This window comes from Nonomuraea sp. NPDC050404, from assembly GCF_040655495.1.
Lineage (GTDB): Bacteria > Actinomycetota > Actinomycetes > Streptosporangiales > Streptosporangiaceae > Nonomuraea.
Map to the genome: position 1 here is coordinate 176,156 of NZ_JBFAKB010000022.1, position 54,329 is coordinate 230,484.

The 54,329-nt window shown below is 70.6% G+C and carries 56 protein-coding genes (1 of these 56 cut by a window edge); 25 read left to right on the forward strand and 31 right to left on the reverse strand.

Annotation, left to right across the window (positions count from 1 at the left end):
- Window positions 1-299, reverse strand: the 5' end (the start) of a protein-coding gene (locus AB0I81_RS45125; RefSeq protein WP_360671330.1) for an acyltransferase. 1,012 nt of this gene lie to the left of the window's left edge; the window shows 299 of its 1,311 coding nt (coding positions 1-299); the start codon lies at window positions 297-299; its stop codon lies beyond the left edge, outside the window.
- A 182-nt stretch (window positions 300-481) separates the two neighbouring features.
- On the opposite strand from AB0I81_RS45125, the gene AB0I81_RS45130 reads away from it, so the two are divergent.
- Together AB0I81_RS45130 and AB0I81_RS45135 are read left to right on the forward strand one after the other, a co-directional pair.
- A complete protein-coding gene (locus AB0I81_RS45130) occupies window positions 482-739 on the forward strand; it encodes a hypothetical protein (protein ID WP_360671333.1) in 258 nt (85 codons plus the stop codon).
- Window positions 740-897: 158 nt separating this feature from the next.
- A complete protein-coding gene (locus tag AB0I81_RS45135; protein WP_360671336.1) occupies window positions 898-2,118 on the forward strand; it encodes an erythromycin esterase family protein in 1,221 nt (406 codons plus the stop codon).
- Here AB0I81_RS45135 and AB0I81_RS45140 read toward each other — a convergent pair.
- The gene (locus AB0I81_RS45140; protein WP_360671339.1) at window positions 2,096-3,469 is read right to left on the reverse strand and encodes an FAD-binding oxidoreductase; all 1,374 of its coding nucleotides are present in this window, start codon (window positions 3,467-3,469) and stop codon (window positions 2,096-2,098) included. The two genes, AB0I81_RS45135 and AB0I81_RS45140, sit on opposite strands and share 23 nt — an antisense overlap.
- Window positions 3,470-3,530: 61 nt before the next feature.
- On the opposite strand from AB0I81_RS45140, the gene AB0I81_RS45145 reads away from it, so the two are divergent.
- The 4 genes from AB0I81_RS45145 (at window position 3,531) to AB0I81_RS45160 (ending at window position 6,789) form a co-directional block, all read left to right on the forward strand.
- Window positions 3,531-4,514 (forward strand): YafY family protein, encoded by a 984-nt coding sequence (locus AB0I81_RS45145; RefSeq protein WP_360671342.1) that lies wholly within the window; start codon window positions 3,531-3,533, stop codon window positions 4,512-4,514.
- Between the two features lie 135 nt (window positions 4,515-4,649).
- Window positions 4,650-4,973, forward strand: a complete 324-nt coding sequence (locus AB0I81_RS45150) for a hypothetical protein (RefSeq protein ID WP_360671345.1) — start codon at window positions 4,650-4,652, stop codon at window positions 4,971-4,973.
- The gene (locus tag AB0I81_RS45155) at window positions 4,970-6,130 is read left to right on the forward strand and encodes a histidine kinase (protein WP_360671348.1); all 1,161 of its coding nucleotides are present in this window, start codon (window positions 4,970-4,972) and stop codon (window positions 6,128-6,130) included. Before AB0I81_RS45150 ends, AB0I81_RS45155 begins: the two co-directional genes overlap by 4 nt.
- Entirely contained in the window at window positions 6,127-6,789 is a 663-nt protein-coding gene (locus AB0I81_RS45160; protein ID WP_360671351.1) for a response regulator transcription factor, read from the forward strand. The genes AB0I81_RS45155 and AB0I81_RS45160 overlap by 4 nt, the downstream gene beginning before the upstream one ends.
- Here the strand turns inward: AB0I81_RS45160 and AB0I81_RS45165 are convergent.
- The 3 genes from AB0I81_RS45165 to AB0I81_RS45175 all read right to left on the reverse strand — a co-directional run bounded on the left by AB0I81_RS45165 (window position 6,765) and on the right by AB0I81_RS45175 (window position 9,276).
- Window positions 6,765-7,220, reverse strand: a complete 456-nt coding sequence (locus AB0I81_RS45165) for a nuclear transport factor 2 family protein (protein WP_360671354.1) — start codon at window positions 7,218-7,220, stop codon at window positions 6,765-6,767. The genes AB0I81_RS45160 and AB0I81_RS45165 overlap by 25 nt on opposite strands.
- 174 nt (window positions 7,221-7,394) lie before the next feature.
- On the reverse strand, window positions 7,395-8,276 hold the full coding sequence (locus tag AB0I81_RS45170; RefSeq protein WP_360671357.1) for a sulfotransferase: 882 nt from the start codon (window positions 8,274-8,276) through the stop codon (window positions 7,395-7,397).
- Between the two features lie 280 nt (window positions 8,277-8,556).
- Entirely contained in the window at window positions 8,557-9,276 is a 720-nt protein-coding gene (locus AB0I81_RS45175; protein ID WP_360671360.1) for an SDR family oxidoreductase, read from the reverse strand.
- A 91-nt stretch (window positions 9,277-9,367) separates the two neighbouring features.
- Between AB0I81_RS45175 and AB0I81_RS45180 the strand changes: the two genes are divergently transcribed.
- A complete protein-coding gene (locus tag AB0I81_RS45180) occupies window positions 9,368-10,333 on the forward strand; it encodes a YafY family protein (RefSeq protein WP_360671363.1) in 966 nt (321 codons plus the stop codon).
- Window positions 10,334-10,336: 3 nt separating this feature from the next.
- Here the strand turns inward: AB0I81_RS45180 and AB0I81_RS45185 are convergent, their stop codons facing one another.
- Window positions 10,337-10,579 (reverse strand): hypothetical protein, encoded by a 243-nt coding sequence (locus AB0I81_RS45185; RefSeq protein ID WP_360671365.1) that lies wholly within the window; start codon window positions 10,577-10,579, stop codon window positions 10,337-10,339.
- A 14-nt stretch (window positions 10,580-10,593) separates the two neighbouring features.
- Here AB0I81_RS45185 and AB0I81_RS45190 point away from each other — a divergent pair, with 14 nt between their 5' ends.
- Window positions 10,594-10,839, forward strand: coding sequence for a hypothetical protein (locus AB0I81_RS45190; RefSeq protein ID WP_360671368.1), 246 nt, complete (start codon window positions 10,594-10,596; stop codon window positions 10,837-10,839).
- On the opposite strand, the gene AB0I81_RS45195 is transcribed toward AB0I81_RS45190, so the two are convergent.
- Genes AB0I81_RS45195 through AB0I81_RS45205 form a run of 3 tightly spaced genes read right to left on the reverse strand, consistent with a single transcriptional unit; the run spans window position 10,804 to window position 13,540 of the window.
- Window positions 10,804-11,784 (reverse strand): hypothetical protein, encoded by a 981-nt coding sequence (locus tag AB0I81_RS45195; protein WP_360671371.1) that lies wholly within the window; start codon window positions 11,782-11,784, stop codon window positions 10,804-10,806. The two genes, AB0I81_RS45190 and AB0I81_RS45195, sit on opposite strands and share 36 nt — an antisense overlap.
- A 45-nt stretch (window positions 11,785-11,829) precedes the next feature.
- Window positions 11,830-12,423: a response regulator transcription factor gene (locus AB0I81_RS45200; protein WP_360671374.1), complete on the reverse strand. Its 594-nt coding sequence runs from the start codon at window positions 12,421-12,423 to the stop codon at window positions 11,830-11,832.
- Window positions 12,424-12,454: 31 nt separating this feature from the next.
- Complete coding sequence (locus AB0I81_RS45205; protein ID WP_360671377.1) at window positions 12,455-13,540, reverse strand: sensor histidine kinase; 1,086 nt, start codon at window positions 13,538-13,540, stop codon at window positions 12,455-12,457.
- A gap of 161 nt (window positions 13,541-13,701) precedes the next feature.
- Here AB0I81_RS45205 and AB0I81_RS45210 point away from each other — a divergent pair, with 161 nt between their 5' ends.
- Window positions 13,702-14,469, forward strand: a complete 768-nt coding sequence (locus AB0I81_RS45210) for a MerR family transcriptional regulator (protein WP_360671379.1) — start codon at window positions 13,702-13,704, stop codon at window positions 14,467-14,469.
- A gap of 81 nt (window positions 14,470-14,550) precedes the next feature.
- Here the strand turns inward: AB0I81_RS45210 and AB0I81_RS45215 are convergent, their stop codons facing one another.
- On the reverse strand, window positions 14,551-15,855 hold the full coding sequence (locus AB0I81_RS45215) for a family 43 glycosylhydrolase (RefSeq protein ID WP_360671381.1): 1,305 nt from the start codon (window positions 15,853-15,855) through the stop codon (window positions 14,551-14,553).
- A gap of 326 nt (window positions 15,856-16,181) precedes the next feature.
- Entirely contained in the window at window positions 16,182-16,673 is a 492-nt protein-coding gene (locus AB0I81_RS45220) for a hypothetical protein (RefSeq protein WP_360671384.1), read from the reverse strand.
- 116 nt (window positions 16,674-16,789) lie between these two features.
- Here AB0I81_RS45220 and AB0I81_RS45225 point away from each other — a divergent pair, with 116 nt between their 5' ends.
- On the forward strand, window positions 16,790-17,530 hold the full coding sequence (locus AB0I81_RS45225; protein ID WP_360671387.1) for a class I SAM-dependent methyltransferase: 741 nt from the start codon (window positions 16,790-16,792) through the stop codon (window positions 17,528-17,530).
- Window positions 17,531-17,577: 47 nt separating this feature from the next.
- Here AB0I81_RS45225 and AB0I81_RS45230 read toward each other — a convergent pair whose 3' ends face one another.
- The 5 genes from AB0I81_RS45230 to AB0I81_RS45250 all read right to left on the reverse strand — a co-directional run bounded on the left by AB0I81_RS45230 (window position 17,578) and on the right by AB0I81_RS45250 (window position 24,379).
- A complete protein-coding gene (locus AB0I81_RS45230) occupies window positions 17,578-18,900 on the reverse strand; it encodes an MFS transporter (protein ID WP_360671390.1) in 1,323 nt (440 codons plus the stop codon).
- 423 nt (window positions 18,901-19,323) lie between these two features.
- Entirely contained in the window at window positions 19,324-19,464 is a 141-nt protein-coding gene (locus AB0I81_RS45235; RefSeq protein WP_360671392.1) for a hypothetical protein, read from the reverse strand.
- 32 nt (window positions 19,465-19,496) lie between these two features.
- Window positions 19,497-23,732 carry a trypsin-like peptidase domain-containing protein gene (locus AB0I81_RS45240; protein WP_360671395.1) on the reverse strand — a complete coding sequence of 1,412 codons (4,236 nt, stop codon included), beginning with the start codon at window positions 23,730-23,732 and terminating at the stop codon, window positions 19,497-19,499.
- Complete coding sequence (locus tag AB0I81_RS45245; protein ID WP_360671398.1) at window positions 23,695-24,057, reverse strand: CU044_2847 family protein; 363 nt, start codon at window positions 24,055-24,057, stop codon at window positions 23,695-23,697. Before AB0I81_RS45245 ends, AB0I81_RS45240 begins: the two co-directional genes overlap by 38 nt.
- A 46-nt stretch (window positions 24,058-24,103) precedes the next feature.
- Window positions 24,104-24,379, reverse strand: coding sequence for a hypothetical protein (locus AB0I81_RS45250; RefSeq protein WP_360671401.1), 276 nt, complete (start codon window positions 24,377-24,379; stop codon window positions 24,104-24,106).
- Here AB0I81_RS45250 and AB0I81_RS45255 point away from each other — a divergent pair.
- A complete protein-coding gene (locus AB0I81_RS45255) occupies window positions 24,369-25,541 on the forward strand; it encodes a phospholipase D-like domain-containing protein (protein ID WP_360671403.1) in 1,173 nt (390 codons plus the stop codon). The genes AB0I81_RS45250 and AB0I81_RS45255 overlap by 11 nt on opposite strands.
- Before the next feature lie 108 nt (window positions 25,542-25,649).
- A complete protein-coding gene (locus tag AB0I81_RS45260) occupies window positions 25,650-28,049 on the forward strand; it encodes a GDSL-type esterase/lipase family protein (protein WP_360671406.1) in 2,400 nt (799 codons plus the stop codon).
- Window positions 28,050-28,061: 12 nt separating this feature from the next.
- On the opposite strand, the gene AB0I81_RS45265 is transcribed toward AB0I81_RS45260, so the two are convergent.
- On the reverse strand, window positions 28,062-28,952 hold the full coding sequence (locus tag AB0I81_RS45265; RefSeq protein ID WP_360671409.1) for a LysR family transcriptional regulator: 891 nt from the start codon (window positions 28,950-28,952) through the stop codon (window positions 28,062-28,064).
- Window positions 28,953-29,061: 109 nt separating this feature from the next.
- On the opposite strand from AB0I81_RS45265, the gene AB0I81_RS45270 reads away from it, so the two are divergent.
- The 3 genes from AB0I81_RS45270 to AB0I81_RS45280 are packed head-to-tail and all read left to right on the forward strand — an operon-like array spanning window position 29,062 to window position 31,257.
- A complete protein-coding gene (locus tag AB0I81_RS45270; RefSeq protein WP_360671411.1) occupies window positions 29,062-29,514 on the forward strand; it encodes a nuclear transport factor 2 family protein in 453 nt (150 codons plus the stop codon).
- Window positions 29,511-30,341, forward strand: a complete 831-nt coding sequence (locus tag AB0I81_RS45275; RefSeq protein WP_360671414.1) for an NAD(P)H-binding protein — start codon at window positions 29,511-29,513, stop codon at window positions 30,339-30,341. Before AB0I81_RS45270 ends, AB0I81_RS45275 begins: the two co-directional genes overlap by 4 nt.
- Window positions 30,342-30,369: 28 nt before the next feature.
- On the forward strand, window positions 30,370-31,257 hold the full coding sequence (locus tag AB0I81_RS45280; RefSeq protein ID WP_360671416.1) for an alpha/beta fold hydrolase: 888 nt from the start codon (window positions 30,370-30,372) through the stop codon (window positions 31,255-31,257).
- A gap of 7 nt (window positions 31,258-31,264) precedes the next feature.
- On the opposite strand, the gene AB0I81_RS45285 is transcribed toward AB0I81_RS45280, so the two are convergent.
- From AB0I81_RS45285 to AB0I81_RS45310, 6 genes are all read right to left on the reverse strand, one after another.
- Window positions 31,265-32,446: a molybdopterin molybdotransferase MoeA gene (locus AB0I81_RS45285; protein ID WP_360671419.1), complete on the reverse strand. Its 1,182-nt coding sequence runs from the start codon at window positions 32,444-32,446 to the stop codon at window positions 31,265-31,267.
- Window positions 32,447-32,519: 73 nt separating this feature from the next.
- A complete protein-coding gene (locus AB0I81_RS45290) occupies window positions 32,520-33,551 on the reverse strand; it encodes an ABC transporter ATP-binding protein (RefSeq protein WP_360671422.1) in 1,032 nt (343 codons plus the stop codon).
- 40 nt (window positions 33,552-33,591) lie between these two features.
- A complete protein-coding gene (locus tag AB0I81_RS45295) occupies window positions 33,592-34,413 on the reverse strand; it encodes an ABC transporter permease (RefSeq protein ID WP_360671425.1) in 822 nt (273 codons plus the stop codon).
- A gap of 4 nt (window positions 34,414-34,417) precedes the next feature.
- A complete protein-coding gene (gene modA, locus AB0I81_RS45300) occupies window positions 34,418-35,212 on the reverse strand; it encodes a molybdate ABC transporter substrate-binding protein (RefSeq protein WP_360671428.1) in 795 nt (264 codons plus the stop codon).
- A gap of 13 nt (window positions 35,213-35,225) precedes the next feature.
- Window positions 35,226-35,639 carry a helix-turn-helix transcriptional regulator gene (locus AB0I81_RS45305; RefSeq protein ID WP_360671430.1) on the reverse strand — a complete coding sequence of 138 codons (414 nt, stop codon included), beginning with the start codon at window positions 35,637-35,639 and terminating at the stop codon, window positions 35,226-35,228.
- A 96-nt stretch (window positions 35,640-35,735) separates the two neighbouring features.
- Window positions 35,736-36,371, reverse strand: a complete 636-nt coding sequence (locus AB0I81_RS45310; RefSeq protein WP_360671432.1) for a TetR/AcrR family transcriptional regulator — start codon at window positions 36,369-36,371, stop codon at window positions 35,736-35,738.
- Window positions 36,372-36,484: 113 nt separating this feature from the next.
- Here AB0I81_RS45310 and AB0I81_RS45315 point away from each other — a divergent pair, with 113 nt between their 5' ends.
- From AB0I81_RS45315 to AB0I81_RS45340, 6 genes are read left to right on the forward strand one after another with little or no spacing between them, the layout of a single operon-like run.
- A complete protein-coding gene (locus AB0I81_RS45315) occupies window positions 36,485-37,516 on the forward strand; it encodes a medium chain dehydrogenase/reductase family protein (protein WP_360671435.1) in 1,032 nt (343 codons plus the stop codon).
- Window positions 37,517-38,125 (forward strand): TetR/AcrR family transcriptional regulator, encoded by a 609-nt coding sequence (locus AB0I81_RS45320; RefSeq protein ID WP_360671438.1) that lies wholly within the window; start codon window positions 37,517-37,519, stop codon window positions 38,123-38,125.
- A complete protein-coding gene (locus AB0I81_RS45325; RefSeq protein WP_360671441.1) occupies window positions 38,079-38,660 on the forward strand; it encodes an ABC transporter permease in 582 nt (193 codons plus the stop codon). The genes AB0I81_RS45320 and AB0I81_RS45325 overlap by 47 nt, the downstream gene beginning before the upstream one ends.
- 10 nt (window positions 38,661-38,670) lie before the next feature.
- Window positions 38,671-41,361, forward strand: a complete 2,691-nt coding sequence (locus tag AB0I81_RS45330) for a LuxR family transcriptional regulator (RefSeq protein WP_360671442.1) — start codon at window positions 38,671-38,673, stop codon at window positions 41,359-41,361.
- Between the two features lie 45 nt (window positions 41,362-41,406).
- Window positions 41,407-42,900 carry a multicopper oxidase domain-containing protein gene (locus AB0I81_RS45335; protein WP_360671445.1) on the forward strand — a complete coding sequence of 498 codons (1,494 nt, stop codon included), beginning with the start codon at window positions 41,407-41,409 and terminating at the stop codon, window positions 42,898-42,900.
- A gap of 56 nt (window positions 42,901-42,956) precedes the next feature.
- Window positions 42,957-43,685 (forward strand): SRPBCC family protein, encoded by a 729-nt coding sequence (locus AB0I81_RS45340; protein WP_360671447.1) that lies wholly within the window; start codon window positions 42,957-42,959, stop codon window positions 43,683-43,685.
- 153 nt (window positions 43,686-43,838) lie between these two features.
- Here the strand turns inward: AB0I81_RS45340 and AB0I81_RS45345 are convergent, their stop codons facing one another.
- Together AB0I81_RS45345 and AB0I81_RS45350 are read right to left on the reverse strand one after the other, a co-directional pair.
- Window positions 43,839-44,435 carry a TIGR03086 family metal-binding protein gene (locus AB0I81_RS45345; RefSeq protein ID WP_360671450.1) on the reverse strand — a complete coding sequence of 199 codons (597 nt, stop codon included), beginning with the start codon at window positions 44,433-44,435 and terminating at the stop codon, window positions 43,839-43,841.
- A 12-nt stretch (window positions 44,436-44,447) separates the two neighbouring features.
- Complete coding sequence (locus AB0I81_RS45350) at window positions 44,448-44,858, reverse strand: SgcJ/EcaC family oxidoreductase (RefSeq protein WP_360671453.1); 411 nt, start codon at window positions 44,856-44,858, stop codon at window positions 44,448-44,450.
- Between the two features lie 228 nt (window positions 44,859-45,086).
- Here AB0I81_RS45350 and AB0I81_RS45355 point away from each other — a divergent pair, with 228 nt between their 5' ends.
- Window positions 45,087-45,254 carry a hypothetical protein gene (locus AB0I81_RS45355; protein WP_360671455.1) on the forward strand — a complete coding sequence of 56 codons (168 nt, stop codon included), beginning with the start codon at window positions 45,087-45,089 and terminating at the stop codon, window positions 45,252-45,254.
- Here AB0I81_RS45355 and AB0I81_RS45360 read toward each other — a convergent pair.
- From AB0I81_RS45360 to AB0I81_RS45370, 3 genes are all read right to left on the reverse strand, one after another.
- Window positions 45,232-46,377: a DUF6596 domain-containing protein gene (locus AB0I81_RS45360; RefSeq protein WP_360671457.1), complete on the reverse strand. Its 1,146-nt coding sequence runs from the start codon at window positions 46,375-46,377 to the stop codon at window positions 45,232-45,234. The two genes, AB0I81_RS45355 and AB0I81_RS45360, sit on opposite strands and share 23 nt — an antisense overlap.
- A complete protein-coding gene (locus tag AB0I81_RS45365) occupies window positions 46,374-46,781 on the reverse strand; it encodes a YciI family protein (RefSeq protein WP_360671488.1) in 408 nt (135 codons plus the stop codon). The genes AB0I81_RS45360 and AB0I81_RS45365 overlap by 4 nt, the downstream gene beginning before the upstream one ends.
- 180 nt (window positions 46,782-46,961) lie before the next feature.
- The gene (locus AB0I81_RS45370; RefSeq protein WP_360671460.1) at window positions 46,962-47,543 is read right to left on the reverse strand and encodes a GNAT family N-acetyltransferase; all 582 of its coding nucleotides are present in this window, start codon (window positions 47,541-47,543) and stop codon (window positions 46,962-46,964) included.
- Between the two features lie 196 nt (window positions 47,544-47,739).
- Here AB0I81_RS45370 and AB0I81_RS45375 point away from each other — a divergent pair, with 196 nt between their 5' ends.
- Window positions 47,740-48,153, forward strand: coding sequence for an STAS domain-containing protein (locus tag AB0I81_RS45375; protein ID WP_360671463.1), 414 nt, complete (start codon window positions 47,740-47,742; stop codon window positions 48,151-48,153).
- Window positions 48,154-48,189: 36 nt separating this feature from the next.
- Here AB0I81_RS45375 and AB0I81_RS45380 read toward each other — a convergent pair whose 3' ends face one another.
- Complete coding sequence (locus tag AB0I81_RS45380; protein WP_360671466.1) at window positions 48,190-48,573, reverse strand: VOC family protein; 384 nt, start codon at window positions 48,571-48,573, stop codon at window positions 48,190-48,192.
- A gap of 286 nt (window positions 48,574-48,859) precedes the next feature.
- Here AB0I81_RS45380 and AB0I81_RS45385 point away from each other — a divergent pair, with 286 nt between their 5' ends.
- A complete protein-coding gene (locus AB0I81_RS45385) occupies window positions 48,860-49,753 on the forward strand; it encodes a methyltransferase domain-containing protein (RefSeq protein ID WP_360671469.1) in 894 nt (297 codons plus the stop codon).
- A gap of 38 nt (window positions 49,754-49,791) precedes the next feature.
- Here the strand turns inward: AB0I81_RS45385 and AB0I81_RS45390 are convergent, their stop codons facing one another.
- Complete coding sequence (locus tag AB0I81_RS45390) at window positions 49,792-49,965, reverse strand: hypothetical protein (RefSeq protein ID WP_360671472.1); 174 nt, start codon at window positions 49,963-49,965, stop codon at window positions 49,792-49,794.
- 15 nt (window positions 49,966-49,980) lie between these two features.
- Window positions 49,981-50,631 (reverse strand): ricin-type beta-trefoil lectin domain protein, encoded by a 651-nt coding sequence (locus AB0I81_RS45395; RefSeq protein ID WP_360671474.1) that lies wholly within the window; start codon window positions 50,629-50,631, stop codon window positions 49,981-49,983.
- A gap of 890 nt (window positions 50,632-51,521) precedes the next feature.
- Here AB0I81_RS45395 and AB0I81_RS45400 point away from each other — a divergent pair.
- Window positions 51,522-54,329: SpvB/TcaC N-terminal domain-containing protein (locus AB0I81_RS45400; RefSeq protein ID WP_360671477.1), on the forward strand; the 2,808-nt coding region annotated here is incomplete at its 3' end.

The following is a 54,329-nucleotide window of genomic DNA, read 5'->3' on the forward strand; positions in this document are numbered from 1 at the left end:
AACAGGCGGCCGATCCAGAAGGCCGCGACGCTGCCCCGCCGTTCCAGCGAGGCCGGCACCACGTAGCCGCTGACCAGGAAGAACACCATGACGCCGTACTGGCCGAAGTCGAACCAGGGGCTGATGGCCTCGCGGACCTCGTGAAAGAGGGCGTCCAGCGTGTGCTCGAAGAGCACGAAGAGCACGGCCACGCCGCGAAGGGCGTCCAGCCAGATCTGCCGACGGGCCGGCGGGGGCGCATCCGTCCCCGCCGTGACCTGCGGCCCGCCACTCTCCCGACCGGCCGTGTTTATCGACATTAGGTCACATTATGGCATCAACCTGGACAAAAGCTGAAAGCGGCCCCAATGGTGACTTATGAGCATCGCGCTCGGCGGGGATCCGGCCTATATATTGCCTTAGAGCGGATGGGACTGAGGGAGAGGGTCGGGCTCGCCGAGGCATCGCCCAGCGGTCCCGCCGTCCCGAGACGGAGGTGACCATGCACGAGGCACGGCCGACCTGGTCTTCCGACACTTCCGACGCCGAGGCAGGGACGGCACCACACCATCTCATCGAGAACGAACGGGTCCGCCGCCGCGTGCGCGACCAGATCGAGGAATCAGAACGGCGGATGGCGTCCGCGGCCAAGCGGGTGGCCGCCACCCGGGTCCGCATAGAGTCCGCGCTGCGTACGGCCGCCGAGGCGGAGGAGCGGATGGTGCGGAGCGGGGAACTGGAGCATCCGCCCCTGGTCTGATGCTCCCTCCTCCGTCGGTCACATGTCCACGTCCTGATGTAGTGGGCGCCCCCGGAATACCCCGGGCGGCGTAGGCGGAGACGGTCGCCACGGCGGACGTGGGCCGGGCCTCCTCCCCTGGACACTGAACCAGCAAGTGTCCCGGAAGGAGAACGCTCATGTTCCGTCTGCTCATGGTGGGAGCCCTGACCGCCGTGGCGCCCCAGGCGCCGGTGGTCGACTGGATCGATCGCAACGCCACCGCGCGGGTCACCGAGGCGATGATCGGCAAGGCCACGATCGTCGGCCTCGGCGAGTCCACGCACGGCACGCACGAGGAGTCGGTGCTCAAGTTCCGCACCCTGCGCCGGCTGGTGACGGAGATGGGCTTCCGCTCGATCGCCTGGGAGGAGGACTGGACGACGGGGGTCCGGATCAACGAGTACCTGCTGACGGGCAAGGGCGACCTGGACGCCCTGATGCGGGAGATGACCCGCACCTGGCACATGCGCGAGGTGCGGGACGTCCTGGCCTGGTTACGCGCCTACAACGCGGACCACGAGGACAAGGTCCAGTTCGTGGGCGTGGAGTACTACGCCACCCGGTCCCTGGCGTACGACGCCGTCGCCTCCTACGTGACCAAGGCCGCCCCGCACCGGCTCGCCGCACTCCAGCGGCACCTGCGGCCCATCCGCCCCCGCCACGAGAACGCCGGCGAGAACCTGCGGTGGTACCTGGGCGTGGCCGACAAGAAGCCCTACATCGAGCACGCGAAGCAGGTGTACCGCCTGGTCGAGCGGCTGCCACGCAACCGTGAGCAGGAACTGGCGCTGCAGCACGCCCGCCAGATCCTGTCCTGGTACGAGGCGTTCGACCTGGAGGACAACTACGCCTACCGGGACCGGCGCGCGGCGGAGAACCTGCGCTGGTGGCAGCGCCGCACCGGCGACAAGGTCGCCTACTGGGCCGCGAGCGCGCACACGGCCAACGCCCCCGACCTGCGCGTCTTCCTCAGCGGCCGGCCGCTGAGGTTCGACAGCGCGGGCTCACACCTGCGCCGCTGGTACGGCGCGGCGTACCGGTCCATCGGCTTCACCTTCGACCACGGCACGCTGCACACCGGCGAAGGCTGCGGCACGGCGCCGGCCCCGGTGCCGCGGCCCACCGCCGACTTCGTCAACCGCGCGCTGGGCGACGCCGGGCGCGACACCTACGCCCTTGACCTGCGCACTCCCGCGCCGGAACCCGTCCGCGCCTGGATGCGTGCGGCGAAGTTGCGCGGCTACTCGGCCTTCGACCCGGCTCAGCCGCAGGGGTCGTACATGACCGGGGGCTCGTTGTCGCAGTGGTTCGACGTGCTGGTGCACACCAAGAAGATCAGCTCGTGCGCGCCGCTGTAGGCGGGATCGGGTGGTTGGCGTGCAGCAGGCCGTCGGGGTCGTGCCGGCGCTTGATCTCGCGCAGCCGGTCGTAGTCGGCGGGGGCGAACGCGGAGCGGATCTCGTCCTCGCCGAGCGGGCCGAAGGCGAAGTTGAGTGAGCAGCCGAGCGCGGCGCCGGCGAACGGCGCCAGAGCGTCGCGGTGCGTCTCGGCGACGAGTTCCCGTTCGCCCTCCTGCACCGGCGACAGGACCGACACCGCGTAGGCGGCGTCCCGGTGGCCGACGGCGTTGGCGATCCGGGGCTCACGGGCGAGCGCGCCGCCCAGGTGCCGCACGCCCGCCACGGTCATGACGGGAGCGGAGGGACCGGCGGCCTTCGTCAGGTCGGCCAGGGCCTGCGGATCGAGGTCGTTCACCAGCAGGTTCCGCGACCGGTAGGTGTGCGGCTGGTCCGGTTCGGCGAACACCGAGCCGGACTCGGCGTAGGGGAGTTCGCGCAGCGTGTCGTTCATGACGGGCCCGATCGAACGCAGCGGCGCGACGAGCCGGTCGCCCTCCTCCCGCGAGCCGGCGTAGGAGATCGCGAGCTGGGCGACGTGCCGCCCGCGCAGGGGTTCCGGGAGCATCGGCAGGTCCGGGTAGGTCAGCATGGTCACCGCCGAGGTCATCTCCTCGGGCACGCCGGTGCTCCAGCGGCGCCAGGCGTCCAGCACCTCCGGCACCTGCTGGACGTCGAAGGCCAGGTTGCCGCCGTAGATGCGGGCGACCGGGAACAGGTCGATCTCCATGCCGGTGACCACGCCGAAGTTGCCGCCGCCGCCGCGCAGCGCCCAGAACAGGTCGGGGTCGGCCTCCTCGGTGACCTGGTGCTGCCGGGCGTCGAGGGTGATCAGGTCGATGCGGCGTACGTGGTCGGCGGCGAAGCCGTACCGGCGGGCCAGCAGACCGACGCCGCCGCCCAGCGTGTAGGAGATCGCGCCCACGCCCGGGAAACTGCCGGAGAGCGGCGCCAGGCCGTGCGGCGCGGCCGCCTCGACCACGTGCCGCCAGGTCGCGCCCGCCTCGACCCAGGCGACGCGGCTGCGCGGATCGACGCGTACGGCGGACATGTGCCGCGTGTTGATCAGCACGCCCTCGGTGGGCGAGGCCAGGCCGTGGCCACTGGCCTGCACCGCCACCGGCGAGCGCGACCCGGCGGCGAACTCGACCGCGGCCCGCACGTCCGTCTCCGAGCGCGCGGCCACGATGACCGAGGGCCGGTGCGGGTCGAGAAGCTGGAAACCGGTCCGGTGCCCGTCGTATTCCTCATCGCCCGGCACGAGGACCGCGCCCTGCGTACGTTCCTGGAGTTGCTTCGTCGTGGTGCTCATATCGCCACGCTAGAAGCCCTTGAGGACACATCTTGTCCACAACAACCGTCATCCTGAATTCGTGGACAGAGAATCCGGTTCGACGCGCAAGGACATGCCGGGACGGCTGCTGCGCCTGCTGTCACTCCTGCAGAGCCGGCGCGAATGGTCGGGCGCCGAACTCGCCGAACGGCTCGACGTCAGCGGTCGCACCCTGCGCCGCGACATCGACCGGCTGCGCGCGCTGGACTATCCGGTCGAGAGCACCACCGGGACGGCGGGCGGCTACCGGCTGGTGTCCGGCCGCAACCTGCCGCCGCTGATGCTGGACGACGAGGAGGCGATCGCGGTCGCGTTCGGGCTGATCACGGCGGCGGGCGGCAGCGTCGTGGGGATCGAGGACAGCTCGGTGCGGGCCCTGGCGAAACTGGAACGGGTGTTGCCGCCCCGGCTGCGTCCCAGGCTGTCGGCTCTCGGCGGCACCACCGTGGCCGTGCCCGCGCGCGAAGCCCGCCGCGTCGATCCCGTGTTGCTGGCGGTGCTGGCCTCAAGCTGCCGCGATCATCAGCTGCTGACCTTCGACTACCTCGACCGCGCCGGTGAGGCCAGCGCGCGCCACGTCGAGCCGCACCACCTGGTCACCATCGAGGGCAGGTGGTACCTGATCGCCTACGACCCCGGCCGGTCGGACTGGCGCAACTTCCGCGTCGACCGCATCACGGACGCGCGGCCCGCGCTCGCCCGCTTCCACCCGCGCCCGCTGCCCGCGCCGGACCCGGCCGCCTACCTCACCCGGTCCTTCGCCGCCGCCACCTACCGCCACAGCGCCCGGCTGGAGGTCGCGCTCGGCGCCGATCAGGTACGGTCCCGGCTGTTCGCCCACGCGCCGGGCCGGATCGAGCCGCACGGGCCGGACGCGTGCATCGTCCACCTCAGCGCGGAGTCCGCCGAACTGGTCACCCAGTACGTCGCGGCGATCACCGCGCTGGACGCCGACTGCACGCTGGTGGACGTCTCGGAGGAGGTCGGGAGCCGTCTGCGCCGCCTCAGGGGACGGCTGCCGTGACGCGGCGATCTGTCCCCCGTGCGAGCTACCGGCGAGTGTCCACCGCGCGGTGACGATTTCCGGCCGGCGAATCCGTAATTTTCTCGGTGTAGCCGCGACGCTTCGGTCGCGGGGGAATCTCGGGTAGGAGTGGTCATGCGGTGGTTGATGCAGGTGGTGCCCGTTCTGGCGGTCGTTGTTCTGGACGATTACCAGGCGGACAGCCTGGGCCCGGTGGGGGGCACGGTGGCGGTGTTCGGCCTGCTGCTGACGATCGTGTTCGTGTGGTCGGCCTTCCTGCGGGGCAACGTGCTGGTGCGGCGGCGGGAAGATCGGCCCGACGACGCGCGGCTTCACGACCGGCCCGACGACGCCTGGCTTCACGCCAAGTCCGACGCCCAGCTTCACGACCGGTCCGACGCGCGGCTTTACTCCCGGTTCGGTGACCGGTCCGGTGGGACCGCTAGGCTCGCCCGATGATGGATGTCCGGCGCATTTCGGATTTTTGGCGGCGGTGCGACGTAACGGTCCGGGATTCCCCCTTAGCGGTGCTGCTCGTGGTGGCGGCGCTGCTGCCGATGTCCCGCGGCGTCGGGACGGATGTCGGCGGCCTGCCGGACCGCCCCTACGACGCGCTGGCCGTCCTGGTGATCGCCCTCGAATGCCTCCCGCTCGCCGTGCGCCGCAAGTGGCCGGCCGCCAGCCTCGTCCTGGTGGCGCTCGGCTTCTCCCTCGACCAGCTCCTGGCGTACCACACGATGGCCGGCACCGCGCTGCCCTTCGCGCTGATCAGCGCCGGCGCCCATCTGGAACGTCACCGGCGCGCCACCGCGATCTTCCTCTCCGTGGCGTACGTGCCGCTGATGGTCGCGCTCGACCGGCTCGGCGGGAACGAGAGCCCGGCCGACATTGTGCTGCTCTTCCTGATCCTGGTGCTCGCGTGGTTCGTCGGAGGCTGGCTGCGCTCCACCCGCGCCGCCGAGGTCGAACGCCGCCGCCACATCGCCGCGGCCACCCGCGCCGCCGAACGCACCCGCATCGCCCGCGAGCTCCACGACGTCGTGACCCACCACGTGACGGCGATGGTCGTGCAGGCCGAGTCCGCGCGCTACCTGACCGCCGCCCCCGAACGCCTCGACGCGACCCTGAGCGCCGTCACCGACACCGGCCGGCGGGCCATCACCGACCTGCGGCACCTGCTCGACCTGCTCAACCCCGACCACGACACCGAGAGCGGCGACAGGACACCGTCCGCCGGCGACCTGCACACACTTGTCGAGCAGACGCGCCGGGCCGGGCAGCCGGTGGAGTTCTCCGAAGAGGGCAACCGTTCGGAGTCGGCCGGCAGCGCCGAGTTCGTTGCCTATAGGGTCGTCCAGGAAGCTCTGACAAACGCCCTCAAATATGCCCACGGCAGCAGCACGGGCGTCCGCGTGCGTTACCGCGAGAAGGAGATCACCGTGGAGGTCAGCACCGATGGTTCCGGCTCGCGGACCCGCTCACCCGGCGGGAGCGGACGGGGCCTGGCCGGGCTCCGCGAACGGGTAGAGGCCCTGGGCGGCACGTTCGGCGCCGACCGGCAACCGGACGGCGGCTTCGTCGTACGGGCCAGCATCCCCGCCGGGAGCTCGTCATGAGCGACCCCGTCAAGGTCCTGGTCTGCGACGACCAGGCGCTGATCCGCACCGGCTTCGCGACCATCATCGACGCGCAGCCCGACCTTGAGGTGGTCGGCGAGTGCGGCGACGGTCGCGCCGGGGTCGAGCTCGCCCGCGAGCTGAAGCCGGACATCGTGGTGATGGACGTGCGGATGCCGGTGCTCGACGGCATCGAGGCGACCAGGCAACTCGCCGGCGCCGGCGTGGCGGACCCCATCAAGGTGCTCGTGGTGACCACGTTCAACCTGGACGAGTACGTGTACGAGGCGCTGCGCGCGGGCGCGAGCGGGTTCCTGCTCAAGGACGCCCCGCCGTCCCAGCTGCTGCACGGCATCCGCACCGTCGCGATGGGCGCCGCGCTGCTGGCCCCCGAGGTCACCAGGCAACTCGTCGGCAGGTACGCGGCCCGGATCCGCCCCACCGACGACGACACGCCTGCCGACCACGCGCTGACCCCGCGCGAGCTGGAGGTGCTGCGCCTCATCGCCGACGGCCTGTCCAACAGCGAGATCGCCGCGACGCTGGTGATCAGCCAGGAGACCGTCAAGACGTACGTGTCCCGCATCCTCACCAAGCTCGACCTGCGTGACCGCGTGCAGGCGGTGGTCTACGCCTACCGCAACGGGCTGGTGACCTGACCCGTGGGCGCCGTATCGCACGCCTCGGACACGGCGGCGGGATCCCAGTAGACGGGACGGCATTCGAGCATGCGCCCGTCCCTGACGGTGACCACCTGAAGGATCAGTGTGTCGATCTCCCTGCCCGTAGCGCGGGCCCGGAACCGGACCCGGCTGCGCACCACCACGGTGTCGTCATCGCCCCAGTGATCCTGCTCCAGGAACTCCATCGACTCCCAGAGCCCGCTGAAGACGGCCAGGAACCGCTCCATTCCGTCCCGGCCCCGCCACGTGCCGGTGAACGGCAGGCCCGGGGCCTGGTACAGCACCACCTCGGGGTCGAGATGCTCGGCGACCTGGTCATAGCTGGCCTTCCCAGGCCCGCCCGCGGCCACGTACGCCGCCTCGGCCGCGTAGAACCGCCGCATCACCGTCCAGGCGGAAGTCGTCACGGTCATCACCCTTTCTCGCACCGGTAACGCTTAGCTGAACACCGTCCCGTCGTCATCGGTTGCGGGTTCAGGCGGCCGATTCCTGACGGGGCCTGGCGCGGACGTGCATGCGTTCGCGCTGGCGGCGATGGTGGTGCCGGCCGTACTGCTCGACCGGCGGCAGGCGCTCGCCGCTCAGCCGTAGCCCCAGGCCGTGGCGTACTTGGCGAGCTTGGGCGGCAGGCCGTCGATGGAGTCGAAGGTGCGGGCGGCCTGGATCCGGCCGGACTTGATGTTGTCGCTGCGGTCGCCCAGGTTCGGCACGAACTGGTCCTGGTGGTGCCTGCCGTACTGGAGCATCTCCGGCTCCCACGCCACGCCCAGGTACGAGCAGACCTCGCGGGTGGTCCTCTCGGGCTCCGCGGTCAGCTCCTCGTAGCGCACCGTCACGCCGTCGAGCTTGCGGCGGGCCTGCTCCAGAGGCTTGAAGTACTTCAGCGCGGTGGCCTCGAGAGCCGCCCGGGTGGTGGTGTTGTCCTTGCGGTTCTGCAGCGAGGAGATCACCCCCTCCGGGTGGCGCAGCAGGAAGATGAACCGGGCCTCCGGCCAGACGTACTTCAGTCGTTCCCAGATGAAGACGTTGCCGGGGGTCTTGTCGACCAGCACCTGCTTGCCGCTGCGCAGCAGCTCCAGGTGCAGGATGCGGTCCCAGACCACGTGCTCCAGCTCCACCCGGTCCAGGCCGAGCTCCAGCATGGACGTCTCGGAGAAGCCGGGGGTCAGCTCCACCCCGACGGTACGCAGGTGCAGCTCGTGCGGTGCGCGGATCTGGGAATGACTGTTGAGCAACATGCGCAGCAGCGTTGACCCGGAGCGTACCGGTGAGATCACGAAAACGGGCGATCGCACCAGTCGTGGCACGGCGGGGAAGGTGTGGTCGACGATCTGTGTGCGCTTCGGCGGACGCCGGACCTTGAGCTCTCCGGAGTTCTCCGGCTGCGTCAGCGGCCACGGCGGACGAAGTGCCTCGCGCAGAAGTCGTGCCCTTCTCTTGAAACCCTTATTGACGACTCCCATGCGCGACTTTCTTTTCCTTTCGCCCCCGTGTCCCCTTTTCTCGACAAATGTGAGTGGCAGGAGCCACGGTTGCATAATTGCACAACAATGGCTAAGCACCCTATAAGAGGAATCTGTGAGTTTCCTGGCAGGAGGGGTCGCAGGTGACACCGTGGGTCCTGCGCCGGCACGAGCGGTTGTGGCTCACTTCTCCACCAAAGAATGCGGATAACTCCACACTCCGGAATGGAAGGGCCGAACGATCAGGGGCCGGAGGGCAGACCTCCGGCCCCTGTCGCTGTCACACCAGGCCACCGTCCGCGATGAGGTTGTGGCCGGTCAGCCACGCCGCATCCGGCCCGAGCAGCAGTGCGACGAGGGCGGCGATGTCGGCGGGCGTGCCGACCCGGCCCAGGGCCGTCATGTGCGCCACCCCGGCCATGGTCTCCGGGGAGGCGCCGGCCCGCAGCAGGTCGGTGTCGGTGGGGCCGGGGGAGACCGCGTTCACCGTGATCCCGCGCCGCCCCAGCTCCCGGGAGGCGACGCGGGTGAGTTGCTCGACCGCCGCCTTGCTCGCCGCGTAGACCGACTCGCCCGGACTGGGCCAGGCGGTGCCGGTGGAGGAGATGTTCACGATCCGGCCGCCGTCGGCCATCCTGCGCGCCGCCGCCTGAACCGTGAAGAACGCCCCGCGTACGTTGACCGCCATCACCCGCTCGAACACCTCCCGGGTCAGGCCGTCGATGGGCGTGTGATCGATGACGCCGGCGTTGTTCACCAGGGCAGTCAGCGGTCCCGCGAACACCGTGTCCGCCTTGGCGAACAGCCGCTCCACCTGCTCGGGGTCGGCCGCGTCCGCCCGTACGGCGACGGCCCGCCCGCCGCACGCCTCCTCCACCTCCCTGGCCGCCCGCTCGTCGGCCACGTAGCTGAACACCACCGTGGCGCCGTCGCCCGCGAGCCGTTCGACCACGGCCCGCCCGATCCCGCGCGATCCGCCCGTGACCACCGCAGCATGCATGGCACATCCCTTCCGTTTCCGTTCGAGGAGCGCCCACCATGACAGCCCTCGCGGAAGCAGGACTTCCGCGACGTGCGAGAAGCTGAGAGACATGAGCACGAGGGATCCCGCGGCGCGGTTGCTACGGCTGCTGTCGTTGCTGCAGTCGCGTACCGACTGGCCGGGGCCGGAGCTCGCCGACCGGCTCGGCGTCAGCACCAGGACCATCCGCTCCGACGTCGAACGGCTGCGCGACCTCGGCTACCCGGTGTCGGCCACGTCCGGCACGGCGGGCGGCTACCGGCTGGGACCCGGCGCCCGGCTGCCGCCCCTGCTGCTGGACGACGAGGAGGCCGTCGCGGTGGCGATCGGCCTGCGTACGGCGGCGGCCCAGACGGTGGGCGGCATCGAGGAGACCTCGCTGCGTGCGCTGGCCAAGCTCGACCAGGTGTTGCCGGCCCGGCTGCGCCCGCGCGTGGCGGCGCTGGCGGCCTCCACGGTGCCGCTGCCCGGCGACGGCCCGGCCGTGGACGTCGGCGTGCTGACCACGCTGGCCACCGCCTGCCGGGACCTGCGACGGGTGCGTTTCGACTACCGCGACCACGACGGGAACCTCACCGTGCGCGACGCCGAGCCGCACCGGCTCGTGTCGACCGGGCGGCGCTGGTACCTGGTGGCGTGGGACGTCGATCGCGAGGACTGGCGGATGTTCCGCATCGACCGGCTCACCCCGCGCACGCCCTTCGGACCGGCCTTCACCGACCGCCGCCTGCCGCCGGAGGAGGCGATCGGCTTCGTCACCAAGGGCGTGGCCTCGACCTTGGGACCCTGCCGGACGGTGGCGACCGTGCACGCGCCGGCCGCGGTGGTCAGCGAGCGGGTGCCATCGGTGGCCAGGGTGGAGCACCTCGACGAGGAGCGCTGCCTGCTGCACATGGGCGCCGCCAAGCCACTGACCCTGGCCGTCTACCTCGCCGCCCTGGACCTGCCATTCACCGTGACCGAACCCCCCGAACTGCTGGAGGCACTGCGACAGGTGTCAAAGCAGTGCGCGGCCGCCTCTCGCCAGATTCCTTGATCGTCAGGTTCCTCGGTCGACAGGCTCCTTGATCGACTGGTTGGCGATGATGACGTCCAGGTTGGCCTGGGTCGCGGCCAGTTCGTCGATGGCCACCCCGATCCGGTCCCGCTGCTTGGTCAGCTCCTCGACCAGTTCGGGACAACTGGGCACCAGCAGGCCGTCGTCATCGACGATGCACGGCAGCACCTCGAAGATCTGCGCCGTGCTCAGCCCGGCCGCGAGCAGGATCCTGATCCGCCGCACCGCCGCCGATCGACGTGGTCGCCGAGCACCTCACCGCCGACCACTACCCGGGCGACGCCTCCACGATGATCTCGGCGGCGGCGAGCATGGACCACGTCCTGCACACCATCCGCGCCAACGACCTGGACAACGGCGTGCTCACCGCCGCACGGGCCGCCGTACAACGGGCGATCGACGCCGGCCACGGCTCAGCGGGCTTCACCCGCCTGGCCGTGCTCACGCCATCAGCCCAGGGCCGGTCCCGAGCGCGGTTGCGGTGATCGGAGACGTGTCGCGGCCACGGAGAGAAGCGCGACGGCGGCCAGGGCGAAGGCGGTGTTCCCCGCAAGGTCGATGGCCGCCTCCACCGGTACGGCGGAGACCTGGGCAAACCCGTGCCAGGCGTAGGTGAGCACGCCGCCGGCCGCGAGTGCGAACGTCTGGATCGGGCCCCAACCGGGACGCCGGGACCAGCGGATCGCCAGGGTGCAGACCGTCGCGTATACGGTGATGTTGACGGCCACGACCAGCCACGCGCCGAGCACGTCGAGGGCCATGGCCGCCAGCCAGAACACCGCCCCTGCCACCAACGAGAAGCCGAGCACCACCCATGGCCCGGGAACCCGCCCCGCCGCCCCGGCGACAGGACGACGGCGGCGCATGGCGAGGACGATCAGCAGCCCGGCCAGGACGATCACTCCGGCGATCTGGGTCATGGACGGCTGGTACGCCGCCGGGTCGAACAGGGAGGTGGCCACCGCCCCGAACACGAACAGCAGCCCGGCGGTCACCAGCCCGGGAAGGCGTAGCCAAGGCTGTGTCGCCCTGGCCGGCACGAGGGCTTCGGTGACCGCGATGGGCACGCAGATGCTGCCCACGACGTGCACGCCGCCCAGCACGAAGCTCACCCACCAGGCGCTCACCTCCACGCCGGGGATCCACGCGTACGAGGTGAGCTCCATCCCGGCGTAGCCGGGGTTGAAGAGGGAGCGTGTGACCAGGCCCTCCTCGATGAGCCCGTAGGCGATGGCGAGCAGGACGATGCCCGGCCAGCCGGCCCCCCGGCGCCGGGCCAGCTCACGGATGAGCAACGCGCCGCCCCCGTACAGCGGGGCCAGGGTGATCAGCGCGAACAGCATGGTGACAGGCAGGTTGCCCAGCAGGAACTCGCCGATCAGCGGTGACAGCAAGAAGAGCCCGAGCGCGGGCGCGATACGTCTTCCCATGTCTTCAGCCTCGCCAGACCAGGACATGGCCGGTAGTGACGTTCGTCAGAGCCAGCCCTTGGACTCGGCGGCGCGCGCCGCCTCGGCCCGGTTGCGGGCGCCGAGCTTGCCGATGGCCGACGACAGATAGTTGCGTACGGTGCCGTCGGACAGGTAGAGGCGACGGGCGATGTCGGCGATGGTGCCGCCCTCGTTGGCGGCGCGCAACACGTCGCGTTCGCGGCTGGTGAGCGGGTTCGTGCCGACGGAGAGGCTGGCGGCGGAGAGCTTGCGGTCGAACACCCTCATCCCGGCGTGCACGCGACGCACCGCGTCGGCCAGCTCACCGGCGCGGGCGTCCTTGACCACGTACCCGGCGACGCCGGCGTCCATGGCCCGCCGCAGATAGCCGGGGCGGCCGAAGGTGGTCAGGATGATCACGCGTACGCCGGTGAGCTCCGCCGCCGCGGTGAGACCGTCGCGGCCCGGCATCTCGATGTCGAGCAGCACCACGTCCGGATCGAGCCGGGCGACCGCGCCCGCGACCTCGTCGCCGCGGCCCACCTGGCCGACGACCTCGATGTCAGGCTCCAGACCGAGCAGCGCCGCCAGCGCTTCGCGTACGAGGTGCTGGTCGTCGGCCAGCAGGACGCGAATCACGCCGGGTCCGTCATGGGTGGTCGGGCGCGGATCATGCCGGGTCCGTCATGGGCAGTCGGGCGCTCAGCAGGAAGCCGCCGCCCTCGGCGGCCCCGCCGTGCAAGGTGCCGCCCGCCACATGGATTCGCTCGGCGAGGCCGCGCAGCCCGTTGCCGTCGGCGTCCGCGGCCTTGATGGGCCCGCGGCCGTCATCGCGCACCTCCGCGTACGCCTCCCCGTCCTCGACACCGAGGCGGATACGGCAGTGGCGGGCGCCGCTGTGCCGGGCGACGTTCGTCGCGGCCTCCCGGACCACCCAGGCCAGAACGGGCTCGATGTCGGCCGGGAGCGGGTCTACCGCCACCACCTCCAGTCGCACGCCCGCGGTGCCGAGCGCGCGGCGGGCGCCGTCCAGCTCGCCCGGCAGCGACAACTCCCGGTAACCCGTGATCGCCTCACGTACCTCCGACAACGCCTGCCGGGACAGTTCCTCGACCTCCTCCATCTCGGCTCTGGCCCGTTCCGGGTCGGTGGTGGCCAGCCTGCCCGCGAGCTGGCTCTTCATCGTCATCACGGCCAGGCTGTGACCGAGGAGGTCGTGCATGTCGCGGGCGAAGCGCAGCCGCTCGTTGTCCACGGCCAGCCGCTCTACCTCGACGTTGGCCTCGCTCAGCGCCCTGTTCGCGGAGTCGAGCTGGAGGAAGGCACGGATGGCTACGGTGAACACGACGGTCTGCAGCGGCATCCACCAGTAGTCGTCCAGTGACCTGCCGAGCAGCGGAAGGGCGAGCGTGATGGCCACGACAACCGCCCCGCTGACCGCCGGCAGGGCCCGCAGGGGCAGCGCCGAGGCCGCCGCGGTGATGAGGAAGTACGACGTCGCGAACATCCACATCTCACCGAGCAGGGGCACCATTGCGGCCGCGACCACGTACAGCAGGATCAGGGAGTACGGGGTGGTGTTGCGGTGCGGGCGGCCCAGCGCGGTCCACACGATCCGCAGATAGAGGGTGACGAAGGACGCCACCCCCATGACCATCAGCCCGACCATGACACCCGAGGGCTCGGAGGCCAGGAAGGCGGGCACCGGCCACCCCAGGACGACGAGGTAGACGGAGGTCCAGAACCGGCCCTTCATGCGTTTACCCTAGCCAGCCGTACTTCCGTTGAACCCTGACGAATGTCACAAAGTCAGGGGATCGGGCGGCAGCTTGACTCTGTCGTCGCGTCAACTTCTACCGTCGTGAACAGGCCGGAAAGATCCGGTCCGGTGCTCGGCAGGGAACGGGTGGGCAGGTCATGGCGTGGTCGATCGCACAGGTGGCGCGGATGTCGGGAGTGACGTCCAGGACGCTGCGCCACTACGACGAGATCGGCCTGCTGGCGCCGGCCTGGACCGGCGTGAACGGCTACCGCCACTACGAGGAGGACCAGTTGCTGCGGTTGCAGCAGATCCTGGTCCTGCGGGAGCTGGGCCTCGGCCTCACCGAGATCAAGGGGATCGTGGACCGGCACACCGACCCGGTGGCGGCCTTGCGCGAGCACCACCACCGGTTGCTGCGGGAGCGTGACCGGCTGGCGACAGTGGCTGGCCTGGTGGCCAGGACCATCGCCGAACTCGAAGGCAACGAAGGGAAGGACGGCATGACCAGAATCAGCAGGCCGGAGAACCTGTTCGAGGGACTCGACAGCACACGGTACGGTTCCGAGGCCCGCGAGCGGTGGCCGGAGCACTGGGAGCAGGCCGGGCAGCAGGAGCTCCTGGACAGCACGACCCCGCAGGAGCTCGTCCGCATGCAGGAGGAGGCGACGGCGGGAATGATCCGGATGGCCGAGCTCATGGTCGCCGGCACCCCGGTTGACGATCCCGCCGTGCTCGCTGAGCTCGACGCCCATTATCGGCACCTGACCCGGTTCTGGACGCCGACCGCGGAGCAGTACATCCACTTCGGCCGGATGCAGGTGGAGGAGGAGCGGTTCAGGGAGAACTACGAGCGGATCGCCGAAGGGCTGGCCGCGTACATGCGCGACGCCATGGCCGCGTACGCGCAGATCCGGCTGAGCTGAGGGGTGAGGGCCTGCCCGTCATCACCGGCCCGGCGCGCCCAGGCCGGTGAGTTCGATGGGCAGACCCGTCCGGACTCCGGGTCAGGCGAGCTCGATGTAGTCCAGCTCCGCCCAGCGCGTCTGGTGCTGCAGGCGCAGGGTGTTCCAGCCGGCGTTCAGTGTGAGCTGGGCGGACACCTGCGTCCAGTTGTCCCAGCCGCGGTTGGGGTAGCCGAGCGTGAACTGCGTGCCGCCGTTCACCGTCACGCGGTGCTGCGCGTCGCCGTAGCCTGCCGCGTAGGCCACGTACGCGGTGTAGGCCCCGGCGACCGGCGCGAACACCCGCACGTCGACCCAGCTGTCCGCGTAGTCGATCTTGGCTGCGACGGCTCCCTGTGAAGCCCCGGCCGCGCCGGTACGCACCTCGGCCCGGTTGAGGGTGCCGCGCTCGGCCTCGTACCGCACCCGGCTGCCGCGCACGACCGGCAGGTCGTTGGCCCAGCCCAGCGCAGCGGTGTACATGTGGCGGCCGTTGCCCACCCAGCCGTGGAAGAAGGCGCGGTTGCCGATCACGTCGGTCCCGCCCGGCCCCTGTACGGCGCCGTCGAAGGTGGCGGTCGTCATCAGCGGCCGATACGCCTTGGTGTAGGGCCCGGTGAGCGACGGGGACACGGCGTAGCTGGTGAAGTAGGTGTTGTTGGTGTAGGAGCCGGCCGAGTAGAAGAGCACGTACTGGGAGGCCCGCTTGACCAGCACCGGCGCCTCGATCACCCCGGCCTCCTCGGGCCGGTCGTTGCGAATGAGCTCCCTCCGGCCGCCGATGAAGGTGACGCCGTCCGCGCCGACCTGCTGCAACCACAGGATGGTGGGCCGGCCGACGGCGTTGCCGTCGTTCTTGTAGAGCAGATACCGCTTGCCGTCGGCGTCGACGAAGCTCGACGGGTCGATGTCGCCGCCCTCGGCCGCGTCGCAGACGAGCGGCGAACCGCTGGTCGGCTGGAAGGGGCCGAGCGGGTCGGCCGAGGTCGCGGCGCCGATGCACATGCGGCCGGCGGCGGTGCTGGGGCCGGTGAAGTACATCAGGTAGCGGCCGTCGGGGCGACGCGAGACGTCGGGCGCCCAGAACCCGCCGCTCCCCGTCCAGGACGGCTTGTTCGGCAGCGCGTCCCCGCGTACGGTCCACGGCCCGGTGGCGGAAGGGGCGCTGGCGACCTGGATGCGCCCGGCCCGGCTACTGGTGGAGTAGGCGTAGAAGGTGGAGCCGACCTGGAGGACGTCCGGATCGGGGAAGTCGGCGTTGATCATTTTGGTGGGGGCCACCGCGGCCGCCGCCGGTTGCGCGCCGATCGCGGGTAAGCAGACCACGGCCGTGGTGAACGCCAGGAAGAGTCGGCCGAACAGCCGCATGGGGACCTCCGATCATCCGTAACCACGGGTATAGATCATGGGGAAGCCGCAGGGAAGAGGTTTCTCGGCAATTGAGTCAGAAGATTCTCACACCGCTGTCAGACGGCGGGCGGCCGGTAACGTTGGTACGGATGAGGAGCACGTCGGCGGCCACCGGAAGGGGTGGCGCAGAGGCTGATCGACGGGATCCTCACCGGCGGCCTGATCGCCGCGACCGCGGCGATCCTCGACCGTCGTGACACCCGCGCGTAGCCGAGCGAACTCCGCCTGAACCGTCGGAGCGAATCGGGCGTGTACGGCGCCGGCTCCGCGACGTCGTCAGGGCGTCAGCACATGACCCAGGTGGTCGACTTCTTCAGCCGCTGCGGTGAGGTGAGCTGGAAGGTGACCTTGTGGGAGGTGCCCAGGTCCTTGGTGACCAGCTTCTTGGAGCCGAAGTAGTCGCTCCGGGCGTGGGACGGCAGGCTCCTGGTGCCCTTCTCGAGCACCTTGCCGTCCACGATCCAGCGGTAGGAGAACTTGGCCCCCATCTGGGTGGAGTCCAGGCCGATGCCGAAGCCCAGCTTGCCCGTGTAACACGTGACGCCGTCTTGGTTGATCTTGGAAGAGCCGGCGACCCTCACATAGGCGAGGCTGAACGAGGCGGACTGGGCGGCCACGGTCTGCGGGTCGAGGTGCGTCGTCGCCGGAGCGCCCCCGGCGAGGACACCGGCCGCCACGGCCGCGGCGGCCACGGTGGAGATGAGCGGGAATCGCAGCTTCGGGCGACGGCGGGCGGTCCGGGAGGCTTCTGTGGGCAGGGTTTCTACGTTCCGCATGAAGAGAGTGACTCCTGTGACGGCTGAACGGACCCGCCGCACAATAGCGCGATCTTGCGTGTTTGTCGGTACTTTGAGCGAATAGATGCACGATGGTGGGTTGCTACGGTTCAGGTGTGAGCCTGGACGAGATCAGGAAAGACTGGACCGAGCTGGGCCGGAGCGACCCGCTCTGGGCGGTTCTCGTCGAGCCGGGAAAACGCCACGGCAAATGGTCCGACGAAGGCTTCCTGGCCACCGGGATCACGCAGGTGGACGGTGACCTGGCCTGGCTGGAGCAGCAGGGCGTCCGCGTCCCGCGCGGCCGGGCACTGGACTTCGGCTGCGGCGCGGGACGGCTGACCAACGCGCTGGCCAGGCACTTCCCCGAGGTCGTCGGCGTGGACATCTCCGAGCCCATGCTGGAGCAGGCGCGCCGCCTGGACCGCAGCGGCGGCCGGGTGCGTTTCGTGCACAGGACGGAGCCCGACCTCGCCTGCTTCGGCGACGGGAGTTTCGATCTCGTTTACACCGACCGGGTGCTGCAACATCTCCCACCGGAACTGGCCCGTGACTACCTGCGGGAACTGCTCCGGATCGCCAGGCCGGGCGGTGCGGTCGTCGTCGGCGTCCCCGACAGGGCGAACCACACCGCGCGGGGGCTGGCCGTGCGAGTGATCCCGCATGGGCTCATGCGCTTCATCCAGCGCGCGATCTTCCGCTATCCGGCTCCCATGCGCATGCACCCGATCCCCCGGGGCGAGGTCGAGGCCATCGCGGCCGCCCACGGCGGACAACTGCGCGCCACCAAGGCGTACGGCGAGGACCCCAGCTGGCGGCATGTCCGGCACGCCATCCTGATGCGCGAGGCGACATAAGCACGGCAGGGCCGCGCCCCCGGACGGGCGCGGCCCTGCTCCTGAGATCAGCCGGCGGGTACGGAGATCCGCCGGGCGACGAATCCGGCCGCGACGAGCCCGGCGACGGCCAGGAGGCTGCTGGCCAGGAACGGCTCGACGCCGCCCAGGGCGGGAGCGAACCCGATGCCGACGTACAGGGTGATCCCGGTGGAACCGCCCAGTTGGTCGGCGGCCCGCTGGACGCCGGAGGCGATGCCGGCGTCGTCCTCGGTCACGCCGGTCACCGCGACGTACTGCAGCCCGACGATCCCGAACCCCATCCCGGCGGCGATGAGCATCATGGCCGGAACCATCGCCGGAGCGGGGGCCCCGAGGTGGGAGACCAGCGCGATGGCGGCCATCGCCAGCACGGTGAAGCCGATGCCGGTCAGCACGCAGACCTGCGCGCCCCACCGTTCGAGCAGGCGGGGGACCAGCACCGAGACCACGATCAGGGACACCGCCAGCGGCAACATCGTCAGACCCGCCTGGAGCGGGCCGACGCTCAACCGGTCCTGGAGGTAGTAGGTGAACAGCAGGAACGAGGTGGACAGCGCCGCGCTCAGCAGGGCCGTGGCGAGGTTGGCCAGGACGCGTGGCCGGTTGCGGAAGAACCGCAGCGGCACGAGCGGGTCCGGCGAACGGCGCTCGACCCTGACGAACAGCACGCCGGCCGCCACCGCGCCGGCCATCGCCACCGGCGGCAACCACGGCAATGCGCCGCTCCCCTCGCCCGCCTCGACGACCCCGAGGGTCAGCAACAACGGGGCCGCGGTCAGCAGCAGCGCGCCGGGCAGGTCCAGCGGACCGCGCCCGGCGGGCCGCTCACCCGGCACGAGGAAGATCACCGCGACGAGCACGACCAGGATGAACGGCACGGACACCAGGAAGATCCACCGCCAGCCGAACAGCTGGGTGATGACCCCGGAGACCACGAACCCGAGAACGAGCCCGCAACTCGCCACGGCCGCCCACACGCTCAGCGCCCGCGACCTGCGCGGCCCTTCGGGGAACATGAGCACGATCACCGCCATCGCCGCCGGCAGCGCGATCGCCTCACCGGCGCCCTGCAGCAGCCGGGCCGCCACCAGCAGGCCGAAGGACGGCGCGAGCCCGGCCAGCAGGGACGCGCCACCGAACAGCGCCGTGCCGAGCAGCAGGATGCGGCGCCGGCCGAGCATGTCGCCCAGCCGGCCGCCGAGCATCAGCAGCCCGCCACCGGTGATCGTGTACCCGACGACGACCCAGGTCAGCGCGTGACCTTCGACATCGAAGTCGGACCCGATCGAGGGCAGGGCGACATTGACCACGGTCACATCGACCGCGATGAAGAACTGCAGCATGGCCATGCAGCACAACACGAGCCACGCGCGCGCAGGGGACGAACTGCCCCGGCGCGATTGGAGAATGCCTGAGACCACCAAGTGCTCCGTTGCTCAGAAGACGTTCCGAGCAGCACGAACGTACCGCTTCGGCTTGACCTCGAAGCGGCGCAACGTTCAACAGGAGATGGGACGAACGCTCCGCCGCTAGCGGAGCGTCCTCGTCACAGCGGCACAGGCGGCCGCGCACGAAGCTGCAGACATGTCGCCGATGTTACCCGACCCGCTCGGCAACTCCTCGGCCCGGGATGCCCGGCATCGTGTCCACGACCTTGACCACCAGGATCGCGCAGCACCGCCGCTCGCATGCTGGGAGGAGTGCCGCTGCTCGAAGATCAACTCGGTGGTCTCCCAGCCGTCGGGGCCCTTCGCCGTACCCCCGATTCGTGTTCACGCTCCCTCCAGCAGCAGCCTGACCACCGCCCGCGGGTCGAGCCCGGCCGCCAGCTCACCGGAGTCCTGCGCGGCGGCCAGCGCGCCGGTGAGGCCGTCGCGCAACTCGGCGTTGGCGGCCCGGTGGACCTCGGCCATCCTGGCGTTGGTCAGTGAGACCTGCGGAAAGCTCAGGTGTTCTTCGGGCAGAGCGGCCGAGCCGGGACGGGCACCGGAAGGTTCGCCCCCTCCTCGGCGGTGAACTCCCCGTTGCCGATCACGCCGCACAATTCCCGCCGCCACAGGGCCGGGTCGAGGCGCAGCGGCCCGCCGGTGTTGTCCGAGCCCTGGTAGACCACGGCCCGGGCGTCAGGGGAGAGGTCGCGGAAGACGTAGGAGTCGTCCGCGAGGCTGCTGCTGGAGGGGGTGCGGCCGAAGTCGAGGGAGTCGCGGTAGGTCGGGTCGCCGACCCGGTAGATCCGTACGGAGCTGTTGGCGGCCACGACGTAGCGGCCCTCCCCGTCGAGGAAACGGGCCACGAACGGCTTCAAGGTGTCCTCGGCGACGCTGCGCAGCGGCCCCAGCGTCTTGCGCAGGGGGTCTCGTTGCCACAGCTCGATGACGCCCCCGCTGCGCAGGGCGGCGAAATAGCGCCCGCTGGGATCGAACTGCGTGCCGACGGTGTCGGCGGGGACCTTCACGGTCGACGTGGTACGTCCCGTGACGAGATCGACGACCCGGACCGAGGAGTCGGCCTGGATGAGCACGGCCACCTGGTTGTCCGCCGGATAGGGGCCGACATTCGCCGCGGGGAAGGACCGGAGGTCCAGATGGGCGAGCTGTTCGCCGCTGCTCGCGTCCCACTGCTGCACCTGCTTGCCGGAGACGGTCACGAGATGTCCGCCGCGGTCGAAGAAGTACTGGAGCTCGGAGCCGGGCGGCGGCTTGGGCACGGTGATCCGCGCCAGCTGCCGCAATGTGGACACCTCCCTGACGGAGATGGTGTCCGCGGCGTCCCAGTCGGCCAGGAGCCCGCGGTCCGAGTCGAGCTTGAGGGGATGGTTGTTGGGCATCCAGGCCGGCTCCGGCCGGCGTGCCTCGGCGATCAGCGGATCGCCGTCGTCGTCCCGCTCCGTGGAATGGAGTTGCAGGCGCGTGCCGCCGTCCACGACGTTGACGGTCGTGCGGGCGTCCTTGCCGAACACCTGTTGCTCCACCGTGACGGCGCTGGGAATGAAGGCCAGATCGAGGTAGCCGATCATCGAGCCGGTGTGCGCGGCGAGGAACGTCTTTCCGCCGCTCGTCGGCAGTTCCCAGGCGGTCGCCGTGGCACCGTCGAACCGGCCGCCCCGGCCCACGACCTTGTCCTGGGCGAGGTCCACCAGCGACGGGTCGTTCAGGCCGTTGGTGACGATGTGGCGTCCGGTCAGGTCGATGCCGTCGAGGTGGCAGAAGGAGGTGCCGTCATCGCGGTGACCGCGTCCCTGCCGGGACAGATCGGAGAGCCGCCGCAGGCTGTAGCTCACGCTCGACTCGCCGGCGTGGCAGACGGCCACCGACGACCGGTCGCCGGAGACCAGGACGGCGTCCACGTCGCTCAGCACGGTCCGGGTCTCGCCGGTGATCAGGTCGAGCACAATCAGGCCCGTGGGATGTTTCTCCTTCGTATTGGATCGTTCCATGTACAGGGACCGGTCATCCGTGCCGACCCACCACTTGCCGCCCACGTCCGCGGGAGTCCTGACCCGTCCGCCGACGGTGTTTCTGCCGAGGTCCCACCACACCAGGTCCTCTCCCGAACGGACGACGACGATCCTGCCGTCCGCGGACATGGCGAACCCGTGCCTCTTCTCGTAGGTGTAGGTGATCAGATCCGGCACCTTGGGCAGTTGGTGCACCGGGCCGATGATCCCGGGCTCGTCCCGGCGTACCTCGAACCAGCCCGCCGTGCCGTTCTCGCAGACGAACGCGGCGCGGGTGCCGTCGGCCGACACCATGGCGAAGACCACGTGCTTGACGGGGAGGTGCGCGCTGCGCGTCGTGCCGTCGAGCGCGTGCACGAACAGCGTCGCGCGGCCGATCGTGGTCCTGGCGAAGACCACGTCGCCGTCCCGGCTGGTCCGGAACTGCGCGACCGTCCCCAGCAGGCCGGACAGCACGCGGGCGGAGCCCGAGTACGTCAGGTACTGCCGCAGCAACTGGCTGCGCGCCTCCTGCGTGGGTGAGGTCTCGTACGCCGCGAGGGCCAGCTTCACCGACAGAGCCGGATCGAACGCGGCCTGGTCCTGGGAGAACTGCGCCAGGGCCCGGGAGTTGGCCAGCGCCGCACGCTCCTGGCTCCGCGTCTGCGCGTACGTGAACAGGGTGCTGAACAGCACCGTCGACACGACCAGCACCGCGAGGCCGGAGCGGAGCAGCAGGCGTCTGCGCCGGCGTGAGAGGTGGTGGACGCGGCCGAGTTCGAGATATTCGGCTTCGTCCGCCGTGAGCTCGGCCGCGCGCCTGCGCAGCCAGTCCTGGGAGGCGGCCAGTGTCGCCGCGGTCGGCAGCAGGTCGGGGTCGCGCCCGCCCTTGTCCCAGCGGCGCCTGTCATGGTGCAGGGACTCCCGCCAGACGAGGTACGAGCGATCCTCCACCGCCCAGCCCGCCAGCATGTCCCAGCTCGCGATGAGCGCCTCGTGGATCAGCTCGACGGTCTCGGCGCCCTCCGGGTCGCGGCCGATGACCAGCAGTCGGGTGACGGCGAGCCGTTGGGCCAGATGCCATTCGTCCTGGCCCAGCTCGTCGCGCGTGGCCATCCTGCGGGTGACGGTGGAGGACTCCAGCGGTACGCGGACGAGCCGGGTGAACAACCGCCGCGCGGTGGCCTCGTCCGCCTCCGGGATGCAGGCGGCCCACACCTCAGCCAGGTGCTCGCGCAGCGCGCCGGCGACGCCGCCGATGCTCGTGTACGCCTCGTGGGTGAGCCGGCCGGGCGTGCGCCGGAGCTGCTCCCGCCAGAGCCGGCTCAGGGCGAAGCTGAGCAGGGGGAGCGTGCCGGAGCCCGTGCCGGTGTCATCGAGGATGCGTTCGACCAGGTGCGGCTCGTATCGCACACCGGGGACCGTCTCGACCGGCAGCGTGACGATCTGACGCAGCCGGCCCGCGTGGATCGGGCCGAGCGCGTACACCCGCCGCCCGTCGAAGGCGTGGCCGAGCGCCGGGTTGGCCAGGGCCGCGCCGAGGAAGTCGGCCCGCAGCGTGGTCAGCACCCGGACGGTGTCCGGCAGGGCCTCGTCGAACAGCACGCCCGCCAGCTCGTCGGTGGCCTCCCGGCCGTGCACGAGCAGTTCCTCGAACTGGTCGATCACGATCAGCAGCCGATGGCTCGCCTGCCGCCTCAGCAGCCGCGGCACCACGTCCGCCAGGCCGCGCGGCCTGAGCAGGGCCCGGGTGAGCTTCGGCAGGCGGTCGAGCCGGTCGGTCTCGGACAACTCCGGCTCCAGCAGCGCCAGCAGCTCCGCGGCGAGCCCGGCCGCCGGGCTGCTGCCCGACGAGGGCCGCAGCACGACCACCGAGGTGCCGTCGGGCCGCACCATGGGGACGACTCCGGCCTGGGCCAGCGAGGACTTGCCGGAGCCCGAAGGGCCCACGATCGCCGTCCAGCGTTCACTCCGGACCATGGCCGCGACCGCCTCGGACTCGGTGCGGCGACCGTGGAAGAGCGCCGCGTCCGACTCCTCGAACACCGACAGTCCGCGGAACGGCGACGGCGGCAGCGCCAGTGGCCGCAGGCCGGGCCAGGCGGCCAGCAGGCCGGCCGTCGGCATGAGATAGCTCGCGGGCGGATCGCCCTCCTCGGCCAGCGCCATCATGCCGACGACGGCTCCGAGCTCCTCGTCCCACACCGGGCTGCCGCTGAAGCCGCGCGACACCCGGTAGCCGGTGCCCGCCAGATCGGCCTGCACCCAGCCGTTGGCCTGCCGCGCGCGCAGCACGGCGGCATGCCACACGCCGCCGGAGCGGCCGGCGGGGAAACCGAACACCCGCGCCGGATGTTGCCACACATCCGGCTCCTCGATCAGGCGGATCGGGCGGCTGCCCGGCACCGCTGCGCTCAGCCGCAGCACGGCGACGTCACCGGCGCCGGACGGCCGCGGCGCGACCCAGTGCTCCACGCTCGCCGTCATGCGCGGCGGGTCGTCCGGGGCGCGCAGCAGCGGGAGCGCCACGTCGAGCAGGGCGCCGGCCTCCGGCCCGATCTCCGGAGGCGTGCCGAGCGCGGCGCTGACCACGTGCGCGCAGGTCAGGGCCAGCTCGTCGGTGACCAGAAAGCCCAGCCCCACCGGCTCGCCCCGCCGGTCCTGGATCTGGAGCACGGCCGCTTCGAGCGCGGCACGGGCATCGGCGTCAGAGGGCTCGATCGTCGTCCTCCGGGGTGGCGCCACCCGTGTTCCAGACGAGTGAGACCTTGAAGTTGGCCTGTGCCGAGGTGCTGGAGATCACCACGTCGGCCTCCGCCGACAGGGACAGGCCGAATTCGATGCTGATCTCATCGGGCCTGCGGGCCATGTCGCGGAAACCGTCCACGAAATCATGGGCGATCGGCCGTACGGTGGCCAGCATGTCGCCCAGCGTGCGGGTGGCCCGCGCCACGACCTGCCCCGGCCTGGCGACTCTGACCAGGCCCTCGTCGATCTGCTCGACCTCGACCCGCACCACCTGCGACGGCCCGTCCGCCATGCTGACGGGCAACTCCACGAGATAGGTCATGGCTTCCTTTCGGCAACATCTCGGCCGCGTGTAGAACCCCGCGCATTTATTCTGCCATTGGAAAAAGCACGTGATGAGATTGCGCCCGCGAAGCGCTTTTCTTTAAATCGGGAAAAGCCGATAAAAGATCGGACATTTCCTGCGCTTCGCGGCCGGTTTGTTCGCGGGCAGCCGACAGGACGATGTTCGCCGGGCGTTCAGTGCACCGTCGGCGGACCGTCACCATGATCGTGGGCGGGCGCTCCACCATCTCCTTCGGACCTGTCCTCAAATGAAGATCGAGGTTGGCCGTAATGCCGGAGGAGTTCCGTATGCCGAGCAAGCCCCTGACCGTCCTGGCCGCCGGAGCCGCCGTGGCCGCCTGCGTGCTCACCGGAGCGAGCCCGGCCGCCGCGGAGACGTCCACCTGCGCCGACGCGCCTGTGCGGACCGGTGCCGACGCGCCCGTGCGGACCGGTGCGGTGTTCAGCGAGCCGGTCGGCGGGGACCCGGCCGCGATCGTGCGCACCCTCTGCGGCCTGGTACGGCAGACGCCCGCCGGCGCGAGCATCCAGATCGCCCACTTCGTCATGTCCGGCACGGCCGGCACCGAGTTCGCCGCCGAACTGCTCGAAGCGCACCGGCGCGGCGTGCAGGTGCGCGTCGTGCTGGACGGCGACGAGCGGGGCGCGGCCGTGGCGGCCCAGCTCGCGGCCGGGCTCGGCACCGACACCACCGCCGGCTCGTGGCTGCACGTGTGCACCGGGCCGATGTCGGGCGGCACCGCGGCCTGCATCGGGAACAAGGGGCAGCACAACAAGTTCTACCTGTTCTCGCGGACCGGCCGGGCCTCCGACGTGGTGGTGCAGTCCTCGGCCAACCTGACCGACCTGAACTCCAGCACGTACTGGAACAACGCCGCCGTCCTCACCGGCGACAGGCGCCTGTACGCCGCCTACGACTCCTACTTCGCCGACCTGGCCGCCGAGCGGAAGAACCTCGACTACTACCGCGTCGTGCAGACGCGCAGCGCGCGGGCGTACTTCTTCCCGAAGGCCGAGGGAGACCCGATCGTGGATCAGCTCGGCAGGGTCTCCTGCCGGCGCGGCACCACGATCAGGGTCGGCATGTCGGAGTGGGACGCCTACCGCGTCGCCATCGCCGAGCGGCTGCGCGATCTGGCCGGCGACGGGTGCCGGGTGCAGGTCGTGTACGGGATCGCCGCCGAGGAGGTCAAGACCGTACTGACCGCGAACCCGCGCATCGAGCTCAGCACTCTCGGCTCCGGCAGCGCGCTGCCCGGCCGCATCCACTCCAAGTACCTGCTGATCGAGGGCTCCTACGACGGCGACCGCGACGCGCACGTGGTCCTGACCGGCAGCCACAACTACAACGAGACGTCGTTGCGCCGCAACGACGAGACGCTGCTGCGCCTGAAGGACAGGAACATCTACCGGCAGTACGTGGCCAACTTCGACCGGATGCGGGCCGCGGCAACCTCCTGACGGGTGCCTCTCGGTTGCTGATCGTTATTACCCGAGAGTGTTAATGGGGCATTCATCCCTTTTTTGGCCGCGCTGGAGACGATCAACGCCTCGAAAGCGGAGGTGCGCGTGAACACGCGAAGAACGACCGGCCGTGCGGCCTTGATCGTGTCCATCGTGGTGACGCTGTTGCTGGGGCTGACACCCCCGGTGACCGCGATGGCGGCGCCGCCGCCGGCCCTGTCGAGCGGCCTGCTGTCCGTGGTCCCGGCGAAGGACTCCGTCACGCTGGAGCTGGAGCTGGGCAGCTACGACAAGGAGCAGGTGAGCCGGCTCCTGCATGAGACGCAGAGCCGCAACCCGCGCATCAGCGACACGGCCCGCCAGGACTTCGAGGACAACCCGCACACCATGCCGGGAGGCGGCGCCGGTTTCGACAACTGGGTCGACTTCAACGGGCGGCTGTCGACCACGACGACCGGCATCGCGATCACCGTCGAAACCGGTGAGCTGGGCACGAACGCCAATCTCTGGCAGAACTTGCTGGCCACCGCCGCGGGCGTGCTGATGACCATCGCGCTGCGGGCCATCTGCCTGGGCTTCGCGCCCGAGGCGGCCGTGGTGTGCGTCTCCGTGGGCGCCTTCTTCGGCAGCATGACCCGTACCACCATTCTCCAGGCCATCGACGGCCAGCTGAAAGATCCCAAGGCGTGGGCCACGTCGCTGGCCAACGCGCTCGCCCTCGCGGCGGGGGGAGCCGCCTGGGAGGCCGGCATCGGCGCCTGGGCCAGGAACACGCTGCCCGGCCACATCAGGAGGCTCGGGGAGGCGCTCGTCGAGCTGGGCAGGAAGCTGGGCAGCTGGTGGAACAACTTCAAGGGCTACTGCAGGACCGCGGGCGAGTTCGTCCGGGAGGTCGGCGCCCAGCTCGGCGACGCGGTGTCCAGGATCCATCTCATGCGCGAGGTGCGGGTGATGCCGCTCGGGGACTCGATCACGTACGGCGTGCAGAGCTCCGACGGCAACGGCTACCGCGACGAAATGCACGCATACCTGAAGAGCATCGCGATCGGGGGCAAGGTCGACTTCGTCGGATCGGTGAAGTCCGGCTCGATGGGTGACCGCGACAACGAGGGCCACCCGGGCCGGCGGATCGACGAGATCGCCACGATCGCCGAGTGCATGGTGCCGCGCTACAAACCGAGCCTGATCTTCCTGCACGCCGGCACCAACGACATGAACCAGAACCACGAGCTGTCCTCCGCGCCCGCCCGGCTCAAAGAGCTGATCAGCCGGGCGCTGCGGAGCACACGTGCCACGGTGCTGGTCGCCAAGCTCATCCCGACCGACAAGCCCGGACTGCAGCCGCGCATCGACGCCTTCAACGCGGCGCTGCCCGGCATGGTGAAGGACCTTCAGGCCGAGGGCAAGCAGGTCCTGCTGGTGGACATGAAACGGGTGCTGGTCAGGGACGGGCTGCAGAACGACGCGCACCCGACGGACACCGGCTACGCCAAGATGGCCGGCGCCTGGGCCGGTGCCGTACAGGAGGCGCACGAAAGGGGCTGGATCCCGACCCCGGTGCCCGAGGGGGAGCCCAGCGCCTGCAACCCGGCGGACTCCGACGACACCAATCCCAGCCTCGGGGGAGACGGCGCGACGGCTCTGGGCGAGGGATGGCGCAAGCTGGGCGTGATCGCCCCCGGATACGGCCACAACGTGGGCCGTACGATCATCGCCGAGCTCAACGGCGACAAGCGGGCCGACTACCTCCAGGTCCGCGACGACGGCAGCATCCGCGCGTCGATGAACACGGTCGGCTCACCCGGGTTCCCCGACTGGGTGGACCTGGGCGTGTACGACCCGGGAGACAACCCCGGCAACGGCGGGCAGAAGATCGACGTCGATCCGGACACGGTGCGCTTCGCCGACATCAACGGGGACGGGCGCGACGACTACCTCGTGGTCAGCGACGACAGCAAGGTACGGGCCTACCTCAACTTCGCCGCGCCGGGCGACAGGCTCAACTTCGTCTACCACGGGATCGTCTTCGACCCGGAGCCGTTCAACCGGGCCAATCTCCGCTTCGCCGACGTCACCGGGGAGGGTCGCGACGACATCCTGCGGGTCAGCGCGGAGGGCGCGGCCCACGTTTACGAGAACCGGTGGGACCCCGCCGAGAGCCCGGGCAACGGCAATGTGGGGCGCGCGTTCTGGAAGCTCCGGCTCGACTGGGCCGGCGGCACCAAGGGCTCGTCACTGCAGGCGGTGCGGTTCGCCGACGGCGACGGCGACGGCCGGGCCGACTACCTCCAGGTCAGTGTCGAGGGCGCGGTGCACGCCTTCATGAACAGGGGCGGGGGTGGCAACGGCAGCTTCGAGCGCCGCTACGACTGGGCGCACGCCTCCAACTACCCCCGCGAGTACGTCCAGTTCGCCGACATCAGCGGCGACGGCAGGGCCGACTACCTGGTCGTCTACCACGGCGGCGCGGTACGGGCCTGGCTGAACCGGGGCGGCAACCGCTAAGTCCTGCACGGATCAGCGGCGAGCGGCCAGCGCGACGGCGATGTCGGTGAACTCCCGGACGAGGGCGGTCTCCTTGGCGGTGGGCCACAGCAGGGCGTACTCCAGAGGTGGCGCGTCGGAGAACGGCACGACGACCACGTCCGGGCGGAAGTGGTATTGGGCGGCCTTGCGGGCGGCGGGGGTGGCGGCCTTGCCCATCGCGACCAGCAGGTGCACGTCCGGCCAGGTGGAGGCGGCCGGTCCACGGGGGATGGGCCGGCCGGAGGGGGTCGCCGCCGGGTAGTTCCAGTCGAGCCAGTACCGCGGGATGTCGCCGGTGAGATCCACCAGCGGGATGTCGGTGAGATCTTCGAGCGACAACGTCTCCCGCCGGGCGAGGGGGTGCCCGGCGGGGACGATGAGCGCGCGCGGTTCGGTGAACAGGATCGGGCCGTTGGTGATGTCGGGCTCGTCGATGGGCAGTTCGGTGAGCTGAAGGTCGAGCTCACCGGCCCGCAGCGGCCCGAGGGGGTCGCCGAGCGAGACTTCCTGGACGTGCACGGCGCAGTCGGGATGCCGCTGCCGGAACACCTCGTCGGCCCGTACGACGAGGTCACCGCACCAGTAGGCGGAGTAGCCGACGCGCAGGCTGGCGGTGATGCCGCGGCCGGCCGCGGTGGCGCGGTTGATCGCGTGCCGGATCTGCCGTTGGGCGGGGAGCAGATCGTCGCGGAGCCGCTCTCCGACGGGGGTCAGCGCGACGCGGCGGCTGGTGCGTTCAAACAGGAGCGCGCCGAAGCGGCGTTCCAGTTTCTTGATCGTCTGGCTGACGCGTCCCTGGGACAGGCCGAGACGTTCGGTGGCCCGCCCGAAGTGCAGCTCCTCGGCCAGCGTCAGGAAGGTCTCGATCTCGTGCCGCTCCATCGCCCCTCGCACCGTTGAATCCAGCTCACCGATTGTTGCATAAGCCCTGCTTGTTCCGGGTTTGCGCTATCTCGATAGTGGTGCTGACCACAACCAGGAGGAAGCGACCTTGAGTCAGCACGACATCATCGAGACCTGCACCCGGATGGGATGGCACGCCGACCGGCGCGAATGGGAACGGCTGAAGGAGGTCTTCGCCGAGAAGGTGACGCTGGACTACACCAGCCTCAACGGCGGGGAGCCCGCCGACCTGACGCCCGACCAGATCGTCGGCGCCTGGAAGGGGGTGCTGGGCGGCTTCGACGCCACCCAGCACCTGATCAGCGGCCACCTGGTGACGGTGGACGGCGACAACGGCGACACCGCCGTGTGCACCGCGAACTTCCAGGCCGTCCACCGGCTGGCGAACCCGTTCGGGTCGCCGCTGTGGACGCTGGGCGGCACCTACCACTTCGACCTGGTACGGACCGGCGGCGGCTGGCGGATCAGCGGCGTGGTCATGACGGCGACGTGGGCCGACGGCAACAGGGACCTGATGTCCCTGGTGGCGGCGGCGCGATGACCGTCCTGGTGACCGGCACCACGGGGAACGTGGGCGCCGAGGTGGTCGGCGCGCTGGTCGCGGCCGGTTCGCCGGTGCGCGGGCTGGTCCGGGGCATTCCCGCCGGCCTGCCCTTGGGCGTCCAGTACGCGGTCGGCGACCTGAACGAGCCGCATTCGTTCGGTCCCGCGCTGTACCAGGCCCGGGGTCTGTTCCTGCTGCCCGGTTTCCGGCACACGCCGGAACTGCTGGAGGTGGCCGTACGGTCCGGCGTCGAGCGGGTGGTGCTGCTCTCGGGCCCGTCGGCGGGCTCGGGCGACCTGACCAACGCCGTGACCCGCTACATGGTCGAGTCGGAGCAGGCCGTGCGCGCGTCCGGGCTGGCCTGGACGATCCTGCGGCCGAGCGGCTTCATGTCCAACACCCTGCAATGGAGCGCGCAACTGGCCGCCGGTGACGTGGTGCGCGTCCCGTTCGCGCAGGTCCCGATCGCGAACGTGGACCCGTACGACATCGCGGCCGTCGCGGTGGCGGCGCTGCTGCAGGACGGCCATCAGGGGGCCGTGCACCGGCTGACCGGCCCGCGGGCGCTGCTGCCCGCCGATCGGCTGGCCGTGCTCGGTGCCGTACTGGGCCGCGACCTGCGGCTTGAGGCGCAGTCCGACGACGAGGCCAGGGCGGAGATGTCGCGGACCACGCCGGTCGAGTACGTGGACGCCTTCTTCGACTTCTACGTCGCGGGGTCGCTGGACGACTCGCAGGTGAACTCCACCGTGCAGGAGGTGACCGGCCGCCCGGCCAGGACGTTCGAGCAGTGGGCCGCCGCGCACGCCGGCTCGTTCCGGTGATCGCCAACTTCGAGAAGGGATTCCTGTCATGACCACCCACCAGAAGGTCAGCTTCGTCGCCACCAGCGGCGCCACCCTGACCGGCAACCTGTTCCTGCCGGACACCGGCGCCCCCGCCCCGGGCGTCGTCGTCGCCGGGACCTGGACCAGCGTCAAGGAGATGATGGCCGACCGGTACGCCGAACGCCTCGCGGGCGAGGGCTTCGCCGCGCTGTCGTTCGACTTCACCGGCTACGGCGAATCCGGCGGAGAACCCCGGGACTACGAGTCACCGGAACTGAAGATCGCCGACATCCGCGACGCCGTGACGTTCCTGGCGGGCCACCACGCCGTGGACGCCGGCCGGATCGGCGCGCTCGGCATCTGCGCGGCGGCGATGTACATGAGCGCGGCCGCCGCCGACGACCCCCGCGTGCGTTCGCTCGCCCTCGTCGCCCCCTGGTTGCACGACGGCGCGATCTGCCGCGAGGTGTACGGCGGCCAGGAGGGCGTCGCCGCGAAACTGGCCGAGGCCGCGGCCGCCCGGACCCGCTACGAGACGAGCGGGGAGGTCGAGTATGTGCCCGTGGTCAGTGGCGTCGACCCCCGCGCCGCCATGCCCATGGAGATCGACTTCTACCTCGACCCGGGGCGCGGCGGCATCCCGGCCTGGCCGAACCGGTTCGCGGTGATGGCCTGGCCGGGCTGGCTGGCCTTCGACTCGATCGCGCTCGCGCCCCGCATCACCGTCCCGACCCAGATCGTGCACAGCCAGGACGCCGCCATCCCCGACGGCGCGCGCCGCTTCTACGACGGCTTGGCAGGTCCCAAGGACATCACCTGGATCACCGGCGTGCAGTTCGACTTCTACGACCAGGAGCCGAACGTCACCACCTCGGTCCAGGCCGCCGCCAAGCACTACGCCGCCACGTTGTGAGGAGGCTTCAGGCGCGCAGCAGGACCAGCGGCACCGGCTGACCGGGCTCGGCGCCGGGCGGGACCGCGGCCAGGGCGTCCCCGAGGGCCGCGCCGTTGAGGAACGCGGGGCGGTCGCCGCCGAGAGCCCGCACGCCGGGACCGTCCCAGACGACCGGAACGACGCGGGTCCGGTCGGCGGACGCCTGCCCCTCGGTGAGCAGCGGGGCCTGCGGCAGCTTCCCGAGCGCCCGCCCGCTCAGCCCGGCGAGCAGCGGCCCGAGCAGCGTGTACGCGGCCACCAGCGCGGCGAACGGATTACCGGGAAGCCCCACCACGTACGGGCCACCGGGCGGCCGGGCCAGCAACTGCGGATGGCCCGGCCGGCACGCGACCGCATCGACGATCCACTGCGCGTCGCACTCGGCGAGCAGCCGGCGCAACCCGTCCGTGGTCCCGACCGACGTAGACCCGGTGACCACGACGACCTCGACGACGGCAGCCGCCTGCACCGCCTCGGCCAGCGCGGAAACGGGCCGGTCGGGCACGTGGACCAGGTCGTCCAGGCGTCCGCCGAGCTCGGCCACCAGCGGCGGCAGCAGCGGGCCGAGCGCGTCCCTGACCCTGCCGGGGCCGGGCAGGCCGTGATGCGCCAGCTCGTCCCCGGTGACGATCACCCGGACGGAGGGCATGCGACGGACCAGCAGCTCGTCGTATCCGCAGGAGGCGGCCAGGCCCAGGAGCGCGGGGCCGACCGGGGTGCCCGCCGGTGCCAGCCGCGCTCCGGCGGCGGTGTCCTCTCCGGCGTACCGGATGTGTTTGCCGCGCGGCAGATCGGGACCGGCCACAGCGCCGTCACCCGCGGTCGCCGACTCGACGGGAAGCACCGCCGATGCCCCGGCGGGAACGACGGCTCCGGTCGAGATCTCCACGGCGTCACCGGGCTCCAGCCGCTCACCCGCCCACGGCCGGCCGGGGCGGACGCTGCCGGTGAGCGTCCACGGACCGGGACCCGCCACGGCGAACCCGTCCATCGCGGCCGTGTCGAAGGCCGGCAGCGGCGTCGCCGCGACCAGGTCCTCGGCGATCACCAGCCCCGCCGCCCGCCCGAGAGGCACCCTTACGGGCGCCACCGGCTCGGCCGCCGCGTGCGCGTATTTCCGCGCAGTCGCCCAGGCGACGTCCCGGCGTGTTCCCTGATCGGCTGCCATGACCACGCCCCACGGTCCCACCTGCGGGTTTCACCCGCAAGTCGGAGCGCCCGGCAGGGCCGGCCAGCGGCGTTCACGCGGGGTAGGCGTGGGTCTCCGTGGCCTTGACCGAGGCCCAGATCCGCTGGCCGGGGGTCAGGTCCAGGTCGGCGACGGCGGCGGGGGTGATGTCGGCGAAGGCGGCGAGCGGCCCGTCCAGGTGGACCCGGACGTTGTCGCCGTGCCGCTCGACGCCCTCGATCCTGGCCTCCCACAGATTGCGCGGGCTGCCGTCGGGGCGGGACCGGTAGAGCGCCACGGCGGCGGGCGGGAAGGCGACGAACACGGGCCCGTCGAGGTGCTCGGAGGTGTGCAGCAACAACTCGCCGACCTTGGCCCGGTGACCGTCGGCGACGCCGCGGTACAGGTTGAGCCCGACCAGCCGGGCCACATAGTCGGTACGCGGGCGGCGGGCCACCTCGGACGGCGTGCCCTGCTGGACGACGGAGCCGTGCTCGATCACGATCAGCCGGTCGGCCAGCACCATCGCGTCCAGCGGGTCGTGCGTGACCAGCACGGTGACGCCGTCGAAGTCGGCCAGGTGGCGGCGGAGCCGGGAGCGCACCTCCAGCCGGGTATGCGCGTCGAGCGCGGCCAGCGGTTCGTCCAGCAGCAGCAGTTCAGGCTGTACGGCCAGCGCGCGGGCGAGCGCGACCCGCTGCGCCTGCCCGCCGGACAACTGGCGTGGCTTGGCGGCGGCGCGGTCGGCCAGCCCGACCCGCTCCAGCAGCGCGGCGGCCGTACGGCGGGACTCGGCCTTGGAGACGCCCTGGCAGCGCGGCCCGAAGGCGACGTTGTCCAGCGCCGACAGGTGCGGGAAGAGCAGGTAGTCCTGGAACACCATGCCGATCGGCCGGCTCTCGGCCGGCAACGTGTGCAACGGCCGGCCACGCAGGCTGATCTGCCCGCCGGACAGGCGGGTGAGCCCGGCCAGGGCGCGCAGCGCGGTGGTCTTGCCCGCACCGTTCGGCCCGAGCAACGCCACCACCTCGCCCGGCCGCACGTCGAGCGCGATGTCGAGGGTGAAGGCGGGCCGAGTAACCACCAGGCGGGCGTCGAGAGTCATGGCGAGCTCACCCACCGGTCCCGCAGTCGGGCGTCGAGCGTCATGGCGAGCTCACCCACCGGTCGCGGAGGCTGGCCAGGATGACCACCGAGACGGCCAGCAACACCAGGCTGAGCACGATGGCCGCCTCCGGCTCGGTCTCCAGCGCGAGGTAGACCGCCAGCGGCATCGTCCGCGTCGTACCGGGGAAGTTGCCCGCGAACGTGATCGTCGCCCCGAACTCGCCCAGCGCCCGCGCCCAGCACAGCACCGCCCCTGCCACCACGCCCGGCATCACCATCGGCAGCGTCACCCGCCGGAACACCGTCCATCGCGAGGCGCCCAGCGTCGCGGCGGCCTCCTCGAAGCGCCGGTCCGCGCCACGCAGCGCACCCTCCACACTGATCACCAGGAACGGCATCGCCACGAACGCCTCAGCGATGATCACACCCGCCGTGGTGAACGGCAGTGTGATCCCAAAGCTGGCCTCCAGCCACTGCCCGACCAGCCCGCGCCGCCCGAGCACCAGCAGCAGCGCCACGCCGCCGACCACCGGGGGCAACACCAGCGGCACGGTGACCAGGGCCCGGACCACCCGTCGCCCGGGGAACTCCACCCGCGCCAGCAGCCAGGCCAGCGGCACCCCGAGCAGCAGGCACACGGCGGTCGCCACGGTGGCGGTGATCAGCGACAGCCGCAGCGCCTCCAGCACGTGCGGCTCGGCCAGCCGCTCCAGCAGGGTGGACCAGGGGGCCCGGATCAGCAGCCCGGCCAGCGGCAGCACCAGGAACACCAGCCCAGCCACCGCGGGGACGACCAGCATCCACGGCAGCCGGCCGGAGACCTCGCGCCCCCGATACGCCGAGCCAAGTTGTTCGGTCATGGTTTCAGGGGGCCTCGAAGCCGGCCTTGGTCAGCACGTCCTTGCCCTGCTGCGACAGCACCAGATCCACGAACTGCCGAGCCGCGTCCCCGGCGGGCGCCTTCGCCACGGTGGCGATCGGATAGTCGTTGACCGCCTGATCGGCCTCGGGGAACTCGATGCCGCGCACCTTGCCCGCCGAGGCGATCACGTCGGTCCTGTAGACCAGCGCCGCGTCCACCTCGCCCAGTTGCACCTTGGTCAGCGTGGCCTTGACGTCCTGCTCCAGGGTGACGGGCTTGACGGTCAGCTTGGCCGCGGCCAGCGCCTTGACCGCCGCCGCCCCGCACGGCACCTGCTCGGCGCAGAGCGCCACCTTCACCTTCGGGTCGGTCAGGTCCTTCAGCTCATCCACCTTGGCCGGGTTGTCGGCCGGCACCGCGATCTGCAGCTTGTTACGCACGAACGTGGCCGGCGAGCCCGCCAGCGACGCGTCGGTGACCGTCTTCATCGTCGCCGGGCTCGCCGCCGCGAACACGTCCGCCGGCGCCCCCTGGACGATCTGCTGCGCCAGGGTCGCGCTGGAACCGAAGTTGAACCTCACCGTCGTACCCGGATGAGCGGCCTCGAAGGTCTTGCCGAGCTCGGTGAACGTCCCGGTCAGCGACGCCGCCGCGAACACCGTCACCTCCTTGGCCCCGCCACCGGCAGGGGAGGAGGCGGACGTCGCGGCCGGTTCGCCGGAGCCGCAACCGGACAGGCCCGCCAGAGCCAGTGCGACGGGCAGGGCGATCGCCCATCGGGAAAGACGCCTGAACACCAAGGAGGGCTCCTCACAAAGGACTGGCCACGCGGTCATGACTCGGAATCTCCACGACGACGTTGGTGGACTTGATCACGGCGACCGCCACCACCCCCACCTCCAGGCCCAGCTCGTCCGCGGCCTGGCGGCTCATCAGCGACACCACCCGGAACGGCCCCGCGGCGATCTCCACCTGCGCCATCACCGCATCCCGGATCACCTCGGTCACGATCCCCCTGAAGCGATTACGCGCGGAAGAGCGACCGCCTTCACCGTCGGCCTCGATCTGCGAGCGGGCGAAGGCGGCCAGGTCGGCGCCGTTCACCCGCCGGTGGCCGTGCTCGTCCCGCTCGGCTCCCAGCCGGCCCGCGTCCACCCACCGGCGGACGGTGTCGGAGCTGACCCCGAGCAGCGCCGCGGCCTCGCTGATCCGAAACGTCGTCACAAGCCCTCACCTTACCTTCCGCACATGCAAGCCTGAATACCCACTTCCTGTCGCAACAGCGGCGCGATTTCCGGATCTGCCGTCGCATCCCCGTCATCAGTCGCGGATGTGCGCCAGTGTGGTGATCAGGCGCTGGGCGATGTCCGGCGGCCACGGGAAGGCGACGGTCACCGCTCGCTGGTGGGCCAGCCCGTGCAGGCCCAGCCACAGCGCGACCGTGTCGGCGGCAGGGTCGGTGCTGGTGGCCAGCCCGGCCGCGAGGCAGCCGTCCAGCACCTCGCGGAGCAGGGCCATGCACTCGCTGCCCAGCGCCGCCATGTCGGCCTCCGTCAGGGAGGTCTCCTCCAGCGCGGGCATCCACAGGCCGCCGAACATGGTGCGGTAGCGCTCGGGGTGCTGCTTGGCGAAGTCCAGGTAGCCCTCGCAGACGGCGAACAGGCGGGCTCGGGGGCCGTCGTCCGCGTCGTCGAGTGCGAGGCGCAGCTTCGCCTCAAGTTCGGCGAACGCCTGCTGCACCACCGCCAGCATGATGGTCGGCTGGTCGGGGAAGTGGCGGTAGATCGACGGCGGCGCGATCCCGGCCCGCCTGGCGACTGACCGCAGGCTGATGGCGCTCTCGTCGCCGGTTTCGTCGAGGAGTTCCACCGCCGCGGCCACGATCTCGTCGCGCAGGCGCGCGCCCTCGCCCCTGCGGTTGCGGGTGCGGGCGGGTGAAGGCGAGTTGTCTGTCACGCCTGTCAGCTTACACGTGAAAACTTATCCGTGTTAGCTCTTGCCCTCCGTGGGCTAACGCCCGTATGTTTACAGCCGTAAGCACACAGAGCGGCGAAAGACAGGAGAACGTCATGAACAGCACCATCCGCGCCACCGAGGTCGTCCTGCCGGGCAAGGTGGAGCCGAACGAGCTGCAGATCCGCGCCCGCGACCTGGACGCGCCCGCCAAGGGGCAGGCCGTCCTGCGGATGGAGGCGACCGGCGTGTCGTTCGCCGAGCAGCAGATGCGCCGCGGCAAGTACTACGACCAGCCGGCCTTCCCGTTCGTACCGGGCTATGACGTGGTCGGCACGGTGAGCGCCGTCGGCGAGGGCGTTGACGCCGCGATGGTCGGCCGCCGCTACGCCGCGGTGACCAAGGTCGGCGGGTGGGCGAGCGCGCTGCTGATCGACGCCGCGGACCTGGTGCCCGTGCCGGACGGCGTCAGCCCGGCCGCCGCGGTGACCGTCGCCGTCAACGGGATCACGGCCTGGCAGATGTTGCACCGCATCGCCGCGGTCGCGCCGGGCTCGACGATCGTCGTGCTCGGCGCCAACGGCGGCGTCGGCTCCACGCTGGTGCAACTGGCCGGGCACGCCGGCATCAAGGTGATCGGCACCGCCTCCCCCCGGCACCACGACCTGCTGCGCGAGCTGGGCGCGACCCCGGTCGACTACCGCGACCCGGACATGTACCGCAAGATCCACGAGCTCGCCCCTGACGGCGTGGACGCGGTCTTCGACCACGTCGGCGGCGCCGGGCTGGAGGAGTCCTGGCGACTGGTACGCCGCGGCGGCACCCTCGTGTCGTACGGCACCGCCGCCACCAAGGACGAGGACGGCAACTCCCAGCTCCCCGTGCTGAAGTCCTTCGCCCGGCTGGCCGCATGGAACCACCTGCCCAACGGCAGGAGCGCGCACTTCTACAACTTCTGGGCCGGCAAGCGCTGCCCAAGCTCGTTCCGGGCCCGGCTGAGCGAGGACCTCACCCAGGTGCTGCGCCTGGTGGCCGACGGCGTGCTCACCCCGAAGATCGCGGCCGAGTTCCCGCTGGCCGACGCCGGCGCGGCGCTGGCCCTGGCCGAGTCGCGAACCGTCGCGGGCAAAGTCGTCATCGTCCCGTAGGTGCCGTACCGCCAGAGAAACCGCAGAGGACAGGGCGGCCGGCTCCGTACGGAGATCCTGGCCGCCGCGACCGACCTGCTCGACACCGGTGGCGGCGAACGGGCCGTGACGCTGCGCGCGGTGGCCCGCCGCGTCGGGATCGCCGCCCCCTCGATCTACCCCCACTTCCCCGACCCCGGAACGCTCCTGCGGGCCGTGGTGCGGCAGGCGTCCGCGGACCTGGCCGACCGGCTCCGGACCGTCTCCCACCACGACGATCCCCGCCGCCGGCTGTTCGCCCTCTGCTCGGCCTACCTCGACTTCGCCGGCGAGCACCCCGCCCGCTACCGCGCCATGTTCGACGGCGACCCGGCCTCCGGCACGGAAGTGTTGCGCATCCTCACCGACGGCCTGACCGCCTGCCACACCAGCGACGCCCCGGCCACGGACGCGTTCGCGTTGTGGCTGGGCCTGCACGGGCTCGCCCACCAGCGCGCCGTCGCCAGATCCTTTCCCTGGCCCGCCGACATCGCCGAGCGGATCACCATCCCCCTTTCCCACCTCACCCCCGGAGGCCCCACCCATGACCACCCTCACCTTGGCCGGCACCCCCACCACCACCGCCGATGAGATCGACAACCGCGCCGCCTACATCAGTTTCGGACTGGCGTACGTGCTCGGGCACGGCTCCAACGCGATCTCCGCCGGCGCCGACCCGCTGGTCGCCCTGCCGGGCTGGCTGCCGATGGCCCTGCTCGGCGCGGGCCTCGCCGCGGGCACCGTCTTCGCCACGCTCGCCGCCGTCCGCTCCCAGCGCGGCGCGGGCGCCTCCGACCTGCTGTCCGGCAGGCTCCTGGGCCTGTCCTGGCTCAGCGCCTTCGCCGGGGTCTTCCTCGTGATCACCGCTCTCACGGGCTTCCTGGGCATGCCCGAGTTGCAGACCGTGTTGTGGCCCGTCTGTTCCGGTTTGATCGTCGGTCTGCTCTACCTCGCCGAAGGCGCCGCCCGCCGCAACGTCCTGCACTACGCCCTCGGCACGTGGCTCGTGCTGGTCTCGACCTCCGCGCTCTTCTTCGGCACCCCCGGCCTGTTCTGGGTCCTGGCCATCGCGGGTGGTGGTGGCTATGCGGTCGCGTCCGTCCTTGAGCATCGCCGGGCTCGGTAACGTAAGCGCTGTGCGCACATCTGCTTACTCTCGCGGTTCGCTCCTCGGAAGGCGGCACGAGATCCGGCGCATCGACGAGCTCACCGGCGCCGCGCGCGCCGGCCGGGGCGGGGCGCTGGTCCTGCGCGGCGAGGCGGGCATCGGCAAGAGCGCGCTGCTGGAGCACGCCCGGCGGAACGCCTCCGGGCTCGGGGTCATCGACACGTCGGGGTCCCAGTACGAGGCGGAGCTGCCGTTCGCCGTACTGCACCAGCTCTGCCTGCCGGTCCTGGAGCATCTCGACGAGCTGCCCGCCCGGCACCGCGACGCCCTCCGGGTCGCGTTCGGGCTGGCCACCGGCGCGCCGGACGCGTTCCGCATCGGCCTGGCGACCCTCGGCCTGCTCGCCGCCGCGACCCGGGAACGCCCGCTGCTGTGCCTGGTCGACGACGCCCAGTGGCTGGACGCGGCGTCGTCGAAGGCACTGACCTTCCTCGCCAGACGCATCGCCGCCGAGCCCATCGCCATGCTGTTCGCCGCCCGGCCACCCGCTGTGCCGAGTGAGCTGGAGGAGCTGCCGAGCCTGACCGTCGAAGGGCTGAGCGACGCCGACGCCCGCGCGCTGCTTGCCGCGCAGAGCCACGAGACCCTCGACGAGCAGGTACGCGACCGGATCGTGGCCGAGGCACGCGGGAACCCGCTGGCGCTGCTCTCCCTGCCCAGGGCCGGCGGTTTCGCCCCGCCGGACACCTCCCCGGTGCAGACCCGGGTCGAGCGCGGCTTCCGGGACACGCTGGCCGGCCTGCCCGCCGGGGCGCGGCTGCTGCTGACGATCGCGAGCGCCGACCCGACCGGCGACCCCGGACTGTTGTGGCCCGCCGCGCGGCGGCTGGAGATCGACCTGCCGGCCGCCGGCGCGGACGCGACCGCCACCGGCCTCGTCGAGTTCGGCACCCGCGTGCGCTTCTTCCACCCGCTGGCCAGGACGGCGACCTACCAGGCCGCCGGGGCGAGCGAACGTCGGCTGGCCCATCGAGTGCTCGCCGAGGTCACCGACCCGGTGACGGACCCAGACCGGCGCGCCTGGCACCGCGCCCAGGCGGGTGCGGGTCCCGACGACGACGTCGCCGCCGAGCTGGAGCGTTCGGCGTCCCGTGCGCGGGCGCGGGGCGGGGTGGTGGCCGCGGCGGCCTTCCTCGAACGCGCGGCGGAGCTGTCGCTGGACGCCGCCAAGCGCACAGAACGCACGCTCGCGGCGGCTCGGGCCCAGCTTGACGCGGGCGCCGCCGACGACGCGGCCGAACTGCTCGCGGCGGTCGGGAGCTCGGGCCTGGACGAGTACCGGCAGGCCGAGACCGACCTGCTGCGCGGCCAGGTCGCCTTCGCGCAGGCGGGCAACGGCAACGGCCCGGAGTTCATGCTGCGCGCGGCGCGCCGGCTCGCGGAGCTGGACCCGGAGCGGTCCCGCGACTGCTATCTGGAAGCACTCGAGATGAGCCTGCTCGTCGGCCGGGGGAGCGGAATGATGGACAAGGTACTGAGCGCCGCGCAGTCGTCGCTGCCGCATGAACCCGACATCCTGGACGCACTGACCCTGCTGGCCACGCAGGGACACCGGGTGGCCGTTCCCCTGATCAGGGAGGCCCTCGACGGCGACGGCGGCGCGATGTGGATCCGGCACCCCGCGCTCGCGGTCATCCTCGCGTCAGAGTTGTGGGATCCGCGGGTCCACGCGACGATCACCGAGTGGCTCATGAAGAACGGCCGCGAGTCGGGAGCACCCCTGGTGCTGCGTCTCGGCCTCGCCCAGGTGGCGTCGGGCGCCGTGCTGTCCGGTGACCTCGATCGCGCGATGGCCGCGATCGCCGAGGAGGAGGCGATCGCCGACGCGACCGGCGGTCCTGCGATCCTGTATCACCGGTTGCACCTGGCGGCCATGCGCGGCCGCGGTCAGGAGGCGTTCGAGCTGTTCGAGAGCGCCACGGCGGCGGCGACCGCGCAGGGCGCGGGCCAAGTGGTCGCCAACGTGCACTGGGCGGCGGCCGTGCTGAACAACGGCCTGGGCGACTACCGGGCCGCGCTGGCCGGGGCCCGGCGGGCCGTCGCTCTCGACGATCTCTTCGTCGCCGGATTCTCCCTGCCCGAGCTGGTCGAGGCCGCGGTCCGGTGCGGCGAGCAGGACACCGCCGTCACCGCGCTGGCCTCGCTGACCGAGCGGACCGAGGTCGCCGCGACCGCGACCGGCCTGGGCATCGCGGCGTACGCGCGCGGGCTGGTGACCGGAGCCGAGGACGACTACCTGGCGGCCATCGATCACCTCGCGGACAGCCCGCTGCTGCCGTACCGGGCCAGGGCCCACCTCCTGTACGGGGAGTGGTTGCGCCGCGCGGGCCGCCGGCGGGACTGCCGCCCGTACCTGCGCACCGCGCATGAGCTGTTGTCCGGCGCGGGGCTCGAAGCGTTCGCCCGGCGCGCCGCCGACGAGTTGCGCGCCACCGGCGAGAAGGCCCGCGGCCGGTCGGGGCACACCCGCGACCAGCTCACCATGCAGGAGCTGCACATCGCGCGGCTGGTCGCCACCGGCGCGACCTCCGCCGAAGTGGCGGCCCGGCTGTTCATCAGCCCGCGCACCGTGGACGCCCACCTGCGCAACATCTTCCGTAAGCTCGGGATCAGCTCCCGCCGTCAGCTCAGGGATCAGCCGGGCCTCGGTTCTACGTAGTTCTCGCCGACGCGACGCCACCCCTCGTCGCGGGACGGTCGTGCCATGAGACGCCGCACAGCGCTGAAGATCTTCGGCATCGGCGTCGGGGGCGCGGTCGTCCTCGGCGGCGGTGGCTTCGGCGCCTACTACGCCGCCGCGAAGTCGGACACCGCCGGAGAGATCGCCTTCGGCACGGCCCTGCCGATCCCTCCGCTGGCCAAGCCGGAGAGCGTCGAGCGGGGCGCACGGGCGTACAAGCTCGGCATCCAGCCGGGCGAGACCCGGTTCAAGCCCGGACCGGCCACCCGCACCTGGGGTGTGAACGGCACCTACCTCGGCCCGACGATCCGCGCCCGGCGCGGTGAGCGGGTCGAGTTCGCCGTGCGCAACGGCCTGGACCGGGCGACCTCGCTGCACTGGCACGGCATGCACCTGCCGGCGGCCATGGACGGCGGCCCGCACCAGACCGTCCCGGCCGGTGGGACCTGGGAACCGCGGTGGACGATCGAGCAGCCCGCCGCGACGCTTTGGTACCACCCGCACGTGCACGGCTCGACGGCCGACCACATGTACCGGGGACTGACCGGGCTGTTCATCGTGGACGACGATGACGCGGACGCGTTGAACCTGCCGTCCGAGTACGGCGTCGATGACGTTCCGATGATCGTCCAGGACCGCGCGTTCGATGGGGACAACCAGTTCGTGCAGCCGGTCCCGCTGGGCGGCTCGCTGGGTGTGATCGGTGACGAGATCCTGGTCAACGGCGCTGTCGGGCCGTACTTCGACGTCACCACCAGGCTCGTACGGCTGCGCCTGCTGAACGGCTCCAACGCGCGCCTGTACAACTTCGGCTTCTCCGACGACCGGCGTTTCTCGCTCGTCGCCACGGACGGCGGCCTGCTGGCCAAGCCGTGGCAGACCAGTCGCCTCTACCTCTCGCCGGGCGAGCGCGCCGAGATCGTCGTGCCCTTCGAGCCGGGGGAGCGGGTCGAGCTGCGCTCTTACCCCTCCGAGTACGGCGGCACGCTGGGACGGCTCGAAGGCTTCGACGACCTGCTCGACATCTGCCAGTTCCGGGCCGCGGGCACCCTGTCCGGCGACGCCCGGCTCCCCGCCGTGCTCGGCGTCGCACCGGACCTCGCCGGTGCGGCGGTCGCGGCGCGACGCTCGTTCGTGCTCGCGTCGGACCAGATCAACGGCCGGTCGATGGCGATGGACCGCATCGACTTCGGCGTCCGCGAGGGCACCGTCGAGGTGTGGGAGGTGACCAACGACAACGGTTACCTGCACAACTTCCACGTCCACGACGTGCGGTTCCAGGTGCTGACGGTCGATGGGAAGACGCCGGAGCCATCGCTGCTCGGCTGGAAGGACACCGTCCTGCTGGCACAGGGGAAGCGCTTCCGGCTGGCGATGCGCTTCAGCGATCACACCGACCCGAACGTGCCGTACATGTACCACTGCCACCTGCTGCAGCACGAGGACGACGGCATGATGGGCCAGTTCGTCGTCCTGGGCGAGGGCGAGCAGGTCGGCGCCGTTCACCACCACTCCTGATCCCGGCCGCCACTCCGGGCGGACGGCAACACCTCAACGAAACAACAAGGACGGACATGCACGTCTCCAACCGCCCCTCCATAAGGATCGCCGCCGCGGCGGCCGGGGTGACCATCGCCGCCACCGGCTGCGGATCCGGCAGCGACTCCGCTCAGCCCACCGCCACCGCTTCCGCCTCCGCTTCTGCCTCCGCTTCCGTGTCTGTGTCCGCGTCCGCGTCCGCGTCCTCGTCCGCGCCCGCGCGGGCCGCCGAGGGCAAGCAGTGCGGTGGGATGAGCATCGACCACGAGGCGAACATCACCCGCTCCACCGAGATCGTGATCAACGCGCCGCTCAAGAAGGTCTGGGACGTCCACACGGACGTGGAGAGCTGGGACAAGTGGCAGGACGCGGTCCTGACCGTCAAGCGGCTCGACTCCGGCGACTTCGCGTCCGACTCGCGGTTCCGGTGGACCACCCCCGTGCCCAAGTCGCAGTTCGCCCCGGCCGACACCCTGAAGATCACCTCGTCCGTCAAGCAACTGGAGCCCGGCAAGTGCGTGCTCTGGGACGGGCCCGCGATCGGCAAGGCGATCACCATCGAAAAGGGGACCCACCTGTGGATGTTCACCGAGACCGACGGAAAAACCCTCGTGCACACCGAGGAGTCCTGGGACGCCGCACTGCTGGACGCGCTGAAAGGCCCTGACCACGACGCCGTCGCCGCCATGCTCGGCGGCGGGCTGGACGTCTGGCTCAAGGCCCTGAAGACCGAGGTCGAGACCTCGAAGGACGGCGACTCATGACACATACCGCCTCGTCCGGCGCCGGCGTGCCAGGCAGCGACATCTCACAGTAGGCGGACCGGACAGGGCGCGTCCTGCTCGCCCTCGTGCGCGGCGGGGCCTGTGGGAGCTCATCCTCATCCAGAAGATCGCCGTCACGGTGACCATGCGGGATCAGCCGTTCGGCGTCCACCTCGGGGAGCGCCCGGCGAAGCCCAGCAGCCGGTCCAGCGGTCCGGCGTCGGCGTCCACCGGAACCTCGGGAGCGAACGGCATGCCCTCGCCGCCCCGGAACTCCGGCCGGATCGCCTCCGAAAGCAGGGCGTGCGCCCGCTCCGCAGCCGCGGCGTCGGGCCGCCAGGGCTGACCGGTGGCGCGGGCGAGGTCCCAGCCGTGCACGACGGTCTCGGCCAGCAACATGCTCAGAACCCGGTCGCCCGTGAACGTGCCGCCCAGCGCGGGCACCTTCACGGGAACCGCCTCGATGCCGTCGGCCAGCGCGGCCAGGACGGTCGCCCGCAGCTCGCCGACCGCCGCGACCAGGCTCTCCGCGTCGTCGGGCCCGGTGTACGCCCGCGGATCCGGGCGCCGGTCGCCGGCGGGATCGGCCAGGACGATGGTGAAGTACTCGATCCCGCCGAACAGGTGCCGGCGTAGCGAGACCACGTCGAGACCGCCACAGGGCGTCGGTGCGTTCTCCTGCGCCGGGGTCGTCGCCCCGATCACGTTCGCCAGGTCGTCCAGCACGGGCAGAAGTGGGTGAACGGACATACGGGTTCCCCTCTATTTCTGATCTGCTTGCTCAAGGGCATCGAGCGCCAGCTGGCGTTCCAGCGAGAACACTCGTGCATTCTGCAACGCCACGACCTGCCAGCGTTCGCCCCGCCACCGGACGGCAAGCAACTGCATGGAATCGCGGCTCGCCAGCGGCGTGTCCTCTCCCGGCATCACCACACCGACCCGCTGGTGCACGACACCCCAGTTGGGCCCGACGATCCTGGCGAAGACGACCTGGCCGTCCACCAGGCGCGAGCCTTTCAGGTCGGTGTCGAACAGCGCCTGGTGGAAGGGGATGATCTCGTCCTTCCCCTTCAGAACGGCTCCGTTGAAGGCGACGAACTCGGCGTCGTCCGCGAAGTCGGCGACGAAGGCGGCGGCGTCGCCGCGGTTCCACCCGTCGATCATCCCTGCCATGATGGCGCTCATTGTCTCGGCTGAGGGATTTGTAGCCATTTCATTTTCCCTTCCTGTTCGGTGGTCCAGCCGGGCGGCGATGTCCCAAGCAAGCATCGCGCGTTCGGTGCCCGCGTCGCCTCGGCGATTTCCGCCTACTCCAAGCAGATGCGCTCACCGGCGCGAAGCGGAGGCGCGCCACGCTGGCGCGTCGGTATGGGAACGTAGCGGGTCCGGCGCGGCCTGGGCTTGCTGCTCGACGGCCTGGCCACCCGCCTGGCCACCCGCCTGGGCATCCGCCTGGCCACCCGCCTGGGCATCCGCCTGGCCACCCGCCTGGGCATCCGCCTGGCCACCCGCCTGGGCATCCGAGTGCGCCGCCGCCGTCTCAGCCTCAGCCGCGCAGTTGGGCGTTGAGCCGGGCCGCCTGGCGGGTGAGGTGGTCGCGTTCGGGGAGGCTGGACGCCGATCGGGCGGCTTCGGTGTACAGCCGGGCCGCGGTCACGGGGTCGCCGTCGCGCTCGTGCAGGTACGCCGCGACGGCGGTGTGGCGGGGGAGGGCGGGGTCGAGTTCCGCCAGGGCGGCCAGGCCGGCGCGCGGGCCGTCGGCCTCGCCGACCGCGACGGCCCGGTTGAGGCGGGCCACCGGGCTGCCGGTGAGGCGTACCAGTTCGTCATACCATTCGACGATCTGCACCCAGTCGGTCTCCGCGGCCGTCGGGGCGTCGGCGTGCAGCGCGGCGATGGCGGCCTGCGCCTGGAACTCACCCGGGCGCTCGCGGGCGAGTGCCGCCTGGAGCACGTCCACGCCTTCGGCGATCAGGCGGTTGTCCCACAGATCGCGGTCCTGCTCGGCCAGAGGTACGAGCCTGCCGTCCCGGCCGGTCCGAGCCGGCCGGCGGGCGTGGTGCAGCAGCATGAGCGCGAGCAGGCCCGCCACCTCCTCGTGCTTGATCATGGCCGCCAGCTGGCGAGTGAGCCGGATCGCCTCGCCCGCGAGATCGACGTCGCCGGAGTAGCCCTCGTTGAAGACCAGGTAGAGCACGCGCAGTACGGTTCCGACGTCGCCGGGCTGGTTGAACCGGACGCCCGAGATGGTGCGCTTGGCCCTGCTGATCCGCTGGGCCATGGTCGCCTCCGGCACGAGATATGCCTGCGCGATCTGGCGCGTGGTCAGGCCGCCGACCGCGCGCAGCGTGAGCGCGACGGCCGAGGCCGGGGTCAGTGACGGGTGCGCGCACAGGAAATACAGCCGGAGCGTGTCGTCCACCGCCTCGCCCTGGCCGGGCGCGGGCTCGGCCTCGACGCGCACCTCGCGGTTGCGCCGGGAGGTGTCGGCGCGGGCGGCGTCGAGGAACTTGCGCCAGGCCACGGTGACCAGCCAGCCCTTGGCGTCCCGCGGCGGGTCCTGCGGCCATACCCGTACGGCCTCGACCAGGGCGTCCTGCACGGCATCCTCGGCCGCCGCGAAGTCGGCGCCGCGGCGGACGAGGACACCGATCACCGCGGGCACCAACTCCCGCAGCAACGACTCATTCACTCGGTCGCCGTGGGCAACTCGGCCATGAATGGGCGCACCTCAAGCCACTCGTGGATCGGCTTGCCGCCCGCGCCCGGAGCCGCGGACAACTCGCCGGCCAGTTCGAGCGCCCGCTCGTACGTCTCGACGTCGATCACCATCCAGCCGGCGATCAGATCCTTGGTCTCCGCGAACGGCCCGTCCGTGACCGGCGGGCGGCCCTCGCCGTCGTAGCGGACGAACGTGCCCTCGGGGGCCAGCGCCTGGCCGTCCACGTACTCGCCGGTGGCCTCAAGCCGATCGGCGAAGTCCCGCATGTACTGCACGTGCGCCGAGATCTCCTCCGGCGTCCACTGCTCCATCGGCACGTCGTTGACCGACGCCGGCGCGCCCCGATAGTGCTTGAGCAACAGGTACTTGGCCATCATGTTCTCCTTGGTGCGATACGGCCCACTGTGGCCATGCTGCACGCCGGGACGGGGCCGCGCGCGGGTTCTCATGATTTTTCCGGACGTGCGCGACCCGTCGGCAAACCCCGGCGATCCCCGCGCCGGCCCTCCACCTGACCGGCGCACATCCTCGGAAAGGCGGCCCCGGATGCCCGGTTACGCCGCTTCGGCCGGTCCGCCGGTGGAGGCCCAGGAGCCCAGCGGCCGGTCGGACACCGGTTCGTCGCTCTCCTTGACCTCGCAGATCCGCAGGCCGCGGCCCTGGTAGTTGGCCAGGGCGGCCGGGCCGTCGAGGGTGCAGGTGTGCACCCACACGCGGGTGACGTCGGCGAGGTCGAACCGCTCGGGAAGCGACCACGCCGCGCGGATGCCGTGTTCGAGCAGCCGCCCGCCCAGCCCACGGCCGATGGCCTGCTCGGTCAGGCCGAAGTAGCGGATCTCGACGTGGGTGCCGTCCTCCTCGCGGGTGGGGTGGAGGTGCACATATCCCAGGGGCAGGCCGTCGCCGTACAGGATCCAGAACTCCGTGCCCCGGACCGCCAGCTCCTCGGCCCACTGACGGCGCGACCAGCCCAACCGATCGGTCCAGTGCCACGGCCCTCCGACCAAGCCGTAGAGGAACCGGGCGTACTCGGGGGAGATGGCGGGGGCACGGTCCAGACGCACGTCGCCGGGGAAGTCGCGCGCGGCTCCCGTGGGGGCACTCAACATTTCGAGCGTGGTGGTGGTGACCTTCATCAGCGTTCTTTCCCGGAAACCATCAGCGTTTTGCACCGGAGACTCAGAACAACCGTCAGCGCAGCCGCAGCCCGCACCACGAGCCCGCACCACGAGCCCGCACCACGAGCCCGCAGCGCGCCCGCCCGACGGCCAAAACGAAGTCATCCCAGCGAAGTGACTGCGACCTTACTGGAGGGCGACGCATGATGTGTTCATGGACGAGGACGCCGATTCTTCCGAGCGCTTCAACGTCTCCATCGGCTTGCACGAGACCTTCATCGTCGCCAGCGCCACTGGCGAGCTCGACTACAGCTCTGCCCACCTGCTACGGCAGCAGGTGAAGGACGCCTGGCAGGCGACCGACTCCGCCGGCCTGGTTCTGGACCTCGGCGGCGTGACGTTCTGCGACTCCATCGGCGTAGGCGTCCTCGTCCTGCTGCTCCGGCAGAGCCGGGAACAACACAGCAACCTCGTCCTGTCGAACCTCCCTCCCCTGCTGGAGAGGATCTTGACGATCACCGGTCTGCGCACCGCGTTCCTGGTGGAGGAGTCAGTGGATGAGGCCATCCGGACCGTGCAGGAGGCTCCCCAGTCAACGCCTCCGGAGGACGCCGAACCATCGTCCTGACCGGCACGGCGCAAGGACCCTGCCGGCGCCGGACGGTCACCGCTCGCGCTGCTGGCGAAGCGAGACCCGGTTGCCGTCCGGGTCCACCGCCTCGATGCGCACTCCGAACGGATAGTCCACGGGTTCCGGCTCCTCGAAGGTGACGTCGCGCCGCCGGAAGATCTCGAAATCCTTACGCAGGTCGTCGGATTCGAGGATCAGCGGACCGGGCACGCCCTCACCGCCCGGCTGCCCCGCGGCCTCCGCCTGCGACCACAGGAGGATCTGCACCGGGCTGTCCGGAACGCCGACAGTGAGGAAGCGCCCGTCGGGCCCCGAGAAGTCGGCCCGCTTCTCCAGGCCGAGGCCCTCGGTGTAGAACTTCAGCGCGCGGTCCTGGTCGGTGACGTAGATCGTCACGTACATGATGGCAGTCAGCATCGTGTTCTCGATTCACTCGTTGGTGGAGACGACCGTTCGTACCCGGTCGCCGCACCTACGACGAGCGCCGACGCGCCAAGGTAACAGGGCCACCGGCCCACCAGGGGCTCGTGCCCCGTGGCGTTCCGTCGCGCCGATGTCTATGGAAATCCATAGTGTGTCTGAAAGTCCGCCACTCTAGTCTTGCGCCTAGATTGATCGGCGCTCTATGGGCAGCACGGCCAAATATGTCACCGCCCTTTCTTATTGATGGCGATGATCGAAAATACGTACCCAGGAGATCCCCATGCCCAGCACGCAGCAACCACCCTCACCCTGGCAGGACATACTCTCCCTCGGCCGGAGCATCAGACTCGCTTTATCGCCACCCGAGGTCCGCGCCAAACGCGCGTATGAGATCTTCCCGCCGAGCACCTGGACCGCGCTGAACGAGCACAGCACTTACCTCAATTTCGGCTATTGGCGCAGTGAATCCGACACGATCGACGACGCCTGCCAGGCGCTGGCGGAAAAATTGGCGGACGCCGCCGGCTTCCAGGAAGGCGATCGCATCCTCGATGCCGGATTCGGTTATGGCGACCAGGATTTCATGTGGCTGGAGCGACACAACCCAGAAATGATCGTCGGACTGAACGTGACACCAACCCATGTGAAGATCGCTCAGACCAAGGCCCGCGAACACGGTCTGGAGGATCGGCTGATCTTCAAGGAGGGCTCAGCGACCGCGATGTCGTTCGAGTCCGGCAGCTTCGACCGGGTGGTCGCCCTGGAATCGGCCCTGCATTTCCTGCCCAGAGACGAATTCTTCCGCCAGGCGCACCACATTCTCCGCCCCGGCGGGGTGATCGCGACGGCAGACATCGTGCCGCTGACCGACTACGCCCGCAAAGACCTCTTCTCCACCACGATCCCCCCGGGCAACTGGTACGACGGCGACGAGTACCTCACCCGCCTCCGAGCCGCCGGATTCATCAACACCCAGCTGACCTCTATCCGCACTCACGTGTACGAACCGTGGTGCAGATGGGCAGAACAGAAGCTGGACTCTCCGGATTTCCAGCAACGCGCCACCTGGGGCTACCGCCGCTGGTTACGCCGCGAACTGGCCGATGACGATCTCATGCGAAAGAGGTACGCCAACATGGACTACGTCATCGTCACCGCCGAGAAGCCAACGTAGGGGCGCGGCGCGCGGGGCTCGAACCCGGAACCTACGGATCAAAATTCGCCGTTCTCAATGCCACCCAACGTGTGAATCCACTCGGCTCCATCCGGCGGCGGGTCGGGCAGCGGCAGATCGAGAACGCCGATCGCCTGCTCGATCAGCTCATCCAGATGATCGCCAGGGGGGCGGCGAGGGCCGGGGTGTGCTTCGGGCCGGCCGGCGGTCAAGATTCAGGAAATGGGTCAGTAACCGTCCTTCCAGTCCTGGTAGTCGCTTCCGCATTCGTGGTGCGTATACGCGTCGCCCTCGTCGTTGCTGTCGAGGCACTGGCGCGTTATCTGATGCACGAAGACCCAGACCTGGCGCTCGCGCACCCGGAAATCCCAGTACATCGGCTTATCGGGAGTGCATTCGGTGGTGTGAAGCCCTTGCGACTCGTTTGTGGCCAGACACCTGCGGGTGGCTTCGTTCCATACGACCCCCGTGGCGTCAACCGTCCGCCACAGCTGATGCCTGTTCCCAAGCTCGCAGGTCGAGGTGTATACCCTGCCTCTATTGTTGCTGTCCAGGCACCTTCCCGTCTTCCAGCTCCGGAAGATGGAGACCCGGTCAAGCGAGGGCTTTTCGGGCGGTGTGGTCTGCTCCGTAGGTGTGTCCGGTTCGGGCGGTGTGGCCTGTCCCGTAGGTGTGGCCTGCCCCGTAGGTGTGGCCGGTTCGATCGGCTCGGCCGAGGCCATGGGAGACGGCGCTTGCATTGACGGCTTCGGACGACCGGCTCCATCCCCATATAGAAAGGTAAGAAAAGAAGCACTTGCGGCGGCTGCTGCAGCAATCGCAGCGACCCAGGCGACTAACCTTCCTGCACCATGGCTGCTTGTTTTGGAGCTGGCCATATTCCACCCCGTGGCGAGTTATTTGATCGTCCTCCCCACAATATCCGAGGATGTTGCTGTCACTGCTCATGTTCTGAGCCGCGCAGCGTCACGTGTCACGCCGCTTTGGATCCTAATGCTGCAACGTTCCGCACGCTTATCTCCGCGCAAAGAAAGCTCGGTATCTCCCGAGGTGTTCACATGTCCCGAGGCGACCGCACGTGCTGCGCGCTGCGAGCCCCTCCGAAAAGCACGATGGTCAGGTGGATCCGTGATCGGCTCGAAGGCATGTGGACCGATGAGGGCTTCCTCGCCAGGTTGGCCGCCCAGGGTGGTCGCCGGCCACCGACTGGAAGGATGGAGTAGCAGCCCCGGCCGAACCGGCAGCCCTACCACGCCCGGCCGCGCCGCCGTGCACGCATTGTCACGGTCCCATTGCGCGGCTCAGCGAGCGTCCCCTTCGGGCTGTGGCCAGGTGTGGCCAATTTGTGCGATGTGACGCAAGTCTCATCGGAGATCCGGCTGATGGCGGCCTCCCCGTCGCGCTGAGTGACGGAGCGTGACGAAACTCGCGGCTGGACAGCAAGTGAGCTCGGGTGTTATCGATGGGGCGCGGCGCTGATCGCTTATGCCGCCTTTATGCCCAACCTCCCTCCTTTCCCTCAGCATTCTCCCCTCCCCCTCCCCCCGTGCACTGTCCCGAGCTTGGAGTGGTGATTGTGATCAGTATGCGCTCGCGCGTCTTATGCGTGCTCACAGGTTTAGCCGTCTTAGTGCCCGGCCTGGCATCGATGCCTCCCCAGCCCGCGGCTGCGGAGACCGTAGCCCCTGAATGCATCCCCGGCGCGCCGGCCCCGGCGCAGAGCCTCCAGAAGCAGCCCCTGATTCCTTCCGCCGGCCCCAAGGCGGCCGTGCAGCCGCCCCTCAAGACCACCGCCGACGGCAAGAGCGCCAAGACGATCACCCATGACGAGGCCCGGCTGGACATCGGCAGCGCGGCGCTGGACGAGCCGGCCGAGATCGGGATCACGCCGCTGACCGAGGCGGAGTTGCCGGTGCTGGGCGCCGGGATGGACAACGTGACCGAGGCGCCACGCGCCGGTTACCGGTTCACGCCGACGCCGTTCGAGTTTGAGCAGGAGATCACGATCAGCCTGCCGTACGACGCGGCGAAGCTGGAGGCGGCCGGGCTGGCCCCGCAGGACGTGCGGACCTTCTTCTTCGACGAGCAGGGCACTTGCTGGCGGCCCCTTGTGCGGGTGGCCGTGGACACCGAGCAACAGCTGATCATCTCCAAGACCGACCACTTCACCGACATGGTCAACGCCACGGTGAACGCCCCCGAGGGCCCGGAGCAGGTCTCCTTCGACCCGACGAAGATCAAGGGCATCGAGGCCGGCGACCCGTCGGCGGAAGTGAACCAGATCGCCGCGCCGACGGCCGACAACCAGGGCGAGGCCCGGCTGTCGTACCCGATCGAGCTGCCCACGGGCCGGGAGAACATGCAGCCGCAGCTGTCGGTGGACTACTCGTCGGCGGCGGGCAACGGCTGGATGGGCGTGGGCTGGGACCTGGCGGTGCCCTCGATCTCGATCGACACGCGCTGGGGCGTGCCCCGGTACGACGCCGCGAACGAGTCCGAGACGTACACGTTCGCCCAGAATCATCTGACCCCGGTGGCGCACCGGGGAGCGGCGCGGCCCCGTACCGCCGACAAGGTGTTCCATCAGCGGGTCGAGGGTCAGTTCTCGCGGATCCTGCGCAAGGGCGACTCGCCCAAGAGCTACAGCTGGGAGATCACCGACAAGTCCGGCACCCGCTGGTCGTATGGCGGGGACGGGGCGGTGCTGGCCGACGACGCGGGCAACATCTTCTCCTGGGCGCTGCGCGAGGTGCGTGACCCCAACGGCAACACGATGCGCTATCAGTACACGAGTGTCGAGGACGCCGGGGTGGCCGGCGGGTCGGTGCCGGGGAGGGCGCTGTACCCGAAGAAGATCACCTACACCGGGCTCGGCGACGCCGACGGCCCGTACTCGGTGACGTTCCTGCGTGACCGTGAGCTGGGCGAGCCGCGCCGGCCTGACGTGTCGATCAGCGCACTGGGCGGGTTCAAGCAGGTAATGGCGGATCTGCTGCGCCGGGTCGAGGTGCGGCTGAATGACGAGCTGATCCGCCGCTACGACTTCGTCTACGCGCAGGGCGCGTTCAACAAGACCCTGCTGTCGAAGATCCAGCAGTATGACGCCGCCGGGAAGTTGTTCAACAGCCACGAGCTGGGCTATTTCGATGACATCCGGGATGCCTCGGGCGCCTACACGGCTTTCCAGCGGGTGGAGTGGACGTCGCCGGACGACGGGTTGTCCAATGGGCTGGTCAACGGGATCCGGCCGGGTGCGGGTGAGGCCGGCGCGTTGAACGGCAACACCTCCACCAGCGCGGGCGGCCACCTGTACACCGGCTGGGGGCCGTTGCCGAGCAAGTCGAACTCGGTCGGGGTCAAGGCCGGGTTCAGCCGCGGTTCCGATGAGGGTCTGCTGGCGCTGGTGGATGTGGACGGCGACAGCCTGCCGGACAAGGTGTTTGCGTCCGGCGGCGGATACGTCTTCCGTAAGAACCTGTCCCGGCCGGGCGGTGAGCCGCGCTTCGCCGACCAGACCACGCCGCTGCGCAATCTGCCGGGCATTTTCGACCAGGACTCCAGTTCCCGCACGGTCGGTGTCGAGGCCTACCCGGGCGGCGGCGCGGTGCAGCTGGATTATGTGGACACGATCAGTACCACGGACCGGTACTTCAGTGACGTCAACGCCGATGGCATCACCGACCTGGTGAACGGGGAGAGTGTGCTGTTCGGCCGGATCGGCGCGGATGGGGTGCCGGTGTTCGGCGCGGCGGCGGACACGCCGGTGCCGATCGGCGGCAGCGAGGCCGACGCCGAGGGCCTGCTGCCCGATTACGCGGCCGACCGCGCACGGCGCGAGCAGTCGTTCCCGCTGGTGGACACGCTGCGGCGGTGGACCGCGCCGTTCGACGGCACGGTCGCGGTGACCGGCGCGGTCACGCTGGCCGAAGTGACGGGCGAACTGCCCGCGTTCGCCGACCCCGATGGGGTGCGGGTGGCCGTGCAGCACGAGAACGCCGAGTTGTGGTCGGCCCGGATCGAGGCCGGCGACCGTGACGCGCATACCCCGCAGGGGGTGGACGCGATCCGGGTCGGCAAGGGCGATCACCTGTATTTCCGGGTCGGCTCGGTGCACGACGGTTCCGCCGATCGGGTGAGCTGGGATCCGGTGGTCACCTACACCGGCGTGCCGGAAACCCTCGATGCCAACGGCCTGTCGCTGAGCGCCTACACCGCCTCGAAGGACTTCACCCTGGCCGGGCGCGCGGCCACGGTGACGGTCCCGCGGGACGGCACCCTGACCCTGGGCGGGGCGTTGACCAAGAGCGCGGTCACCACCGACGATCTCACCATTGTGATCACCCGGGCCGGTGTGCCGGTGTTTCAGCAGCGGGTGCCGGCCGCGTTCACCGGTGAGGTGCCGGTGTCCGCGACGGTTGCGGTCACCAAGGGGCAGGCGCTGACCTGGCGGATCAAGACGGACACGCCGATCGACGTGACCGCGCTGAGGTGGACGCCGACGGCCGCCTACGCGGAGACCTCGCCGGTGCCGGATGAGTTCGGGCAGGAGTTTTCCGCGCCGTACGACATCGACACC

Bases quoted from the DNA above. Each gene is read 5' to 3' on its own strand.
- AB0I81_RS45180 (WP_360671363.1), top strand. From the start codon at position 9,368: ATGAGCACGAGGGATCCCGCGGCGCGGTTGCTACGGCTGCTGTCGTTG.
- AB0I81_RS45230 (WP_360671390.1), bottom strand. From the start codon at position 18,900: ATGGCCATGCTGCAGTTCTTCATCGCGGTCGATGTGACCGTGGTCAAT.
- AB0I81_RS45280 (WP_360671416.1), top strand. From the start codon at position 30,370: ATGACCACCCACCAGAAGGTCAGCTTCGTCGCCACCAGCGGCGCCACC.
- AB0I81_RS45345 (WP_360671450.1), bottom strand. From the start codon at position 44,435: ATGTCCGTTCACCCACTTCTGCCCGTGCTGGACGACCTGGCGAACGTG.
- AB0I81_RS45340 (WP_360671447.1), top strand. From the start codon at position 42,957: ATGCACGTCTCCAACCGCCCCTCCATAAGGATCGCCGCCGCGGCGGCC.
- AB0I81_RS45365 (WP_360671488.1), bottom strand. From the start codon at position 46,781: ATGGCCAAGTACCTGTTGCTCAAGCACTATCGGGGCGCGCCGGCGTCG.
- AB0I81_RS45255 (WP_360671403.1), top strand. From the start codon at position 24,369: ATGCCGAGCAAGCCCCTGACCGTCCTGGCCGCCGGAGCCGCCGTGGCC.
- AB0I81_RS45350 (WP_360671453.1), bottom strand. From the start codon at position 44,858: ATGGCAGGGATGATCGACGGGTGGAACCGCGGCGACGCCGCCGCCTTC.
- AB0I81_RS45235 (WP_360671392.1), bottom strand. From the start codon at position 19,464: ATGGCCGAGGTCCACCGGGCCGCCAACGCCGAGTTGCGCGACGGCCTC.
- AB0I81_RS45375 (WP_360671463.1), top strand. From the start codon at position 47,740: ATGGACGAGGACGCCGATTCTTCCGAGCGCTTCAACGTCTCCATCGGC.
- AB0I81_RS45210 (WP_360671379.1), top strand. From the start codon at position 13,702: ATGGCGTGGTCGATCGCACAGGTGGCGCGGATGTCGGGAGTGACGTCC.
- AB0I81_RS45135 (WP_360671336.1), top strand. From the start codon at position 898: ATGTTCCGTCTGCTCATGGTGGGAGCCCTGACCGCCGTGGCGCCCCAG.
- AB0I81_RS45150 (WP_360671345.1), top strand. From the start codon at position 4,650: ATGCGGTGGTTGATGCAGGTGGTGCCCGTTCTGGCGGTCGTTGTTCTG.
- AB0I81_RS45140 (WP_360671339.1), bottom strand. From the start codon at position 3,469: ATGAGCACCACGACGAAGCAACTCCAGGAACGTACGCAGGGCGCGGTC.
- AB0I81_RS45275 (WP_360671414.1), top strand. From the start codon at position 29,511: ATGACCGTCCTGGTGACCGGCACCACGGGGAACGTGGGCGCCGAGGTG.
- AB0I81_RS45155 (WP_360671348.1), top strand. From the start codon at position 4,970: ATGATGGATGTCCGGCGCATTTCGGATTTTTGGCGGCGGTGCGACGTA.
- AB0I81_RS45370 (WP_360671460.1), bottom strand. From the start codon at position 47,543: ATGAAGGTCACCACCACCACGCTCGAAATGTTGAGTGCCCCCACGGGA.
- AB0I81_RS45325 (WP_360671441.1), top strand. From the start codon at position 38,079: ATGACCACCCTCACCTTGGCCGGCACCCCCACCACCACCGCCGATGAG.
- AB0I81_RS45265 (WP_360671409.1), bottom strand. From the start codon at position 28,952: ATGGAGCGGCACGAGATCGAGACCTTCCTGACGCTGGCCGAGGAGCTG.
- AB0I81_RS45215 (WP_360671381.1), bottom strand. From the start codon at position 15,855: ATGCGGCTGTTCGGCCGACTCTTCCTGGCGTTCACCACGGCCGTGGTC.
- AB0I81_RS45380 (WP_360671466.1), bottom strand. From the start codon at position 48,573: ATGCTGACTGCCATCATGTACGTGACGATCTACGTCACCGACCAGGAC.
- AB0I81_RS45285 (WP_360671419.1), bottom strand. From the start codon at position 32,446: ATGGCAGCCGATCAGGGAACACGCCGGGACGTCGCCTGGGCGACTGCG.
- AB0I81_RS45290 (WP_360671422.1), bottom strand. From the start codon at position 33,551: ATGACTCTCGACGCCCGCCTGGTGGTTACTCGGCCCGCCTTCACCCTC.
- AB0I81_RS45130 (WP_360671333.1), top strand. From the start codon at position 482: ATGCACGAGGCACGGCCGACCTGGTCTTCCGACACTTCCGACGCCGAG.
- AB0I81_RS45220 (WP_360671384.1), bottom strand. From the start codon at position 16,673: ATGCGGAACGTAGAAACCCTGCCCACAGAAGCCTCCCGGACCGCCCGC.
- AB0I81_RS45245 (WP_360671398.1), bottom strand. From the start codon at position 24,057: ATGACCTATCTCGTGGAGTTGCCCGTCAGCATGGCGGACGGGCCGTCG.
- AB0I81_RS45160 (WP_360671351.1), top strand. From the start codon at position 6,127: ATGAGCGACCCCGTCAAGGTCCTGGTCTGCGACGACCAGGCGCTGATC.
- AB0I81_RS45335 (WP_360671445.1), top strand. From the start codon at position 41,407: ATGAGACGCCGCACAGCGCTGAAGATCTTCGGCATCGGCGTCGGGGGC.
- AB0I81_RS45395 (WP_360671474.1), bottom strand. From the start codon at position 50,631: ATGGCCAGCTCCAAAACAAGCAGCCATGGTGCAGGAAGGTTAGTCGCC.
- AB0I81_RS45170 (WP_360671357.1), bottom strand. From the start codon at position 8,276: ATGGGAGTCGTCAATAAGGGTTTCAAGAGAAGGGCACGACTTCTGCGC.
- AB0I81_RS45175 (WP_360671360.1), bottom strand. From the start codon at position 9,276: ATGCATGCTGCGGTGGTCACGGGCGGATCGCGCGGGATCGGGCGGGCC.
- AB0I81_RS45195 (WP_360671371.1), bottom strand. From the start codon at position 11,784: ATGGGAAGACGTATCGCGCCCGCGCTCGGGCTCTTCTTGCTGTCACCG.
- AB0I81_RS45315 (WP_360671435.1), top strand. From the start codon at position 36,485: ATGAACAGCACCATCCGCGCCACCGAGGTCGTCCTGCCGGGCAAGGTG.
- AB0I81_RS45295 (WP_360671425.1), bottom strand. From the start codon at position 34,413: ATGACCGAACAACTTGGCTCGGCGTATCGGGGGCGCGAGGTCTCCGGC.
- AB0I81_RS45385 (WP_360671469.1), top strand. From the start codon at position 48,860: ATGCCCAGCACGCAGCAACCACCCTCACCCTGGCAGGACATACTCTCC.
- AB0I81_RS45205 (WP_360671377.1), bottom strand. From the start codon at position 13,540: ATGAAGGGCCGGTTCTGGACCTCCGTCTACCTCGTCGTCCTGGGGTGG.